The organism is Fibrobacter sp. UWB11 (assembly GCF_900143015.1).
Classification (GTDB): domain Bacteria; phylum Fibrobacterota; class Fibrobacteria; order Fibrobacterales; family Fibrobacteraceae; genus Fibrobacter.
On the sequence record NZ_FSRT01000003.1, the window covers coordinates 115,344 to 173,014 of the forward strand.

Annotated in this window: 46 protein-coding genes (2 of these 46 cut by a window edge); 4 read left to right on the forward strand and 42 right to left on the reverse strand. The window is 46.2% G+C overall.

Features of this window, described 5'->3' with window-relative positions; genetic code table 11:
• The 10 genes from BUQ91_RS12680 to BUQ91_RS12725 all read right to left on the reverse strand — a co-directional run.
• Positions 1-656 carry the 5' portion of a nucleotide sugar dehydrogenase gene (locus BUQ91_RS12680; protein WP_074209536.1) on the reverse strand. Its footprint begins 715 nt before the window's first position, so only the first 656 of its 1,371 coding nucleotides appear in the window; it begins with the start codon at positions 654-656; the stop codon falls past the left edge of the window.
• A gap of 103 nt (positions 657-759) precedes the next feature.
• The gene (locus BUQ91_RS12685) at positions 760-1,599 is read right to left on the reverse strand and encodes an EamA family transporter (RefSeq protein WP_072829311.1); all 840 of its coding nucleotides are present in this window, start codon (positions 1,597-1,599) and stop codon (positions 760-762) included.
• 33 nt (positions 1,600-1,632) lie between these two features.
• Positions 1,633-3,912, reverse strand: a complete 2,280-nt coding sequence (locus BUQ91_RS12690) for a lytic transglycosylase domain-containing protein (RefSeq protein WP_074209537.1) — start codon at positions 3,910-3,912, stop codon at positions 1,633-1,635.
• Between the two features lie 17 nt (positions 3,913-3,929).
• Positions 3,930-5,768, reverse strand: coding sequence for a phosphoenolpyruvate--protein phosphotransferase (ptsP, locus tag BUQ91_RS12695; protein ID WP_072829315.1), 1,839 nt, complete (start codon positions 5,766-5,768; stop codon positions 3,930-3,932).
• Positions 5,740-6,012, reverse strand: coding sequence for an HPr family phosphocarrier protein (locus tag BUQ91_RS12700; RefSeq protein WP_072829670.1), 273 nt, complete (start codon positions 6,010-6,012; stop codon positions 5,740-5,742). The genes ptsP and BUQ91_RS12700 overlap by 29 nt, the downstream gene beginning before the upstream one ends.
• 7 nt (positions 6,013-6,019) lie before the next feature.
• Positions 6,020-6,940 (reverse strand): MlaD family protein, encoded by a 921-nt coding sequence (locus tag BUQ91_RS12705; protein WP_074209538.1) that lies wholly within the window; start codon positions 6,938-6,940, stop codon positions 6,020-6,022.
• A 61-nt stretch (positions 6,941-7,001) separates the two neighbouring features.
• Complete coding sequence (locus BUQ91_RS12710; protein WP_072829319.1) at positions 7,002-7,658, reverse strand: TrmH family RNA methyltransferase; 657 nt, start codon at positions 7,656-7,658, stop codon at positions 7,002-7,004.
• 2 nt (positions 7,659-7,660) lie between these two features.
• Positions 7,661-8,722: a hypothetical protein gene (locus BUQ91_RS12715; RefSeq protein WP_072829320.1), complete on the reverse strand. Its 1,062-nt coding sequence runs from the start codon at positions 8,720-8,722 to the stop codon at positions 7,661-7,663.
• Between the two features lie 20 nt (positions 8,723-8,742).
• Positions 8,743-10,263 carry a M16 family metallopeptidase gene (locus BUQ91_RS12720; RefSeq protein ID WP_072829323.1) on the reverse strand — a complete coding sequence of 507 codons (1,521 nt, stop codon included), beginning with the start codon at positions 10,261-10,263 and terminating at the stop codon, positions 8,743-8,745.
• 256 nt (positions 10,264-10,519) lie between these two features.
• The gene (locus BUQ91_RS12725; RefSeq protein WP_074209539.1) at positions 10,520-11,548 is read right to left on the reverse strand and encodes a vWA domain-containing protein; all 1,029 of its coding nucleotides are present in this window, start codon (positions 11,546-11,548) and stop codon (positions 10,520-10,522) included.
• Positions 11,549-11,837: 289 nt separating this feature from the next.
• Here BUQ91_RS12725 and BUQ91_RS12730 point away from each other — a divergent pair, with 289 nt between their 5' ends.
• Positions 11,838-13,007: a GGDEF domain-containing protein gene (locus tag BUQ91_RS12730; RefSeq protein WP_074209540.1), complete on the forward strand. Its 1,170-nt coding sequence runs from the start codon at positions 11,838-11,840 to the stop codon at positions 13,005-13,007.
• Between the two features lie 55 nt (positions 13,008-13,062).
• Here the strand turns inward: BUQ91_RS12730 and BUQ91_RS12735 are convergent, their stop codons facing one another.
• The 4 genes from BUQ91_RS12735 to BUQ91_RS12750 form a co-directional block, all read right to left on the reverse strand.
• Positions 13,063-14,166: a vWA domain-containing protein gene (locus tag BUQ91_RS12735; protein ID WP_074209541.1), complete on the reverse strand. Its 1,104-nt coding sequence runs from the start codon at positions 14,164-14,166 to the stop codon at positions 13,063-13,065.
• A 188-nt stretch (positions 14,167-14,354) separates the two neighbouring features.
• The gene (locus tag BUQ91_RS12740; RefSeq protein WP_083601277.1) at positions 14,355-14,675 is read right to left on the reverse strand and encodes an AzlD domain-containing protein; all 321 of its coding nucleotides are present in this window, start codon (positions 14,673-14,675) and stop codon (positions 14,355-14,357) included.
• Entirely contained in the window at positions 14,672-15,385 is a 714-nt protein-coding gene (locus BUQ91_RS12745) for an AzlC family ABC transporter permease (RefSeq protein WP_074209542.1), read from the reverse strand. The genes BUQ91_RS12740 and BUQ91_RS12745 overlap by 4 nt, the downstream gene beginning before the upstream one ends.
• 140 nt (positions 15,386-15,525) lie before the next feature.
• Complete coding sequence (locus tag BUQ91_RS12750; protein WP_074209543.1) at positions 15,526-15,969, reverse strand: hypothetical protein; 444 nt, start codon at positions 15,967-15,969, stop codon at positions 15,526-15,528.
• Positions 15,970-16,065: 96 nt separating this feature from the next.
• Here BUQ91_RS12750 and mltG point away from each other — a divergent pair, with 96 nt between their 5' ends.
• Positions 16,066-17,079 carry an endolytic transglycosylase MltG gene (gene mltG, locus BUQ91_RS12755; protein WP_254842357.1) on the forward strand — a complete coding sequence of 338 codons (1,014 nt, stop codon included), beginning with the start codon at positions 16,066-16,068 and terminating at the stop codon, positions 17,077-17,079.
• Positions 17,080-17,205: 126 nt separating this feature from the next.
• Here mltG and BUQ91_RS12760 read toward each other — a convergent pair whose 3' ends face one another.
• The 18 genes from BUQ91_RS12760 to BUQ91_RS12845 form a co-directional block, all read right to left on the reverse strand.
• Positions 17,206-19,470, reverse strand: coding sequence for a patatin-like phospholipase family protein (locus tag BUQ91_RS12760; RefSeq protein ID WP_074209545.1), 2,265 nt, complete (start codon positions 19,468-19,470; stop codon positions 17,206-17,208).
• Complete coding sequence (locus BUQ91_RS12765; RefSeq protein ID WP_072829341.1) at positions 19,442-20,449, reverse strand: ATPase, T2SS/T4P/T4SS family; 1,008 nt, start codon at positions 20,447-20,449, stop codon at positions 19,442-19,444. Before BUQ91_RS12765 ends, BUQ91_RS12760 begins: the two co-directional genes overlap by 29 nt.
• A gap of 14 nt (positions 20,450-20,463) precedes the next feature.
• A complete protein-coding gene (locus BUQ91_RS12770) occupies positions 20,464-22,086 on the reverse strand; it encodes a type IV pilus twitching motility protein PilT (RefSeq protein WP_139299748.1) in 1,623 nt (540 codons plus the stop codon).
• Positions 22,083-22,886 carry an ABC transporter permease gene (locus tag BUQ91_RS12775; protein ID WP_072829345.1) on the reverse strand — a complete coding sequence of 268 codons (804 nt, stop codon included), beginning with the start codon at positions 22,884-22,886 and terminating at the stop codon, positions 22,083-22,085. The genes BUQ91_RS12770 and BUQ91_RS12775 overlap by 4 nt, the downstream gene beginning before the upstream one ends.
• Positions 22,873-23,796, reverse strand: coding sequence for an ABC transporter ATP-binding protein (locus tag BUQ91_RS12780; RefSeq protein ID WP_254842358.1), 924 nt, complete (start codon positions 23,794-23,796; stop codon positions 22,873-22,875). Before BUQ91_RS12780 ends, BUQ91_RS12775 begins: the two co-directional genes overlap by 14 nt.
• A gap of 8 nt (positions 23,797-23,804) precedes the next feature.
• On the reverse strand, positions 23,805-24,128 hold the full coding sequence (locus BUQ91_RS12785; RefSeq protein ID WP_072829350.1) for a hypothetical protein: 324 nt from the start codon (positions 24,126-24,128) through the stop codon (positions 23,805-23,807).
• Between the two features lie 216 nt (positions 24,129-24,344).
• Positions 24,345-24,872, reverse strand: coding sequence for an FISUMP domain-containing protein (locus BUQ91_RS12790; protein ID WP_074209548.1), 528 nt, complete (start codon positions 24,870-24,872; stop codon positions 24,345-24,347).
• 201 nt (positions 24,873-25,073) lie between these two features.
• Complete coding sequence (locus tag BUQ91_RS12795) at positions 25,074-25,829, reverse strand: phosphoglycerol geranylgeranyltransferase (RefSeq protein ID WP_074209549.1); 756 nt, start codon at positions 25,827-25,829, stop codon at positions 25,074-25,076.
• Positions 25,830-25,946: 117 nt separating this feature from the next.
• Positions 25,947-27,719, reverse strand: coding sequence for an FISUMP domain-containing protein (locus BUQ91_RS12800; RefSeq protein ID WP_074209550.1), 1,773 nt, complete (start codon positions 27,717-27,719; stop codon positions 25,947-25,949).
• Positions 27,720-27,727: 8 nt separating this feature from the next.
• Positions 27,728-29,719, reverse strand: coding sequence for an FISUMP domain-containing protein (locus tag BUQ91_RS12805; RefSeq protein WP_074209551.1), 1,992 nt, complete (start codon positions 29,717-29,719; stop codon positions 27,728-27,730).
• 9 nt (positions 29,720-29,728) lie between these two features.
• Entirely contained in the window at positions 29,729-30,559 is an 831-nt protein-coding gene (locus BUQ91_RS12810; RefSeq protein ID WP_074209552.1) for a TIGR02147 family protein, read from the reverse strand.
• Positions 30,560-30,981: 422 nt separating this feature from the next.
• Positions 30,982-32,649 carry an FISUMP domain-containing protein gene (locus BUQ91_RS12815; protein ID WP_074209553.1) on the reverse strand — a complete coding sequence of 556 codons (1,668 nt, stop codon included), beginning with the start codon at positions 32,647-32,649 and terminating at the stop codon, positions 30,982-30,984.
• An 18-nt stretch (positions 32,650-32,667) separates the two neighbouring features.
• The gene (locus tag BUQ91_RS12820) at positions 32,668-34,347 is read right to left on the reverse strand and encodes an FISUMP domain-containing protein (RefSeq protein WP_074209554.1); all 1,680 of its coding nucleotides are present in this window, start codon (positions 34,345-34,347) and stop codon (positions 32,668-32,670) included.
• A gap of 8 nt (positions 34,348-34,355) precedes the next feature.
• Complete coding sequence (locus tag BUQ91_RS12825; RefSeq protein WP_074209555.1) at positions 34,356-35,189, reverse strand: TIGR02147 family protein; 834 nt, start codon at positions 35,187-35,189, stop codon at positions 34,356-34,358.
• 338 nt (positions 35,190-35,527) lie between these two features.
• A complete protein-coding gene (locus BUQ91_RS12830) occupies positions 35,528-37,516 on the reverse strand; it encodes an FISUMP domain-containing protein (RefSeq protein ID WP_074209556.1) in 1,989 nt (662 codons plus the stop codon).
• A gap of 9 nt (positions 37,517-37,525) precedes the next feature.
• Entirely contained in the window at positions 37,526-38,359 is an 834-nt protein-coding gene (locus tag BUQ91_RS12835; RefSeq protein WP_072829368.1) for a TIGR02147 family protein, read from the reverse strand.
• 329 nt (positions 38,360-38,688) lie between these two features.
• Complete coding sequence (locus BUQ91_RS12840; RefSeq protein WP_074209557.1) at positions 38,689-40,488, reverse strand: FISUMP domain-containing protein; 1,800 nt, start codon at positions 40,486-40,488, stop codon at positions 38,689-38,691.
• Between the two features lie 9 nt (positions 40,489-40,497).
• Positions 40,498-41,331: a TIGR02147 family protein gene (locus BUQ91_RS12845; protein WP_074209558.1), complete on the reverse strand. Its 834-nt coding sequence runs from the start codon at positions 41,329-41,331 to the stop codon at positions 40,498-40,500.
• Between the two features lie 300 nt (positions 41,332-41,631).
• Here BUQ91_RS12845 and BUQ91_RS12850 point away from each other — a divergent pair, with 300 nt between their 5' ends.
• Complete coding sequence (locus BUQ91_RS12850; protein WP_074209559.1) at positions 41,632-42,726, forward strand: GSCFA domain-containing protein; 1,095 nt, start codon at positions 41,632-41,634, stop codon at positions 42,724-42,726.
• Between the two features lie 160 nt (positions 42,727-42,886).
• Here BUQ91_RS12850 and BUQ91_RS12855 read toward each other — a convergent pair whose 3' ends face one another.
• The 9 genes from BUQ91_RS12855 to BUQ91_RS12895 form a co-directional block, all read right to left on the reverse strand.
• A complete protein-coding gene (locus tag BUQ91_RS12855) occupies positions 42,887-44,749 on the reverse strand; it encodes an FISUMP domain-containing protein (protein WP_074209560.1) in 1,863 nt (620 codons plus the stop codon).
• 14 nt (positions 44,750-44,763) lie between these two features.
• Positions 44,764-45,594, reverse strand: coding sequence for a TIGR02147 family protein (locus BUQ91_RS12860; RefSeq protein ID WP_074209561.1), 831 nt, complete (start codon positions 45,592-45,594; stop codon positions 44,764-44,766).
• Positions 45,595-45,921: 327 nt separating this feature from the next.
• On the reverse strand, positions 45,922-47,442 hold the full coding sequence (locus BUQ91_RS12865; RefSeq protein WP_074209733.1) for a DEAD/DEAH box helicase: 1,521 nt from the start codon (positions 47,440-47,442) through the stop codon (positions 45,922-45,924).
• Between the two features lie 44 nt (positions 47,443-47,486).
• Positions 47,487-48,497, reverse strand: a complete 1,011-nt coding sequence (locus BUQ91_RS12870) for a GGDEF domain-containing protein (protein WP_254842359.1) — start codon at positions 48,495-48,497, stop codon at positions 47,487-47,489.
• Positions 48,498-48,789: 292 nt separating this feature from the next.
• Positions 48,790-51,438 carry an alanine--tRNA ligase gene (alaS, locus tag BUQ91_RS12875; RefSeq protein WP_074209562.1) on the reverse strand — a complete coding sequence of 883 codons (2,649 nt, stop codon included), beginning with the start codon at positions 51,436-51,438 and terminating at the stop codon, positions 48,790-48,792.
• 114 nt (positions 51,439-51,552) lie between these two features.
• Positions 51,553-52,038, reverse strand: a complete 486-nt coding sequence (locus BUQ91_RS12880) for a hypothetical protein (protein WP_074209563.1) — start codon at positions 52,036-52,038, stop codon at positions 51,553-51,555.
• 101 nt (positions 52,039-52,139) lie between these two features.
• Positions 52,140-52,658: a hypothetical protein gene (locus tag BUQ91_RS12885; protein ID WP_074209564.1), complete on the reverse strand. Its 519-nt coding sequence runs from the start codon at positions 52,656-52,658 to the stop codon at positions 52,140-52,142.
• Entirely contained in the window at positions 52,658-53,146 is a 489-nt protein-coding gene (locus BUQ91_RS12890; protein WP_072829676.1) for a hypothetical protein, read from the reverse strand. Before BUQ91_RS12890 ends, BUQ91_RS12885 begins: the two co-directional genes overlap by 1 nt.
• A gap of 153 nt (positions 53,147-53,299) precedes the next feature.
• On the reverse strand, positions 53,300-54,364 hold the full coding sequence (locus BUQ91_RS12895) for a glycoside hydrolase family 16 protein (RefSeq protein ID WP_074209565.1): 1,065 nt from the start codon (positions 54,362-54,364) through the stop codon (positions 53,300-53,302).
• 368 nt (positions 54,365-54,732) lie between these two features.
• On the opposite strand from BUQ91_RS12895, the gene pflB reads away from it, so the two are divergent.
• Complete coding sequence (gene pflB / locus BUQ91_RS12900) at positions 54,733-56,988, forward strand: formate C-acetyltransferase (RefSeq protein WP_074209566.1); 2,256 nt, start codon at positions 54,733-54,735, stop codon at positions 56,986-56,988.
• Positions 56,989-57,115: 127 nt separating this feature from the next.
• Here pflB and BUQ91_RS12905 read toward each other — a convergent pair whose 3' ends face one another.
• Positions 57,116-57,671: the 3' portion of an MBL fold metallo-hydrolase gene (locus BUQ91_RS12905; RefSeq protein ID WP_074209567.1), read on the reverse strand. The gene runs 134 nt beyond the window's last position; the window shows 556 of its 690 coding nt (coding positions 135-690); its start codon lies off the right edge, out of view; its stop codon occupies positions 57,116-57,118.

Consider the following 57,671-nt stretch of genomic DNA (forward strand, 5'->3'; position numbering starts at 1 on the left):
TTCGTCAGTTCGGAGCTCCAGAGGTTCGTCGTAAGTATGCGATCGCGCGGCACCCAGTGAGCATAAACATCAACGAGCTTCTGGCAGGCAGCAAGGCCCGATTCCGTCTGATGAGAGCCAATGAGCACTCGATCGGGCTCAAACAAGTCATTAATGGCGGTACCTTCTGCAAGGAATTCCGGATTCGAGAGCACTTCAAAGTGAAGGCCCTTATCGTTTGAATTCAAGATGCGTTCCATGGCCGCAGCGGTGCGGACCGGGAGCGTCGACTTTTCGACGATGATCTTTCCTTCGTCAGCAATTTCCAAAATGTTTCGGGCAGTCTTTTCCCAATACTGGAGGTCAGAAGCCTTACCAGCGCCATGTCCAAACGTTTTCGTCGGGGTATTCACCGACACAAAGATAATGTCCGCTTCCTTGATGGCTGCAGGAATATCCGTGCTGAAGAACAGATTACGGCCACGAGCGCGCTTTACAACATCATCCAAGCCGGGTTCAAAAATCGGGAGATTTTCGCTATTCCAAGCGTCAATGCGAGATTGGTTGATATCAACTACGGTAACCTTAACATCGGGGCACTTGTCAGCGATAACAGTCATGGTAGGCCCACCGACGTAGCCTGCACCAATGCAAACAATTTTAGTTTCGAAACTCATGATGTTATAAAATAGCAATTACACCACGAATCATTATCACCCATAGGCAAAATAAAGGCTTTTTATAAGCCATTATTAAGGGTCCAACGGTAATACAGATAAACTAAGCAATCTTTTTTTTTCTCGGCCTGCGAACAATAAAAAGACAGGCACCGATGAGCACTAAGCCGACCGAAATAACCTTCCCTATCGGGAACGCTTCATAAAAAACAAGAGCCCCCGCTAATGTCGGAACCGCAGCACCGACTGCCGCACTGAACGGGATAATAAATAGGGCTCGTCCACGCGAAAAAGACACTTGCGAGTACAAAAAAGCAATGCCATAAGTAGCGACATAGCCAAGCGTCCTAAAATCCATAAGCAAGTTCGCCACCGAAGAAAACTCGATGTGGTCGAGGTCAAAATCCATGGCAAGGCTTTTGTAAAACGCAGCCGAAAGTCCAAAACCAACGCCCATAATGAGCGAGTCCACCACTTCGCGATCTTTTACCCAAAGGTGCGCAATTAACGTTGCAAAACAAAGCCCACCTGCATACGCCCAAAGGCTCCCGATATTCTGCACAGCAGTCGATTCGCCAAGATTTTCGACAGAATAAAGAAGGCCAGCCACAACAAAGCAAATCGCCACGACAATACGCTTGGTCAAGACTTCTTTCAAAATGCAGAAACCCATGAGTGCCGTCAGCACCGGATTCAAGACCATCATCGGTTGCACCTGGCTCAAATCATATTGGGCCATGGCAATGTAATAACCTAGCGTTGCAAGCCCAGAGCATGCAATGCCAAGCCACCAAAATTTATTCGTGATAACGCCCTTGAAAAATTCCCAGGGTCTAGAAGTACCGCCCGTGCGTTTGCCTACAGTAGATACTCCCGATTTTTCAAGAATGTTTCCACAGGCAAAAAGGAACGCCGGACCGATGGTTAAAAGAAGAAAAAGCATAACAATTGGCAGAACTTATCGAGTTACTAGATACTACTTATCTCGATATATTTCCTGATAAATCCAGTAATTTCCCATGACGCGTTTGACATAGTCGCGGGTTTCCCAGTAGCTGATTTCTTCGACGCGCAAATCCCACGGAAGACCTTCGCTTTCGGACTGCCAACGCTTCGTCGGTTTCGGGCCTGCATTATAGTTGCAGAGCACGTACATGTAGTCGTTCTTGTATTCATCCTTGAGATCCACCAAGTAACGGATTCCCAAGCGAATATTCATATAGGCATTGTAAAGGCGCTTCGGATTGAAGTTCGAAATTTCTTCCTTGTCCGCAAGCATTTTTCCCGTCGCAGGCATAATCTGCAAAAGGCCGCAAGCGCCCGCTGGCGATGTAATCTGGAAATCGAAAATGGATTCCTGACGCATCACGCTATACACAAAGAACGGATCAATATTGCTCCCCGAATGGTAAACGACCGGATCGGCGTACGGCACCGGGAAGAGATAATGCAACACGTCAATCGGCGGAGCCATCAACAAACGTCTATCAATTTTCGCCTGGAACTGACGTGCAAGCCTGTACCCGGCAGCAGTTTCGCCCATTTCATAGAACAGCTTACCGTATTCGTAAAGGAAATCAAGACGCTTAAAGTTTTTCTTCTTGACTTCTTCATACAGCCTGAAAGCTTCTTCTTCAAAACCATAGAGGAACAATTTCTTGATTTTTTCAAAGCGTTCCTTGCTATACGAGGCATCGGGCTTTCCGAGTTTATTCACCGAACGAATCCAATCAATCGTAGCCGCATGGGACATCGGCACGCCATGAGCATAAGGAATCTGGTCTGCCGGCATCAAGCGATTTTCCAAAAGCTTGGTGCGGCTGCGATGTGCGTAGTACGAAAGTGGGAAGTCCTTGATACAATCAAGATAGGCTGCACGGGCAAGCGAATCCTCGCCCATTTTCATGTACGAATCGCCAAGGAACATTCTCGAAGCGCTACCACTCCACAAGAACGGATCTTTCGTTGCATCACGGAAATATGCAACAGCTTCAACCCACATGCCACGCTTAAAGTAGCAATAGCCTATGCGGAATCTCGCCCATTGGCGTTTTAAGTTGCTTTTAAAACGTTTGTGAATGAGTTTCTTGTAGCACTCAATCGCCTTGTCGTACATCAGCTTCTGTTCAAATTCAAAGCCGCGCAACCAAAGATTATTGGCATTTTCGTTGCTATACTGACTCACGTCCTGCAAAAGCGAATCGTACGTGTGGATTTCTTCGTCAAAGAGACCTGCAGCTTCCTTGCGGTAAAGCTTGAGAATCGCCTGGATCCAGGACGGACGGGCTTCTACATTTTCAATCAAGTTGCGATACTGTTCAATGGCATCTTCACTGCGGTTCAACGCGCGCAATGCCCCAGCGCGTTTTTCCCACAGCATAATACGCGTGTTCAAATCTAGCGTGCTCTTCTTCAAGCGCGCATAGGCCGGGTCATCAAGCACCACCACCGAAGCCGGATTTTTCTGAGCCTGCTGAGCATCCAGAATCTGGATAGAATCTAGCAACTCCAGGCAATTTTTCATTTCGTCCTTGTTGCATGCCATCTTTGCATAAGCGACTTTTTCAGCAAGCGTTTCGGGCGTGCCAAGCACTTCTCTCAAGCGACGGATTGAAGCGTACGCAGAATCCTTGTACGATGTACGGCTCGTCAACAGCTTCATGTAAAGGCGCTTTGCCTGCTTCAACTGGTAAGAATCTTCTAAATAGCGTGCGTAACGATACTTTAAGGGATCGACATCATCGCCATCCGGATTTCCATTAAGGAATGCCATCAGCGAATCTGCACGGGCTACATCATTCAGCGAAAAATCAGCCATCGAGGCTTCGATTCTCAAGCGGTCCGCCGATTCGCGCCAAGCCCTGTCATTTTCCAGGCTCTTTTCGAGGCGCAGCGTTTCGCGCATCTTGGCGTACTGTTCCTGTTTAAAGTTCGCCTTAGCCATACGGAGCACAACACTACCAAGCAATTCCGGTTCGCGTTTGCGCAAAGAATTGTAGGCAGCATAAGCGCTATCCCACTGGCCACTGTAATAGTAGTAGGCTGCACGGGCAAAATCACGATGGTTCTGCGAAACAGAAATATCATTCATTGTTTTCTTTGCCCGAGCCGCACGGATAACAGCATCTTGGAACTGATCCGGAGCCACCATTTCCTGATCCGAAAACGGAGACTTATACAAAGAATATGCCGATCCATCCACCTGAGCATACAAGGCGGCTGTACATGCAAACAACAACGAATAAAATAATTTCATTTACAAACCAACTGTTTTTATTTTTCTACCTGTCCCACAAATCCTGATATACCTAGTTCCATAATGGTCTGTGCATACTTTTTATGCAAAAACTCATTTACACTCTCGGCATCGTCCATTTGCAAAACAGTTAACGCAGCTTCACGAACATCTTCAAAGTTGATAGAACGGATAATTTTCTTCGTGGTCATCACGCTCCACGGAGTCATCGAAAGTTCATCAACACCAAGGCCAACCAGCAACAAAACGCTCATCGGATCCGTACACATTTCACCGCAAACAGCCACCGGGATTCCTTCACGGTGTGCAGCCACCACAGTCTGATAAATCATGCTGAGCACAGAGGGGTGGTGCGGCTGGAACATATCTGTAATAAGTTCGTTCGTACGGTCTACGGCAAGCGTAAATTGGATCAAGTCATTTGTACCCAAGCTAAAGAAATCGACTTCCTTAGCAAGTTTATCCACAATCATTACGGCAGCGGGAACTTCGATCATTGAGCCGATTTTCACAACGGGCAACTTATGACCTTCGTCTTCCAGCTGTTTGCGGGCTTTCGCAATGCAAGCCTTTGCACGGCGCAATTCCGTCATGCTCGATATCATCGGAAGCAAGATGCGCAAATTGCCTTTTGTATTTGCAAGCAGCAGAGCACGCAACTGCGTAATGAAAATATCTTCGCGATCAAGGCATACGCGGATGGAACGCCAACCCATAAACGGGTTAGATTCATTTACTGCCGAAACACCCGACACCAGTTTATCGCCACCCGCATCAAGCGTACGGATGACAACCGGGAACGGAGCCATCTTCTCGAGAATATGTCTATATGCGCTTTCCTGTTCTGCTTCAGTCGGAGTATCTTTCCTGAAGAACAAGAATTCCGAACGGTAAAGACCAATACCCGTTGCGCCAAAGTCCGTTACTTTGTCCGCTTCTGTAGGAATTTCGATATTTGCATGAAGCACAATGTACTTGCCATCGCGAGTCATCGGCTCCAACTGACGCATCGTGAAAAGTTCACGGCGCTGGCGTTCGAACATTTCCTGGCGTTCATGGAATTTGCGGATATCGTCTTCGTTCGGATTAATGATAACCTTACCATCAGCACCATCGACGATAATTGTATCGCCGCTTTTAACGAGGGCCGCAACATTTCTAAGACCGGACACAGCAGGAATCTGCAACGCTCTCGACAAAATGGCGACATGGCTTGTACGGCCACCAGTATCCATCACGATTGCGTTCACCTGGCCCGGTTTGAGCGTCATCAAGAAACTTGGAACAAACTCATGAGCAACAAGGACAATGCCTTCTTCGTCAGACACGTCCTCCAATACCGGTCCGGAGTCATCCATTGCCGACATCAAGCGGTTGTACAGGTCCCTAAGGTCCGCCGCCTTGTCGCGCATGGCCGGAGAATCTATTTTCTCGAACTTTTCGATGTATGCGTTAAATACGACATGCACCGCCCACTTTGCATTTTTGTGTTTCTTCTTGATCTTGTCGAGAACTCCATTCACGAGTCCCGGATCTTGCAAGATCATCAAGTGGGTAGCAAAAATCAGGCTGTCCTTGACACCAGCTCTGGTTTCTGAAATTTCTTTAATCTGAGCAATTTCCTTGGAGGTCTTGCTAATGGCCTTCAAGAACATCTGTTCTTCTGCAGCAAGGCGGCTCTCGGGGAGCGTCTCATCGACCACAGAAAATTCGCGATTTGCAACAGGGAACACCGTCCCCATGGCAAAGCCCGGAGACGACGGCACGCCGACAAGTTCAGTTCTCGGAGACTTCCGGGAAGAACCTTCAGCGGGCTTCGCCACAAAATCAGCAGGGTTCTTCGTTGAAGTGGTCATCAAAAAGCTTTTCCAACTGCTGAACGACTAGCTCTTCGTCCTCGCCATCGATTTCGAACTTGACTTCGGAACCGGCAGGGATAGCAAGCATCATCACGTTAAGGATGCTCTTCGCGTTGGCCTTCGATCCATCAAATACAATGGACACATCGCTTTTGGCCTGGCCCGTGATATCAACTATCATACCGGCCGGTCGAGCGTGAATACCCAATTTGTTGGAAACAGTAAATAACTTTGTAATCATCAATTCCTCAGAAGAAATCCACATTAATATCAAGGCCATCCTGCAGGATGATCTTGAACAGGCTGTCAGCGGAGTGTACCGTTTTGACAAGATCGTCATGAAGCTGTCTATCGTTCAGCAATATACCGACGGTATTGTCTTTTGAATCCATCTTGGCTTGCACCTTGGCAATCAGCCCATCCAAATGCTTTGTCACGCCTTCCAGTTCCGAAATCAACTGGTTCGCGTTACCCATAACCTTATCCGTTCCAGCAAAGAGACCGTTAATCGGTTCCTTCACGCCATCCACCAATTCATTCACCTTGACCGTCACCTTGTTGAGGTTTGCAAGGCTCTTCTTGAGCTGCGGATCGGTCGTCACGACAAGCGACATCAGGCGATCTTCAAGATTTTCTGCTTTCACAAGGAGTGTCTTGAAACGGTCCTGAAAATCCGGATTTGCAATTGTTCCATTCAAAGCAGTCTTCACCGCTTCCAGGAGCACCTTTGTAGAATCGCAAACTTCACCAGCAAGGCCAAGTGCTTCGGCAATACCCGCATCAAACTGTCCCGTAATCGTATCGCCCGGCACAAAATATTCTTCGGAATCCCCGAGAATCATGCCAATCTGGCGTTCGCCCATGATTCCGATATTCTGCACTCGGATTTCGGAATCCTTCGGAATCTTCACATTAGACTTAAGCCTGACCGTCACAACAACGCGATGGCCAGAAAGTTCAATCGATTCCACTCGGCCAAGCTTTACACCGTTAATCTTAACCGGGTCATCCAAAACTAGCGTACTCACCTGCGTAAAGCGCAAATGGTACACATCAAAAGTCTCACGCAGATCCTTCTCGTTCAAGAAAATCATGCCAAATATCAAAATGAAAATGGCTAAAAGAACGACAAGGCCAACAGAAAAATATAAAGCAGTATTCTTTTTCATTCTAAAAACAATCTAGCATATTTTACGATTGGCATTGGAGGCGTAATAAAAAATATGGGGATTATCCCTCCACCCTCACGATGGGGCTATTTGTTTCAATTCCGTTTACATGACGGTCAAGCCAATCAAGCAAAAGAGCATCTCTTTCGGCCTGAGGGAGCGCAAATTTTTCGCGGCCTTCTTTCTGCATGAACACATCAAGATACGTCATCAAGACACCACCGGCAACAGACACGTTCATGGATTCTGTAATGCCATACTGCGGGAGCTTAAATTCGTAATCGGCATGGGCAAGTGTATCCGGGTGGTTTCCGTGAAATTCACTACCCAAGTAGAATGCCATCGGCTGGCTCAAATCGAGGTCGAGCACAGAGTTCGTCGTGTTCGTGCTGGCGACCGCAATCTTGTAACCTTTTGCACGAAGCTTTTCCATGCAAAGCATACGCTTCTTGTACAGATAAAGGCTCATCCACTTATAAGAACCCTTGAGGATAGACTTGTTCACACTGTAGGCATTGTCTTCTTCGATGATGTGCACATCCTGAAGTCCAAAAACTTCTGCCGTACGGATAACAGCCGATATGTTGTGCGGATCGAACAGGTCTTCGAGCACCATGCAAAAATGACGAGTGCGACGATTAACAACGGATGTCAAGAGTTCACGGCGACGTTCCGTAACACGTGCAAGCAAAGTTTCCAAGTCCTTAGGTTCACTCATTTTTAATCCTTTTTTATAGAAATTTTTTCTGTGGGTTCCGTTGGTTCTGCAGGCTTAGCAGGCGTTGCCTTCGGCTTGCTAAGTTCCATCATAGAACGTTCAAGACGGAGAGCATCCCCGAGTTTCCAGGAGCCGCCAGAGACCACTTTATCAAATTCTGTTATATGGCGCTGATTTTCGGGCGTCCGCATTTTAGCATTTGTCGTAAGCGGGCGACGATTTCCGCCGTAATACATTGACGATGCTTTTTTGATATCGTTCACGACATCGTCAATCTTCGAATTCACGACACTTTTGAAAACGCGCAATTGCATAATCGAATTCAAGACGGAATTTGCAGGGAATACAAAAGCGGTAAGCTTGTACTTGAGTTTCCGAGGAGCGACCAAGTCCATATCCAAGAACGCCACTGCGGTTCCCTTGAGAGACCACTTTAGAATTTGTGCGTAACCATAGCCAAAGAACATGTTACGCAACATGGGTTTTGTACCTGCACTATCTTGCAAGGCCCAATAAAAATCACCCGAAAGTCCATGGCCATTACCGCCCGAGAAATAGCGACGGTCATGGCTATTGTATTCAAGAGTGTATTCCGATTCTAGATAAGCGTTAATCAAGTCCGCTGTAAACGGCATATTATCGAACAAGAACGTGATTTCGTTGACTTCGAGCGGGAGAGTTCCTTCGCTAGAATAAATAGCCCTGTACTGGCGGCCTAGACGTAAAAAAACATCAGCCACCATAGGCTTATAAATATCCACCGAGAAACCACGTTTTACAATTTCCTTATAGGGGCCGCAGAATTCCTCGTCATAATTAAGTTTAGGCCACGGCTTCATATCGTTCTCGGTACAAGCCTCGTACCTAATATCAAGGCACTTGAACATGCCCGCACAAAAAGAACGTACATCTTCGTCCTTGTTGTGCACTTTCTTCAAAATTGTTTTGCGTGAGACTTCCGATGCCGGGATAATCTTGGCGGCATAAGACAGAGAAGAGCCCAGCGCCAGTACAACACCAATGCATACGCTCAAAAACGAAAAATGCAAACTCTTACCCTGCATAGACACCTCGCTTTTAAAGATTAACGGAACTCAAGACTATCCAAAGGAATCACCGTAAATGGCTTCAGCGATTCGAACATGGAGACAGGACCGACAATCGAAATCGTCATCTTGTCCTTACCAAAATACTTAGCTATCATCGCCTTGACCTGTTCCGCAGTCACAGCCGTGATTTCCTTCACATAATCTAAATAATGATCATCCGATTTGCCAAGAAGTTCACCCTTTGCAAAAATGGATGCTGTCGAAGACGGTGTGTCAAAAAGGCTCGGCAAACTTTCGACCAAAGACTTCTTGGCCTGTTCCAGTTCTTCTGCCGTGGGGCCATCTTTCGCAAGCTTTTCAACCTCTTCGAAAATGAGCTTCAGCGCAAAATCAATCGTTTCCACTTTCGTCTGAAGAGCAATAGTTGTCATCGCCGTGTCGCGGTAATCGTTACCGACCGTACTGTAGACGCTGTAAGCAAGTCCTTCATCGCTACGGACTCGATTCATGAGTCTAGAACTAAAGCTGCCACCGCCCAAAATAAAGCTAGCCACGGCAGTCGGATAGTAATCCGGATGCGGGCGCTGAACGAACGGCTGGTTCATGGTGATGTTAGCCTGCGTAATATCCTTGTCGACCACATACACACCGGGCTTGCGTGCAAAGGTAAGCGGTGTCGGCTTTGGCTTTTCGGTCTTCGCAGGTTCTACTTTCCAGTCCGCAAAGAACTTCTTGAGAGCCACAACAGCAGAATCCTTGTCCACGTCGCCAGCAAGAGCAAAGACGATGCGTTTAGAGGAGAACACTCCCTTAGCAAGGCGCTTTACATCGGCTGCAGTCACAGCCTTGTATTCGTTGGCGTTTGCATCCCAAAGGCGCGGATTCGGGGCGTAATTGACCTTGGACTTGAGTGCAGCAAGCACCTTCGCCGGAGTTTCGTAACGGCGTTCGTAAGACGTGACAAAGTTTGCCTTTACAATTTCTAGCTGAGTCTTGTCGAACGCAGGCGCCGTAAGCACTTTCTTCGAAAGTTCGAGCATCGACGGGAAATCTTTAGAAAGGCAGTTAATGTCAAAAGCGGAAAGGTAAGTTCCGACGCTTGTAGAAATCGAGGCACTCACAAATTCAAGAGAGTCTTCAAGGGCATGTGGAGTAATTCCACCACCCGAACCACGACGGATCATGGAACCGACCATTTCAAAGGCGGCCTTGTCTTTGAGGACCTGCGGCAAATTATTTTCTTCAAAATAAACCGTAAAGTCTACGAGCGGAAGCGTCTTGTCGCTTACAATATAGCCCGTGATACCATCAGCAATTTCCACACGGAAATCCTTCGGATACGGAGCTACATATTTGTATTCAGGAAATTCAATCTTGCTATAATGTTCGGGCAAGCCTGCCCAAGAACTCGACACATTCGCAGAATCCTGAGCAGCCGCGGCATACACATCCACCGTATTACGGGAATTCGAGCCATTTTTCGGCATCAGGGAACATGCGGTCAAAACAGCCAAAGAGGCCAAAAACGCAGTAGAAACTAAATATTTCGTATTCATCAACTAGAAAATAGCAAACTAAAGCGGAACATTCCAAAATAGACCAATCATTTTGAGGATTATTGCTCCCCATTCCGCAAATAGACATATATTAATACTTGAGCCTTCCTAGTGGCCACAACACGCGTAGTAAGCCAACCTCCGGCTTCCGCACAGTTCTCCAGTCGAGACACAAGCCCCACCAGGAAGGCTTCTTCAATCCCTCCTATGAAAAAGACCCGACGCATGCGCGCCGGGCCTTTTTTCAAACCAACAACTAACTGAACCTTCCGTTCAGCTGCTTGCGGCGACGGCCACGTTCCGAAACAATAGCTTCAATCAAGAACAGCAAAGCGGCAAGTCCGAGGAATATCTGGTAGCGGTCCTGGTAATTTTCCATGCGGTCGCTGCTCTGATCCTTCTTTTCGAGCGTCGAGATTTCAGTCAAGACCTTTTGCAACTGGAACTCGCCCGGACTAGCATAGAAGTAAAGCGCTCCGGTCACATTTGCAATTTCTTGGAGAGTTCCTTCTTCAAGGCGGGTCGTCACGATATTACCCTGCATGTCCTTCTTGTAAACGCTTCCGCCGTTTTTGTCCTTGAGCGGTATAGGAACACCTTCGCGGGAACCGATACCAATCGTATAAATCTTGATGCCCATTTCGGCAGCTTCCTTCGCGGCATTGACTGCGGCAGCCTCAAGTTCTTCGCCATCGCTCATGAGAATCATGATCGAATGTTGGCTTGCCCCACCGGAGTTTTTGAACAAAGTCATACCCTTACGAATAGCCTTTTCCAAGTTCGTACCCGGCATGAGCCAGCCCGGATTGAGTTCACGGAGCACCATCTGCACCGTACCGTAATCCAGTGTCAAAGGAACCATGACCTGAGCTTCACCACTGAATGCCACCAAGCCCACACGGTCACCCGAGAGCGATTCGAGGAAGGACGAAATTTCGTGACGGCTACGAACCAAGCGGTTCGGCTTTACGTCTTCGGCAAGCATCGAAAGCGAAACGTCCTGCACGAGCACAAGATCTTGCCCACGGCGTTCCACATGTTCCATCTTGCGCCCCCACTGCGGACGGGCAAGCGCCACAAACAAAAATGCAATAGCCAGGAGCAAAAGCAGCATTTTGGTCAGGCGGCGCCACGGAGAAACGCTCGTAGAAAGTTTCGAAAGCATCGAAAGCGATACAAAACGTGCTGCAAGTTTTTTACGACGATGATATGCATACACAAAGAGAAGCGCAAAGAGAGGCAGAGTAAAAAGGCCCCACAAAAAATTCGGTTCTGCAAATCTCATTATCTACTCCGATAAAATTGCATCATTTCAAATAGGCAAGAAGAATATACAAAATTCGAAGTTACTAGACACTAGTCAACAGTTACTAGTTCGTGTTTTAGAAAGTGGTTAGGAATGAAAAATTAAAAGTTAAAAACGAATAATGGGAAATTAATCTTTCGTTCTTCATTTTTCATTCTTCATTTTATTATCCTGTTTACAAACCACTGCCTACTTCCTACTGTATGCATTTCTTTTCATACAAAAACCTTTCAATTATTTATATTTCCTCTAAGGTTAAGGTTGCGAGATGTCATACGTAGGACTGATAGAAATAAATATCATCTGTATAGCAGTGCTAATTATTACGCTGCTACAGTTTAAAGACAGTATCCTTAGGCATCTAGAAGAGCGTATTCTCGGCTTTACCATCATCGATACTATCATCTACATCGTCTTGAGCACGGTGACCAAGATGCTTTATTCGGTCCATGCACAAAGCGACCTTTACTTGAGCAACCAAAAGATTTGCGTCATTTATGCAATCATGTACGCTTTGAGCCTGAGTTCCTCGTTACTCCTCGCCCAGCTATGGTTCTCGTTCATCTTCCTCCGAATCCGCAAAAGCGTCTATTCTTACAAGCACCTGTTCCCACTATTTTCGACCCCAAGCATCATCGGCATATTCATTTGCATCGGCATAAGCATTTATGGATTCACAAACGATTGCCACACGACATCACTCCAGTTCAGAAGGCTTTTGCCATTCCTTATCGGGCTGAATTTCCTCTACATTCTCGCGACCATGATTTTGGGCATCCAGCATGCCTTTTCGCAAAAGAATTCCACGAATAGAAAAGAAGCGTTCTATCTCTCGTTCATAGCCCTTGTCCCAAGTTGCTCCTGCATTATTCAATATTTCGTTCCAGACATTCCGCTCACCGACCCTATTTTTGCTTTAACCCTTTTGCATGTTTACGTCACGCTCCTCAAGTACAGAATTACTTCGGACCCGCTTACCAACGTAAACAACAAAATACGCTTGACCGAATACCTCCAGTTCATCACACAGCACCAGGATCCTAGCAAGCGACTGTTCTTGCTCGTCATGGAAGTGGACTACTTCAAGGATATCGTCCGCAATTTTGGTTATGAAATGTCCGACCGTGTGCTTGTAGATATTTCGTCATTCTTTAAACGCCAATGTAGAGGGCAAAACGCATTCCTGGCAAGAACTGGCGAAAGCCAATTTGCAATTGTGATGGAACGCGACGAAGTCTCTGAAATCGAAGCGTTCTGTCAAAAGCTTATCCGCGAATGTGACCGCGACAGCATGCAAGCAGACATGACAACGTGGAAGATTTCATTCAGCCTGCATTTTGCCGAAATTTCGAACATTTCGACAAGCAATATTTCCAAGATTTTCGCCGAAGCAAAGAAGAACTGCTACAAGCCCGAAACTCCAGCACCGAAGGAATAGTAAAACTTAACTGGATGGGGCAAGCCCCATGACGAGTGAAGCGTCAGATGCCGAATCACGGGATTCTCACGAATCTTGTATTTGCGAGGATGAGTTCGAGCAAAATGAGGAGAGCGCCAACCAACAGCCACGGGTAGAATTTTTCGGCATAGCGGGCATAGGCGATTGTCTCGATTTCAGTCTTTTCAAGTTCATCGATTTCAGAATAAATCTTTTCAAGTTCGGCCTTGTTTTCGGCACGGTAGAATCGTCCACCAGTCTTTGAAGCAATCGACTTGAGCACGTCTTCGTCAATGCCTTCTTCGGGCGTGATATCGCGTTCACCCCAAGAAATATCGCCAGTCCACGGGTTCTGCTGGAACGCAAGAATCTTGCCATTCTTTTTGCCGACGCCAACAGTGTAAACCTTCACGCCCAGGGACTTCGCCACTTCAGCAGCACGCACCGGCGGGACAACACTCGCATTGTCACGACCATCAGTCAAGAGAATCACAACGCGGGACTTGGCATCGGACATCTTGAGTCGAGCAAGAGCGTTCATCAAGCCATCGCCAATGGCGGTCCTGTTATTCACAAGCGTATCGCGGGCAAGATCATCGCTAGCCTTCAAGATTTCAAGCAGGGAACCGTAATCCATCGTAAGCGGGCACTGCGTAAACGAACGAGCACCAAATGCCGAAAGACCAATGCGATCGCTATGGCGTTTGCCAATGAATTCAGCAATCACATCCTGAGCATAGCCCAAACGACTGTACTTCCAAAAATCGCCGTTTTTCCAAAAACGTTCGGCATTCATCGTACCAAGTTTTGACTGTTCCGCATTCGTAAGCATGTCAAGCGTACTCATGGAACCGGAAACGTCAAGCGCAAGCATAATATCCACACCATCGGTCGAAGTGTATTCGACTTCCATCGCGTTCTGCGGACGCGCAAGAGCCACCACAAAGCAAACAAGGGCCGCCAATCGGAGCGCCGGTACAATATGCCTAAACTTCACGCGACGGCTCGGCACCGCCTTCTTTGCAAGCGCAAGCGCCGGGAACTTGATTGTACTCTTGCGGCGCTGCTGGCGATAAACATAAAGCGCAATCAACAGCGGTACGAACAACAACAGCCAAAAGGCCTCGGGATTTTGAAAATGAAGGGCTCCAATATCCATTTCAGCTCCAAAATAACGAAAAACGATAAATTACACGCAAGAATATACAATTTAGCGAATGCAGAAAACCGCATTTCAATAAAAAATAAATGTTAAAAGGCTTGAACTTAGTTACTAGTTAATAGTTAGTAGTTACTAGAGATTGCGATATAAACATTTCTAGTAACTAGTAACTCTTAACTTCAAACTCACAGAAGCATGAGTCCGTCAACGCCGAGCACGGTAAGGCACGAGACCACAGCAACGGTCACAAGGCCACCGCCAAGGAGCGAAGCAACCACCGCAGCAAGGAGAGCGCAGGCGCCCGTCAAACGGCTATCTGTCGCAAAGAAAATTGCAGGCATAGTCATTGCACTAAGCACCGTATAGGGCACATAAGCGAGGAACGAGCTCCAGAACACGCTTTTGAGTTTCTTGCGGAGCAAAATGAACGGCACGGCACGCAAGAACAGCGTCACGCCAGCCATGACCAGCAAATAAATCACGTAAGTCTGCATGTCGATATTCATTTGCCGGCTCCTTCATCTTCGTTATTGAGGTTTTTCATGGGGAACAATGCGGCCGCCACAAGGGAAGCCACCAAGGCGCAAATGATAATCGCAAAACCCACAGAAACGCAGCTGAGCGCAGGGACAAACTTGAAGGCACAGCTCAATGCCACAGCAATAGCCACGGCAAAGATTGTCGGCTTATGCACCTTCATCTGCGGAACGACAATAGCCACAAACATTCCATAAAGCGCAACGCCAAGAGCATTCGTCACAATTGCCGGGAGAATCTCGCCGCAAATAGCACCGACCGCCGTTCCCGAAGACCAGCCAATGTAAGGGAGCGTCATGAGTCCAAAGAAATAAATCGGAGTCACGCGTTGTTTTGACATAGCCACGGCAAAAATTTCATCGGTAATGCCCGTAGCCAAAAGCAAACGCTTTCCCGTTCCGAAATCAGAAGAAACTTTCTGCGACAAAGAAATAGCCATCAGCGAATAGCGGAGGTTGATGAAGAACGTCGCAAGAGCCATTTCGATAAACGTACCGGCGGCATCCGTCATGATCTGGAGCCCCGCAAATTGCCCTGCCGATGTCAAATTCGTCATGGAAATAAGCGTTACGAGCGGCCACGACAAGAAATTCGAGCCTGCAATACCGAACGAGAACGAAACTGCAAAATAGCCAAGCCCTATCGGAAGCCCGTCTTTTACACCATCTGAAAATTTCATGGACGCAAAGATAGTATTTTTAGGCGATTTGCGGCAATGATTTATGCAGATATTTAAATATATGCAATTTTAGTAGGTTGAAGGATAAAAAAAGCCCGCAGCGCTTAGCCGCGGGTCAAACATTCGCGAATGAAGAGCAATTAGTTTTCGCCGTTGCTCATTTCAATCGTTTCACGGTCCATCGTGTGCTGCAAGTATTCCTTGAAGTCACGGTCGATGTTCACACCGTCGAAGTCGATATCGTCGTTTTCCAACACGAACACGGCGCTCGGGTTATCGAGCCAGCCCACAATGTCCACGTCTTCCAACTTCATGGACTTGTCGCCAGCCTTCTGGGCAACGTATTCAATCTTGGACTTCGGAACCCAGCCCTGACCGCAGGCGCCCTTCACGAGGACTTCGGTATCGCCTTCTTTCAAGACGGTCATTTCGTCGTTAAAGCTAGCCGTGCAGACTACGGAGCCACCATCTTTTTCTTTGGTGAGTTCCACGTCGCCAATCTTAGACTTGACCTTCTTGGCTGCAAAGGAAGAGGCAACCAACAAAGCGAAGGCGACAAACATAATTTTTTTCATCATTTTCATAGCGAATCCTCAAAACAAGGGAAATATTCAACAATGCTATACGAATATACTTTTTATTTTGCCAATCCGTTGCATTTTCTTTTAAATTTTTACGCAATGAAGAAGATTTTTTCAATTACCGCCATTATCCTCGTTCTAATCGCTGTTTTTGCGTATTTCCACGTAAATCAACGGTTGAGCGCCGTTTCACTCAACGAAAATACCGTCATTTTGGAGATTCCAAAGGGCAGTTCCCCCACAAAAGTTTTACAAATTTTACAAGAAAAGAACGTCTGGGACGACGAACTTGCCTTCACTTTGTGGTGCAAAATGAACAAACCGTCCCTCAAAGCCGGCTGGTACGAAGTTCCCGCCCAACAGACGCTCGATGAACTCGGAGCCCTGTTCCAAAGTGGCAAAAGTGCTGTCCGCAAGGTGACCATCCCCGAAGGTCGAGCCTCCTGGGAAATCCCTGCCTACCTGCAAAAAAGTTTCCCGAACCTCGACACGGCTCGGTGGAACAAGCTCGTCCAAGACCCGAAGTTTGCCCAATCTCTTGGCATCGAAGGAAAATCGCTCGAAGGCTACCTCTTGCCGGACACCTACCCCTTCGCCATCGACTCCGACGAAGAGTCCATACTCAAGCAGATGGTCGCAGCAAACCTCAAGGTCCGCGACGAGATGAAGCAACGTAAAGGTTCCATGTGGGAAACGCTTGGCAACTGGCACCGCGTGTTGACACTCGCAAGCGTGGTCGAAGAAGAAACGGGCATCCCGGAAGAACGCCCGCTCATTGCCGGAGTATTCCACAACCGTCTCCGCATCGGTATGCCGCTTGGGGCAGACCCGACAGTGAGGTTCATTTTCAAGAACTTGACAGGCCCGATCTACAAGAGTCAGCTGAATAGCGATAACCCGTACAACACCCGCAAGTTCCCGGGGCTCATGCCCGGCCCGATTTCAAATCCGGGTCGCAAGGCCATCGAAGCAACGCTGTTCCCCGCCAAGACCGAAGCACTTTACTTTGTCGCAAAGGATGACGGTTCGCACACGCATTTCTTTAGCACGAACCTCGCCGACCACAACAAGTATAAAGATGTCGCCGCAAAGAATCGCGGCGAAAAGAAGTAAGCTTAGCCTCAAGAATTGACTGGATGGGGCAAGCCCCAACTCCTTGGCTCGGTCATGCCCATGCAAGCATGGTCGCGACACTAGCCTTTTGAGTTGTCTTCGCTGCGCTCAGGATGACGCAGTACATTAAAACAGATTGTAATCGCCGATACGGATAAAGTATCGGTAATTTTTTATACGCTTGATATCGGCAAAAGTCTCTGTATCCACAACGCGATTGAGCCCGGCATAAACCGTAAACGAACGGTATGCATAGCGAAGAGCGGGCTCTATTACAAATTTATTTGAATTGAGCATTGCCGTTGCCTTATCCTCAAAATCGTGGATATACGCAAACGAGAGCCAGGCGCCAAATCCTTGGCGGTGAACGCCTCCGTTCACGCGAAGCATCGCATACCCATGCGATGAGAGCTCTGGGTCGAGCCAGTCTCCTGACCATGGCGTTGCAGCAACATGCAGGCGATACCTATCTTCCATAGCAGTATTGTCAAAGTTCTTGGGGAACTTGAAATGTCCATCACGATAAGCATCAAAGCCCATCGCGGCACCAACCGTCACTGACGTGTATTTCGTCGGCGCATAAGAGAACCTTCCGTCAAAAGAATAAATCCCGTAAATCGGACTTCTCTGGTGGAATCCGTACCCAATTAAATTCAAGCCAATAGACGCATTTGCAGCATATCCCTTAGATGCAAACCATGGGTCATCCTCACCGTTCAACAAGGAATAATGGACACTTTGTGTCACCGGACTTGTCTCGTAATTACTGCTTGTATTTACAATTTCATCATCAAAAAAGTCAATTTCTGGCACAGCCTTGGGAGACAATTCAAATTCACGGCTACCAAACAAGAACTTGACCTCGACAGATTGCATTTTGTCGATTGCATACTTTGCCGACAAATAAAGGTCATTCCTCGTTTCGTATTTAAAGCGGTTTACACTGGGGACATTATCGTTTTCGAACGCTTTTAAAAAGCGAAGCTTCATCAAGTCGTAGCTAAAAGTAAACTTCCAATGACGATTTATCAGATTGGAAATATCAAGATGCGGACGGAATCCATAGGAAGACGTTCCGTAAAAACCGGCCAATGTCAAGGAAATTTCCATTTGGTTCACATAATTAAGCGTCAATTCGCCGTATGCATTTGCGCCAATCACATTCGAGCCAAAACCGCCTACAGCAACGTCTACCGTCGGATGCACGCCTACATCAATCAACAAACTGCCATCGGATTGCATATTGAACGAAATCGTATCGTACGGAGCCTTAGATGCAATCGAATAAGCAAAATTTGCAGGAGCTACAAACCCAGTATCTTTGGGATTCCAGTACGAAAGCACAGCCGAATGGTGTTCCGAAGAAAGACTGTCAAACACTGGATTGAATTCAAACCAAGCTTCGGATTTTTGCTTGTCGGAATATTCCCTACGGCCATCAACAATCGGAATAATTTCGCGCAAGGCATGTTCCACTGCCGAAAAACCCGCTTGAATCATGGATTTGCGGGATGTATCGCGAATAGAATGAGCCCTTATAAAAACACCTTGCACATCGCCCAATTTCGTCAAAACATCTTTTTTGAGCGTACGCAATTCAGCATTTCCCTCGAGTTCGTAACGTATGGGGTCCGAGATAACGATTAACGAAGCCTCTTGGGGATTTTTTGCCAAAGGTACAGTCTGGTACGGACAAAGTTCTCCCGACTTTTCATTACCCGCTAGCGGAAGCGAATTCACGATATCTGCATATAAAGGATTTTCAATAATGCTATCGCAAGTCAAGAGCGTAAAGGGGATACGATAAGTTCCACGCTGGCGGAAAAGAATTTCTTCAAACCGGAGGCGCGAAAGAGAGCGTTCAATAGACGCCGTATCTGGAACAAGCGCATGCATGCTGCGGTAAACATTCCCCGCCGTATCTGCATAAAACGAAAAACGTTCACGAAGCGACGGAAGCCCATCCACAGAAATCGGGAGTTTAAAGGCATCGTGTTCCGTCTTTGCATGTATCGAATTCACGCCCAATTGTTCGATGACATACGGATCCATCATCAAACGCTGGATATCATCAATCGACACGCCAAGCGACCACAAAGCACCCATCCAGGCGCCCCACGAAGTTGCCACAATAGAATCTACAGGAATCTTGTATTCTTCCAATGCGTACAAAGCGCCCAAATGGAACCAAGGAGAGCGTTCTCCACCACCAAGGTAAAGCACAGACTTTGTCTTCTTTGCCTGCAGCGAATCGGGTACTAATTGCATAGCGCTCAAGAGCGTTTCATCAGCGGAATGTGCCGCCTGTACCGGCGTCACATAAACGGAGGCTACAGTAGCCACCGACAAAAGAAGCGCTTTCTTAAGCCAACCTAGCGGGATTGGAAACATACCTACCTGCCTCTTCGGGAGTCACTAAGCCAGAGCGGACATATTCAGCAAGGCAATCATCCATCAACAGCATGCCTTCCGAAGCGGAAGCCTCCATGATGGAAGGCAACTTGAAATGGTCTCCACTGCGTATGAGGGATGATACATTTTGCGTATTAAAAAGAATTTCCCAAGCTGGCGGAACCACGGCACCTTCTTGTGCGGGAGGCAACAATCTCTGGACAACAACAGCCTTGAGTGCAGCGGCAAGCATCGTGCGGACCAGATCACGATTTTCCGAAGGAACTGCCGAGAGCAACGTATCGACAACACCGACCGCATTACCTGCAGTTACATTCATAACAACCAAGGCTCCCGCCTCAGCAGCACGCAAAATGGAGATTAACGCAGAACTGTCGAAATCGCCAAGCCAGAAAAGGTCCGTTCCGCTACGAAGTCCCTGCTCCAACTTTTCAGAAGTAGAGCCTACCGTATTTACAAGTTTCAGGCTCTCGCCAATCTTCACCGAAAGTTCATGGCCTTCGTCCAAATCGCAAAAACGCAAAATACCGGACTCGCACATGGCAGAAACGTACGATGTCGCCGTAACCGTTTTTCCAGAGCAAGCAGGGCCTGCAAAAACAACCAAGCCGGAACTGAGTCCAAGCAAGCTATCGAGAGCAGCGGGCGCACCGAGGCTTGTAAATTCCGGACATTCCGCCATCAACGGGCGGAAAATCGCAGCGTTACCTAAAGCTTCGCGAAAATACTTTACACGCCATTTAGTATTCTGCCACGGACCGCCAACAAACGTACCCGATTCACCATCAAGCGCTCCTAAAAATTCAAGCAAAGAGCCAAACGGAAGCGCAGTAGATTCGGGAATAGCGCATACACGCCCCGCAAAGCGGATAGCCGAAGGAGCCCCTTCAGTTACAATCAAGTCACTCGCCCCGACATTCAGGGCATATTCCAAAAGAGATTCAATTTCTGACGCCATGACGAACCCCGCTATTAAACCTTACGATAAGACGCAAAACGACGGCTATCGTTTGCACGTTTCCACGCTTCAACGCCATCGATATAACCAGAATCCACGCACATCTGCAAGGATTCGTCCAACGTAATGCCCTGATCCTTTCGACCGCTAATTGCAGAAACAATTTGCGACACATCACCCTTGCGGATCATTCCCGCAATTGTCGATGTTACCTTCATTGCTTCGGATGCAAGTACAAGCCCCTGGTTATTCACCACAGGAATCAAATGCTGAACGACAACGCCCTTGAGCTGGTCGGCAAGCGTACATGCAAACGCATTGCGGTTTTCACTCGGCACGGACATGAGAAGTCTAGAAAGCAGCGCATGAATATTGTTACCGCTTGTCACAGCAAAGACAAGTGCGCCCGCGTTCGAAGCCTGCATGAGCAGAGAAAGTTCTTCCATCGTTTCGAGATGGTCAAAGAGAATCACGTCGGCACCGGTGCGGATGGCGAGTTCGATGCCAGCGGCACCGGAGCGCACATGCAAGCCCACCTCACGTTGAGCAATGGAACCATTCGGATTCAAAAGCAAACGCTCTACCGGTTTTTCGACCGTTTGTATAAACACTTGCCTGTTTGCGGCAATGCATTCGGCAAACGCAGTCATCGTTGTAGAGCGGCCACTTGCAGACGGGCCCGCAATCAGCACAAGGCCGCTATTAAGCGTTGCAAACTGCATGCAGAATTCGGGCAGGTAAAGATTTTCGAGAGCAATCGATTCCATCGGAATTATGCGAATCGAAATACTCGGAGTCACGTCGTTCCATGTGACAGAAATGCGAGCACGGCCAACACCCGGGAGTGCAAAAGTCTTGCTGACATTGCGACCGACTACAATTTTATAGCCGTCCGAAAAACCTTCCGCAGCTTCGGAAAGGCGGTCCATCAAATGCGATTTTTCAAGCACTTTTTCAGAGGCGATAAAAAGCAACCCTGATTGACGCATCGTGATTTGGCGGCCTGCGTACAAATAAACATCAGTCACATTGTACTTGCGGGCATAAGCAATCACTTTTGCAAGCGGTGTAATCGGATGCAAGACATCTGGAGCCTCGACTGCATTACCTTCGCCAGTTGCAACGGCGAACTGTGACGGGAGTTCCTCAGATGCGCTTTCCTCGGCCGGAGCTTCGCTTTCCACCGGGACTTGCACATTCGCCATGCTCGTCGATTCAAGCCCTTCGACTTTTTCAATGACAACAGTCGAAGAAGACGCTTCACCATAAAGGCTACTGTTGCCTTCAATTTTGATAGCGGGCTCTTCTGCTGGTTGAGGCGCAGGGGCTGCAGATTTTACCGCCGGAGCAGGTGCTGCTTGCGGCGCGGGAGTTGCCGGAGCGCTAGCCGGTTTTGCAGCAGGAGCACTAGCCGGAGCCGAAGCATGCGCCGGAGTTGCAGGCTTTGCATTTTTTGCCTCGAGGTTTTGCACAAAAGCAAGAACCTTCTCGTACATAGACTGTTTCAAGATTCCTGCACGAACAAGAACCTGACCAATATCCATCGAGTCGGTTATTTCACCCCAGTGGGCCTTGACTTGATCCTCGGACACAACCTTGTTGTGAACGAGAACTTTTGCCATATATTGATTTCTCATAAGAAATCCCTCCGGCTGAACCACCAGCTCGCAATCGAGAGGAACACGCCAATATAACCAAGTGCATAAACGGAATTCCAGAACAAATACATGTCCGGAAGCGCTACGCCATGTACAACATAGTTGGTTACGTTAAATCGATAAAGTCCAGGGAATACGGCATGGATTACAACCGCAGCCTTTTCAAGAATTGCCGAGGAGGTGCTTTGAAGTTCACCCATGCGGCTTGCAAAACGGACTTGTTCCAAAAGCTGATCGCTCAAGTGCCCTGCAAAGTAAACGCCCAACGTAAAGAGCGCCGAAAGCACCGTGCTGCTAAAGCTGCTGAACAAAAGCGCCACCGCAATCACAACCGCCATTTCGCAGAAAATCAAGTAAATAGCAGTCAAGAGGCTAATCGTCGGACTAGAACTCGTTACCCACAAGATGCAATAGTAAATACCTGTCAGCAAAAGCAGGTGGACGGCAACGACAGCCAAAAGCCCAAAATACTTGCCCACAATAAATGCGGCACGGCTGATAGGCTTTGAGAGGAGCGTAAGTACGGTCCGGCGCTGGATTTCCTTTTGCACAAGGCTTATGCCTACAAAGATGGAAATCAAAAGTCCCGAAAGGCTCATCACCGAAAGCGTCGTGGACTTAATGACATAAGCACGATCAAACACCGACCATTCACCAAGCACAATGCTAAAAAGCGTAAGCGCAATCGCCAAAAAGCCGATATTATAAAGAATCTTGTCGCGAATAGATTCGCGGAACGTATTGAGGGCAATAATGCCAATATGCTTAAGCGTCTGCACGGGCAATTTCCTCCGTCAAAATATCTTCAAGACTCGGACGCTTATGGTCCATTTTTTCTACGGCAATACCGTTCGAGAGGCAGAAGCCGAGCAAACGGTCACGCGCCACATCATCAGCGCAAATGTATTCCTGCGGATGGCCCGTTGCAGAGACTCCTCGTGGCAAATCAGCAGCAAGGATAGCCTCACGAACACGAACATGATATTCAACTCCGCAAGATTCCGTAATTTCGTCAACAGTACCTTCGCGGACAATGTGCCCATCTACAATCATCGCCACACGGTGGCTAATGGATTCCACATCCGAAAGCAAATGGCTCGAATAGAAAATCGTAACACCATCACGATTGAGTTGCTGGATAGCCTCGCGCACGTCACGACGACCCATCGGGTCTAGGCCGCTCATCGGTTCGTCGAGAATCAAAAGCTTCGGCTTTCCGAGAATTGCCTGCGCAATGCCCACACGCTGCATCATGCCCTTGGAATACGAACGCAATCTGCGATCGATCCAATCCTTGTTCGCATGCAAAAGTTCAAGAGCCCAGCCAATGCGGGATTCGAGTTCCGCCCCCTTAAGCCCCACAAGTTTGCCGTAAAAGCGCAAAAGTTCGCGACCTGTAAGGTAATCGTAAAAGTAAGGTTGCTCCGGAGAATAACCGATATACTGACGGCTCTTGGTGTCACGCGGAGAGATACCGTTTACAAGCACCTTGCCCGAATCAAAATTCAAAAGTCCCGTCAAAACCTTAATCGTCGTGGACTTGCCAGCACCGTTAGGCCCAATAAATCCATACACCTTGCCTGTTTCAACATTGAAGCTCACATCCTTAAGCGCAAGCTTCGGCTTCATAGTAAAGCCACTGCGATACGTCTTGTGCAGGTGCTCAATTTCAATCATTAAATCACTCATACACGCAATCACTTTTCGTTAGAATTATCGTCGCTATCATTATCGCGAGTTTCATCGTCGGATTCATCGTCAGAACCGCTGAGGCCTGCAGCCTTGTAGGATTCCTCGATTTCACGACGACGGCGATCGGCCTTTTCTTTTTTATTGATGAAGAAGTATATGACAGCTCCAATCAAGTACACTACGATGCCCGAATAGAAAATCGGATTAATGGACATACCCTCGAGACCGGGGAATAGATTCAAAATGATTTCATGGCCAAAAAGCGAAAGCAGGACCAAAATAAAGCCAAGTCCCCTGAGTACATAAGTAACAATCACAAGTTTTTGCATCGTAAACCTCGAAACGATGCCGCGCAACACGCACGGCACTCACATTTTGAATATATCTATTTATAAATAAAAAAGACGAGCCCAAGCTCGAATATCACGCGATTTTCGCGAAAAAAGGGAAATTTTGGCAGTTTTCCGCCATTCCTTCAAAAAAAGAAGTCACCCTGAACGACGTGATAGGGGCAATGCCGTTCAGGGTGACAGGTTTGTGTGGTTTTATTTAATCTTGACGCAGCGGACAGAGGCGGCAATACTCTTGTTGTAATGTTCGTACGTTACTTTATCCTGTACACGCACCATCACAGCGCGGGAATCGTCGAATGCATCGGCAGTCCAGAAACTGGCGCTCACATTTTCGTCAGCAAATTTTCCGTCGTAATAGCGGAAGCCATCCTTGCCGATGTTGAGCACCTTTAGGTCAGCGCTTTCAAAGTCAGCCTGTTTCGGAAGTTCCCAACCTGTGGGGCATGCATCGTTTGCAGATTTCCAATCGTAAAGGCGTCCATACTTTTTGCAATTGTCGAGGTTATTGCCATAGCAATAGCTAGAATCGAAATTCACGAGGTTGGCGTTTTCGGCCATCCAGATACGGCCACCCGTTTCAACGGTAGCGTACGTTTGACCTTGGCACTTGAGCGTCTTGGCAGCTTCATCATAGTGGCAGTTTTCCACTTTTTCGCAAGCGGCAAACAGAACTGCCGTAGCGATAATAAGGGCCGCCATTTCAATGAACTTGAACTTCATATATTCAATCTCCTTAAGATTGTTTTTAAGATGAATTTTTCAAGAGCTCTTTTTTTCGGGCACAAATGTAGATGGAATTAGCCGTTTTGACTAATACTTTCTTTCAATTGGATTCATAACTTTTTTTGATGAATTGGTGCTTTTCTATAAAAAGCAACGCACTTGCGGACCATTCGGCACTACGCACTAATGCGACGCTTTTTAGCCTTTCACGTGGATTGCGGCAGCGAATTCCTTAAGCAAGGCAGGATCATTGACCTTTTCCCAGAGGGTTCCGGTCACGATAATCTGCGCACCTGCAGCAACGCGAACGGCAGCAGTCTGCGGGTCCTTGATGCCACCACCGGTGATGATGGTCATTTCGGTTGCCTTGCGAGTGTAGGCAATGTGTTCGACCGGCACGGGTTCCTCGGCGCCGCTACCAGCTTCGAGATAAACGTAACGCATGCCCATCAATTCTGCAGCAATGGAGTTCACCATGCTGAGCTTGGGCTTGTTTGCAGGCACGGGCATCGTACCGCTGATGTATTCGACTGTCGTGCGTTTGCCGCTGTTGATGAGCTGGTACGCCGTCGGAATAGCTTCCATGTTGAGTGCACGCACAAGCGCACCACCACGAACCTGTTCGTCGATAAGATAGTTCGGATTACGACCGCTCACAAGAGTCATGAAAAGCATGGCATCAAAGCCAGGAACAACCTGCGATGCTCCACCCGGGAAAAGAATAACCGGCAAATCAACGGCAGCCTTGAGCGCCGCTACCTGCTTGGGGAGTGTAAAATTACCCAAATAGGAACCGCCCACCAAAAGGAGGTCTGCTCCATTTTCCGCAGCCAATGAACCGGCCTTTACAAACGCCGCCTCGTCCGAAGTATCCGGATCCAACAGCACAGCAAACAAGGCACCACGCTTTTCAATTTCTGCATTCAAACGGAGTTCAGTTTTCCCAGGTTTCATAATAAGTCCTTTTTGCACATGACGCGCAAGATAGGTTAAAGATACAATATTTAAAAAAGAAGGCGGGGCGTACCCCGTCTTCTGTCCCTCATTTCCTCCTAACACTCACACGAGGGATCAATCTTTCATGCAACGGACGAACGAGGTCACAATGCCCACACCATAACCAACCTCAGGGTTACGCGGTTTATAGCTCCAGGCCCACAGCTGATATTGATAATCAGCCAAAAATTCTGGTTTCATAGCGAAATAAACATCGCCCTTCGTATCAACAAATCCGCTTTCTTCGTCTACCCGAGCAATAGTTTTCAATCCAAAGCCCGAGGGATCGCCCAACAAGGTGTCACCCATGCTTATACCGTCTAAAAACTTCCACAAAGTTCTCCATTCTTTACCGGTCGGAATATGCCACCCATCAGGGCAAATTCCCTGAACATGACCGTCAGCTTTTTCAACAGAATCTGCCCATGCCGTAATTTTTTGTTCATTCAAATGCGTGTAATAACAAGATTCTCGAATTTGATTAGAATCAATAACAGCAGCCCCTTCGTCCCGCCAATATTTGACATAATTCGCCACACACGTATCAAATACGTTTTCCCTTAAAAATGTCGTATCCAACATAAACGCATCATAAGCCCTATACACGCCACCATAAACACCACAGCCCGACGATTCAGCAAGTTTAAGATCATCAAAGGCAAGATAATTCAGAGCATGATTTTTCGGTTTGAGATCAAGGCACCATTCCTTATGTTCACCATTTCCAAAATCCAAATTTTCCGCCATCACCGTCAGCGGCGAACCATCAATGTTATATGTAACAGTCTTGTACATTTTTCCATTACGGTTATCAGTCATCGTCCCAGTAGAATATCCTACCTGTTTGAATCCATTTTTTGTCATTTTCCATTGGGATTCATGGCATTGAATACTGTAGTAACCTTCTTGAATTTCATAATTGGTACCTTCTTTTTCAGCAGTGCATTTGCCAAAGTCGTTCAAGGCAGACAAGAAATTTACCGCAAAGCGAATACGATTGTATGAATATTGGTAATAGTCTGTTTTGTCAATGGTTTCGTAGTATTCATAAGGAAGCTCTAGACCGAAATCGCCAACATCAATCTCGGATTCAGCCCAATTAATAAGCGCATCCTTAAGCCAGCTATCTAGATTTCTAAACATTCCGTTTTGGCCAAAAGACTCCGTCACCGGATCCACCACAACATATATAAAATACGTCCCTACAAAATTCAAATAATCTTTAACATGTTCATCATCATTCTTGTCGTAATCAGGGGATTTGTCGTACATGCCAAAAGCATCCAAGACCTCGCGCTGAGCCATCGCCTTCGCGGAATCAAAAGGCACGCCAGACTGTACCAAGTAACGCAATCGGAAACTTTCGAAATGCGTGAGCAAGTTGACACTCACATTACTCGCCTTTCGCACATCAATAATCAATCTAGGACTAATTTGCATACGCGAACTTTTTGCGGGCTGAGTTTCAATCATCACATAGGGGCTTTTTAGCGATACACTGTCAAAGCTAAAGTTTCCATTCGTATCGAGAATATAACTCCTCCAAACTTTTCCCGTAGTATCAAGCGTCACCGAATCTAGCTCATACATTCTCACTTTGGACGCCAACTCGAAATTAAGAAACTCATTTTTTACGCCATTGTCCATATTCGACAAATTAACGGCACGTCCATCCACGTGAACGCAGTTCAAATCTACAACCAAAGACGTTTGAGCTGAACCTCCTTCAGTCCCCATCTGCGAAGACACAATCGGCGCTAAAGCATTAGCATCTTCATTAGAGCAAGCCAAAAGCATAAGCGGTAACGCGACGCAACCATAAACTATTTTCTTTTTCCAGTCAAACATACTTCCTCCTAATCCTTAATGCAGCGGACAAACAAATTTTTATAATAAGGGTTAATCGAAACCACATCGTAACCAAATGAATACGCCGTATTCATCAGCGGTATTGATTTGATGTAACCGGTATAAGAGTTACTCATATAACGATCATTCCAAATCACAATATACTCCGCCCGCTTTTTTTCAATTTTCAAAGAATGGTTACCAGCCCATTCCATCACAACAGTATTGTATAAATTAAATCCAAACGGATCTCCTATAGAAGGCGCAGTAAGCAAGAAAGAAGCCTCAGTATTAGAATGCCATCTTTGATCAATGTATGTATAGACAGTTTCCCAATCATCAACTGTGGGGATTCTCCAACCATCCGGGCATACGCCTTGAGTCCCAGCGAGACTATCCAAGTTCACCTTATTAACATCAATAAACTTCGACGTTTCACTCATAATCTGTTCGCAGCGTTCCTGAATTTCCGCATCATATATAACTCGTAAAGAGTCTATATTAACGTGGATGGCGCCGCCATAATATTCACATTTTTCAATATCATATTCATCAGGTTCTTCCAATTCAGCAATACATTTTGCGATATACGCAGAATCGTACGGTATCGTATCTGTTGAATAGCGCTTAGATATGGAATCCTTGCATTCTTGCATAGATTCATATTCACTAGTTAGAACAGATTCATCTAGCCCCACGACATCCAGCCAATTGTATCGACGGCCATAGATAGCGCAATTTTGTTCATTATCATCGAGGCAACTTGTATTTACACCGCTATAATTCAGGTTCTCGGCCATCCATGTTTGCGTTTTATTGCCAAAGTCTATAGTTACAGTTTTGTAGACCTTACCATCGCGAGCATCCGTCATGGTTCCAAACGTATGGGGGACCTGTCCATAAGTCAAGTGCCAATTTCCTGAACGGCAAACGATTTTGAATTTCACATCATCCGAGCTATAAATTCCTCCAGTAACATCTACGGTTGTTTCTTCCAATTCGGAAGTGCATCGTCCAGATTCAAGCACAACAGACATCATCCCTGCAAGGTATTTTTCATAAAGTAACATCGCTTGATATTCTTTCGCCACCTGCGGCCCCATGTTATCATAGACACCTTGCGGAATACTCAGCTTGAACTTCAAATCTTTAACAACACTCATCACGCCGTTTTTCACAGTCTCTTTTCCTCTCATGAAAGTTCCCGTCTGTTCAAACGCTTTTGCAACAGAGGAAACCTCCTTAGAATTTTCATAACCATACGAATTAAGCATGACTCTAACAAATACCGACTGCATCGCATAGTAATCAAGCCCCGAAACATCCAAACTGTCAAATACAATTCCATAAAGTCCAAAAGCTTCAAGAATTTCTCGTTTCGCTTGAGCCATCGCATCGGCAAAATCATTTCCAATCAACGTCAAAACACGCACACGATACGCTATCAAATCAGAGAAAATATCAACAGTAACAGGCGTTGTATCACGGACATCCACAAAGGCATTCAAGCTAAGCGTACTACCTTGTCCATCTTCACCACATCCATAATATTCACAACTAACACTCATAGTTAAAGGTTTCCGTTCAACAGCCGTAATCCAGACATACGGAGACCTTAGCGTCACGCCCTGAATGTTGAACAAGCCGCCATCGTTATCAATCGTATCGGCATAAGACACGCCCGTTTTTTCGAGCGAATCGGCATCAAGTTCATAAAGAGTTACGATGGAACCCTTCGGCATTCCGCTTATAGACAGATCTACTTCTTGTTTAGAAGAATCCAACGGTTCGCGCCGCATACTTGCCATAGCAAGCCCCTTCACAGTAATATTTTCGAGCGAAGCTGTTTCTTCCGTAGAACCGCCCTCATGCGCTAACGGAGAATGATTAATTTCTTCGGAACAACCGACATACATCATAACAAGAGCAAACGCCATAATCAAACAGAACGCAGCTCCAATAAAATCTCGCAACAGCGAGTTTTGTTTTGAATGCTTCATGATATCCTCCTAATCCTTATCAACACTCTTTTTTGTCATCGGGAAAAACTGCACGTTCAAGCGATAAACTTCGTCGGCAGCATCATTTTTCGTTGCAATCGCAATAATTCTTTTACGGAATTCCGCAATTTCCTGAACGATTTCATCGTATGCACTTTGAGTAATGCCAAGCGTAAGGCCCGAGAAATGGCGTTCTTTTTGCGGTACACCTTCGATTGCGTCAAGCGCAAATTCTCCCATTTGGCGGTGCATTCCACGAACGGCCACAGGAGTCACATCCATGGGGCCGGTCGTCACAGATTTTTCAGTCTGTACGTAATTTCCGTCTTCGTCCTTTTGGAGCAAATTTGCCTTGATTAAAAAACTAAGCGATTCACTGACTTCGGCAGCGGTGATTTTAGGACGACAAGCACGAGCAAGAGCAAGCGGCTTTGCACCGGGCATCGCAGGAGCGAGTTCACGGAGCACCGGATTTTTCCAGCTGTCGAAATAACGGAACGAATCGCCTTCAATGATTCTGACTTTATGCACATCGGCAATGGCAAGCATTCTATTGAAGGCAAACTTTTTTTCTTCGTCCGTTTTGGCGTGGTCGAACTTGACCATTTCGGCAAAATATTCTTGTTCGTAACCCGAAAGGCCCATCGCAAACGCGACTTGACCTGCGGTTTCTTCGCTCAAATTCGAGCGGCCTTCGCTCACGTATTTAAGGAACACAGGCGATGAAAATCCTGCCGCCTGCGTAAAAGTTTGCCAAGTAAACGCAGATTTCGCCTTTTTCTCGGCGTAGTAATCCGCGATGTACTGGTGGTAATTGGTGTACTCTAGTACATCCTTCATCGTATCCCCCCTACAGAACAACCTCTTGATCCGAAGACCCGTGTCGTTTCCAAATTGAAATATAATCTCTAAAATTTAAAAAGTCAATAGTTATTATGATAAATAATTAGCGTTTTTAGAGAAATTCAAGCATTTTTACAAAAATCAATAAAAAATTAAAGAATTTAAGGATATAAATAAAATAATTTATAAATTCAAGAAATAATGGATTCTTCCGCCTTTGGCGTCAGAATGACGTATGTTTGAAATAATGGACTGGGGCAAGCCCCAACCTCTCCGGCTCGGTCATATCCATGCATAAGTATGGATGCGACTCTCACCTTTCGAGGTTGCTCTTCCGCCTTTGGCGTCAAAAAAAAGAAGGCGGGGCGAACCCCGTCTTCCCTTTCCTCCTAACAAATAATTGTATTACGTTTTAAGATTTAGTCCTTGATGCAGCGAACATACGATTCAGCCATACTCGGAAATTCATCTCCATAGCAACTGTATCTATCTACCGCAGAGCATGCCCTATTGTATTCATCAACCACGTAAAAATCATACTCGTCCAAAGTCAGCCCAAATCCAGTCGGATTACCCAAGAAAGTACGATGCAAATAATCCCCGACCAACCCTTTTCTGTCAATATTTTCGTGCTTCTTCGGAACAGTCGGATTATACCATTCCACCATATAATCCAGCAAAGAATCCATTTCCCCACGCGTGGGAATATGCCAGCCATTGGGGCAAACGCCTTGATACACGCCCTTTTCAACCATAACAGAATCCATATGTTGACGATACTTCAATGTATCAAGACTCCGTTCAAGGCCTTCTTCACACTCATTCCAGAAATCAGACTCTTCACACTCCGGGCAATCTTTCAAATGGCGCTGAAAGCACATTTCTCTTGTTTCAATTATCGAAGTGTCCAAGCTAAAAGCGCCACCGACATCGTACATGCCACAACAGCTCGCTCGATGTTCGCAAGGCACCTGCAATTCAGAAGCGTTATAGTCCAAGCGTTCTGCGAGCCAAGTCTGCGTTTTTCCATTTATATCATAGGTCACGGTCTTATACGTTTTTCCATCACGTTCATCCGTCATCGTTCCCATGGAATGTTTCATTTCTTTATACGAAAATTCCCATCCCTCTGAACGACATGTCAACATAATGTTTTTGTCGAGAATTTCAAAAGCTTTTCCCTCATTTTCCGCAGTGCACAAGCCCGCATCAAGCAAATGAGCTACGAAGGATTTCAAGAAGAGAAGATTCCGACGAGCTTTCTCAACAGACAGCACGGCATATTGATCCTGTTCTTCAACACTCTCCGCATAAGTCAAGATTTCGCTAAGCTCTTTTAGCATATTCAATGATTCTGTCAAAAAGCGTTTCTTCAAAAACTCCGTACCGCAAGTGAGATTGCCACACTTTTCAAGTTTCGCAACAACAGTATCTTCGGTCGTGTATTTCATAAAATCTTCGATAAACGCCATATAGATTCTATAGCTAGGATCCTGTACATTTTCAACTTCGGGTTTATCAAATAAATCAACATAAAAGCCAAACGACTCAAGAACTTCCTTGCTTGCCTGTTTTTTGGCTTCAGCAAAACTCATTCCAGATTTCATCAGATAACGAGCTCGAATACTTTCAAAGTACGTCTTCTTGTCAACGGCAAAGGCATTCGCATCCCGAACATCAACAATATTATAGCGTCGATTGGAATAATCCGTCGAAAGCATAACATAAGGACTTTTCAAAGATAAACTATCAATAACAATGCTATCGATATCAGGAGTTACCAAATACAAAGGTTTACTACTAAAATTCCAACTATAAGGAACTCTTCTCGTGGTATCAAAAGTTACAGAATCAAGTTCATATATCTGAACAGACCCATATGGAGCAGTATAAACGTTCATTCCCCTATAAACTACATCCGAGCCGTCAAACACAACACTCGAACTTGAAGCAGGAGCTTCATCGCTACTCGATGACAAACCATACGGCTCGCCCGAAGGAGCATTCGGCACCAAGCTATCGACTTCAGAACAAGCGATTAACGCAAGCGGCGTCAAAAACGCCATGAGCCACTTTTTAATATTCATAAAACATTCCTCCTTTATTTAATCCTTAACACAACGAACAGAAACTTCATTTTCACCTAGATATTCTGATTGCGTAGCTTTAAATTTCGCTTTTCGACTTATATAAGTCCATTTAGTTCCATTGCTATAAATCGAGATTACCGTAGAATTCACAAGATCAGTATTATTTAAAACTTTAAACGTGCTATCAATTTTTACAGCATACTTAGCTCCAATTTTTTTATCAGATTCTCCAAATCCGGCAATCGCCATCATATCCATTCTATAATCCAACATGCGAACATTTACTTTTCCTTCCACATAAGCACGCAACTTTTTCCATTCATTTGCATCTGGAAGATGCCATCCATCAGGACATATACCTTGATAGTTTTTCCCAGTCGCCTTGACAGAATCCGTTATAGCCCAAAGTCTCTCGTAATCAAGATTGCTTTTTTCCGCCTGCAGGCGATCGCAATTCGTATAAGAATCTTCTTCAATACAATCCTCATAAGGAATCAACGCAACAGAATCAGGCAAAGCCATTGCATCATTCCAGAAATAAATACCATCTGCAGATTTATACTTCAAATTTTCTGCAAGCCATGTTTGCGCACCGCCGTCAACATTATATGTAACAGTCTTATATTTCGATCCATCACGGGAATCCGTCATTTCGCCCAAAATAGCACCGACACTATCAGGAACCACATAATGGACTAAATAGGACCAAGCTCCATTTTTACAAACAAAATCAATATCTCTGTGTACATCATAGGTGAACGCAGTGCTATAGCCCTCATTTCCAGCAGAACACGGATCCAATTCCCACAAGCTCGCCATGAAGTTATGCATAAGGTCATGCAGACGAACCTTCACATCGTCGCCAATCCATTCGGCATCAAACCAGCTAACAATTCCTTCGACAAAGTCGTTCTTCACATTAGGTATTGCTTTAAAAGAGCCAGCTTTAGCAAACGCATTTGCCAAACCAGCCTCAGTTTTAGGTGTAAAGCCGACCACGTAACTCGCGAATAAGATTTCATCTTGATTTTCTTGAGACTCAGCCTTATCAAAACGATAAGGAACACCATAGATTCCCAAAGCACTGAGTATTTCACTTTCGGATTGTCGTTTAGCATCCTCAAAACTCATTCCTTGGCCAATCAAGCCCAGCAGTCGTTTAGTCTCTATAGTCGTCGCCACATTGATACTGACATTCTTAACCTTTCGCAAATCAACTATCAAACTATACACCATATAATGAGTAGTTCCATTAACGACACAGCCGTCTATCCATCTACGTTCCTCATCCCCTATTCCGCATTCGTAAGGAGACAATTCGAGCATAACATAAGGGCTCTTTAGTGAAACGCTATCAAAGCTGAACTCGCCCGAAGTATCTTTAGATTGACTATAGTAAACCAAACCCGTTGTGCTAAAATTGACAGAATCCAGTTCTGACATTCTTACAACAGAACCCACAGGAACTGAACTAACAAAATTGACCTTAGTAGTGTCATTTTCATCAATTTTTGTTTCAAACAACCTTGCATACGCCACCACATTAATATTCTCAAGAGAAGCCTGTTCTTCTGTGTAACCGCCATCATGCGCAAGCGGAGAATTACCAGGTTCTTCAGAACACGCTGCAAATATAAAGGCAAGCAGCATCGCCATTTTGCAGGCAATCTGCCCGCCAAATTTAGAGTAATTCATGATTCCTCCTAACCTTTTTTATTAATACTTTTATTTGTCATTGGGAAAAACTGCACATTCAAACGGTAGACTTCATCCATACCGTCATCTTGCGTCGCAATCGTAATAATCCTCTTGCGAAATTCAGCGATTTCCTGAACAATTTTTTCGTAAGCATTGTGCGTGATACCAAGTGTAAGCCCCGAGAAATGGCGTTCATCTTGAGCAACGCCTTCAATGGCATCCAAAGCAAACTCACCCATCTGTCGATGCATTTCACGAACAGCAATAGGAGTCACCTCCATAGGGCCCGTCGTCACGCCTCTTTCGGTCTGCTTATAATTACCGTCTTTATCCTTTTTGAGCAAATCCGCCTTGACAAGGAAATTCAGCGCTTCGGTCACTTCGGCAGCCGTAACTTCTGGGCGGCAGGCACGGGCAAGCGCAAGCGGCTTTGCACCGGGCATCGCTGGGGCAAGTTCACGGAGCACCGGATTTTTCCAGCTTTCGAAATAGCGGAATGAATCACCTCCGATGATTTTCGCCTTGACAGTATCTGCAATCGAAAGCATTTTGCTAAAAGCGGCTTTTTTCTCGGCATCCGTTTTTGCGTTGTCAAACTTGACCATTTCGCAAAAGTAATCTTGTTCGTAGCCGGCAAGATGCATGGCCTGTGCCACGCGCAGTGCGGCAGCATCACTCAGGTTGAGCTTGCCTTCGCTCGCATACTTCAAATGAACCGGCGAAGAGAATCCCGCAGCCCGCGTGAACTCCTGCCAAGTGAACGCGGATTTGGCCTTTTTGTCGGCGTAGTAATCCGCAATATACTGACGATAACTAGTGTATTCTAGTATATCTTTCATGGTTTCCTCCTAACACAAACAGCATCTCGACTTGTAAGTCCGTGCCGTTTACAAAACCAAATATAAATCATAAATTTCAAAAAGTCAATAGTTTTATCATAAATTTTTAGCGTTTTTAGTAAAATTTAAGCAATTTTTAATAGACATCAAAATTTTAGCATATTTAGATAATACAAATAAAGTATCAATTCAGAATATAAAAAGAAGGCGGGCCGAAGCCCGTCTTCCCTTTTCCTCCTAACCCTCACACGAGGGATTTATGACATTTTCGTCTGACGTACTCCCCATCATTTCCATATTATCCTCCTAATAAACAATGGTTTTTCGTTCTAAGAATTTTATTTCTTTATACAGCGCACAAAAGCCGAATAATAGTTATCTCCAGGCGTAAAGAACGTCGGTTCGTGGCCATCAGAATACCCCAGCTTGTTTAATGGCAAGCCCTCATTTTCCCTAAAGAACCCGATACTATATACCGCAGCATCAGCGACAAGGAATCGAACCCACCAGGAATTGTCTATAGAAATCCAACCGAGCTCTTCATTTATATACATATCGGTGACAACTTTTTCCATTCCAAAACCAGTTGCATAATCATCATAAAGGACTACCCCCGATTCAAGAGGTTCAACACCATACGCATCACCCATAATATGCAACAATTTTCTCCAATCATCCGCCGTGGGGATCCGCCATCCATCAGGGCATACACCTTGATAGTCATCCTTGTTTTTATCCGACATATATTCAACATAACCATACGACCAATCAAGCGACGGTAGCATTTTATCGCCATACAAAGAATCACAAGTCGTTTTCACTTTTGCTAGGCATTCATAATCATTCTTGTCGCACTCTAGATATTTTTCATCTACGCATTTTTTCTCTGCTTCATAATCGCCAGGAATCTCGCGAGACCAAGTATACAAGGTATCACAATGATCTTTAATTTGGTTCTGCAAATTCATGCAATCATAATCTTCATCCGGGCACTCTTTCACTTTGGCATCATAACATTGCTGTTCCAAGAACAACGTATCGCCATTTGCTTCAACAGAATATATCCTAAAATCATTTTCACCGATATTCATCGCGCCAATCCACGAATAATAACGGCCATACAATTTACACTCTGGATCATAAGCCTTGCATAGCGAATGTCCCGGCAAATTAACTTTCAACGCACTATCCGCAGTCAATGATGTATCCGAAAAATTCAAATTCTCGGCCATCCACGTTTGCGAAACACCTCCAACATCATACGTAACCGTATTATAAATTTTGCCATCGCGCGGGTCTGTCATCGTTCCTTTCGTATAATCCATCTTTTTAAAACCTATAGTCCATTTTCCAGAACGGCATACAATCGAAACAGGAGTGCCATCATAATCATCTAAATACTGAACTTCATTTTCGCGCGATTCCGTACAACGTCCATAGCCCTTTTCTTTTGCAAAGTAGCCCACTCGATAATAGCCCATCTTTATGGTATTCATATAAAGTCGTTCAACCGTGCTTCCTCTCCCAGAGATTAATTCGGGTGAATTAAACAACAGCTTATCATAAAATTTATTAAGATCCAAGAAAATCTTAAATGCAGAATAAGGCCTCGAATCACCAGCTATTTCTTCCAAAAAGGGCAAATCCGAATTTTCATCGGCAGCTTCTTCAAAAGCGCCCAAGTTCTCGTAAACACCAAAGTTTTCAAGAACTTCGCTTTCAGCCTTATCACTTGCGGCCGCGACATTCATCCCTTCGGCAACATATTTTTGCCACAACGGAACTTTCATACTTGTCAATGTATTCACACTAATTTTTTTGATTTTCCGCAAATCCACAATAGCTCTGACCACTTCCATGTATACAACATTACTTCCATCCGTAAATACGGAATCCCAATCCACTCGATTTTTACACATAAGGCAAGTCGAAGAATTAAATGATCTTTGGTTTTCAATTAGCACATAAGGACTTTGCAAAGCAATCTCTTCGAACGCAAAAAGACCTTCTTCGCTTTTTATTGGACTAGTAAAACTACGACCCGTCTTAGCAAGCGTTACAGAATCCAATTCGAAAACGACAACAATCGCGCCCGGCTGAGCAATCAAAGCCTCACCCGAAATCGAATCAGCCTTCTTCTCTCGCAACATTTTCGGGACATCATCGCCAATTCGCCCAGACAAGACATAGGCAGTTTCTTCTTCGGTGCCGCCCTGAGATGCAAGCGGACGTACAGTTCCGTCATCCGACGAGCAAGCTGCAAGCATTAAAGCAAACAGCATAATCCATTTGCAAATAAATGGCGTATAAACTTTTGAATTAAACATGTTGTCCTCCTAATCCTTTTTTCCAACACTCTTTTTTGTTAACGGGAAAAATTGCATATTCAAGCGGTACACTTCTTCGGTAACATCGCTCCGTCGTGCAATAGCAATAATGCGTTTGCGGCACTCAGCAATTTCCTGAACAATTTCATCATAAGCATCACGCGTGATGCCAAGCGTAAGGCCCGAAAAATGACGTTCCGACTGCGCAACGCCTTCAATTGCCTCTAGCGCAAGCTCGCCCATTTGATGATGCAATGTTCGAACCGCCACCGGGGTCGCCGTCAACGGGCCTGTTGTCACAGATTTTTCAGTCTGTACGTAATTTCCGTCTTCGTTCTTTTGTAACAAATTAGCCTTGAGCAAAAAATTCAATGAATCGCTGACTTCGGCGGCGGTAATCTTTGGGCGGCACGCATGAGCGAGCGCCAACGGCTTTGCACCGGGCATAGAGGGAGCAAGTTCACGGAGCACCGGATTTTTCCAGTCTTCGAAAAAGCGATACGAATCGGCCTCTATGATTTTCACTTTATGCGAATCTGCAATCGCAAGCATCTTGTTGAAGAAAATCTTTTTTTCTTCGTCTGTCTTGGCGTGATCAAAATTGACCAATTCTCGGAAATATTCCTGTTCGTAATCAGCGAGAGACATTGCAGAAGCAACACGAGCAACTGCATTTTCACTCAGATTAAAGCGCCCGTCACTTACATACTTCAAGTAAACGGGCGAAGAGAAGCCCGCACTTTTGGCAAATTCCTGCCAGGTAAACGCAGATTTTGCCTTCTTTTCGGCATAGTAATCCGCGATATATTGGCGGTAGCTAGTATACTCTAGCACGTCTTTCATTCTGTTCCTCCTAACACAATGACCCCATAAATTCGCCTAAAGCAAAAAGCGGAATCATTTTCAAAAACAAATATACGATTAAAATTTCAAAAATGCAATAGTTTTCACAATAAGAAAATGCAATTTTTATTAAAATTTCACAATTTATGTCAAAAATTCAAAAATTTTAATCAATTTTCACAATATACAGAAACAATAAAAAGACAACAGAAATCAATAAGCAATTGTAAAGATGACGAAAAAGAAGGCGGGGCGAACCCCGTCTTCCCTTTCCTCCTTACACAAAAACTGACTCTTCCTATAAAATCACCCTTAAAAAAACGGGAGAATCAATTTTTGATGCAACGGACATTCAGTTTATCTAAAGGAGGTATATTAAAATAGCTTTCTTCATATTCGCGATCCCCGGGAGTTCTAAATCCAAAGCCGTATCCGGTTGAATACCCTCCAAAGAATTGAACTCTAGACAAATGCTCATCCGTCACTACAAACATATCATTAAAAACACCATTTTGACTCACAACAACACGGCCTTCATTATCCACAACAAGCCCTTCATGTGTACTATACAAACCAAACCCTGTCGCAGTCTCATCATAAAGGACAGGCACGGCTTTAGCATAATCAACTCCATACTGTTCTCCCAAATTCTGCAACAAAGTTCTCCAGTCACTCGTAGTCGGAATACGCCAACCATCTGGACAAATTCCTTGATGAGCATTCAAATTCGACCGCAGCAAAGGATTGGTATAGACATAATCCCAATGCCCGCCAAGACTTCCTTGCATACAGGTTCCCGGGACAACTGAATCCAAGTCACCAGAAAATACTTTTAGACAATCCTGGTAAGAGACCGTATCCCCTCCTTGCCAACGGATCCAAAACATATTCACATCATCCAACCCAATATCCATCGCGTGCAACCATACATATCGACCGTTCTCTCTGCAAGCGGCATAAGATTTATCAATATAATCTTGACATGCTGGGTGCGTAGAATCCGCATAAACAAGGTCCTCCGCCATCCAAGTCTGCGATGTTCCGCCCAAATTATACGTCACCGTCTCATAAGATCTACCATCTCGATTATCGACCAACAAACCCTTCGTATGTTCCACCGATTTAAAACCCATCGTCCACTTTTTAGAGCGGCACACCACATTAACATAATTTGGGGTATAAAAAAGTTTAATTTCGCCTACATCATTTTCACGCGCTTCAGTGCACTGACCCAATCCATCAACTTTAGCCAAGAAGCCTATTCTATAATCTATCATTTTCTTCATATTCTGATAATATTTTTTCATTTGCGCATTCCCCATAAAATCTTTGGGAGAAACATAATTGCCCATCACATCCTTCCAAACAAGCATCTCGCGTGCACTTGAATCAGTATATCGAATCAACTCATTCACATAAGACAATTCAGAATCATCATCAAACATTTTTTCAAACGAGCCCAAGTCTTCGTATATTCCATAATCTTCAAGAATTTTGCGTTCAGCCATTTGGCTCGCTTCAGCAAAGGTCTTTCCTTCGGCTATATATTTTTGCAAAAGCGGAACCTTAGCCGTCGTCAACGAATTAACACTTATTTTTTCTTTTTTTCGCAAATCCACAACAGCGCGAAATTCTTTCGCCTTTAACGTCCGTTCAAAGCACTGAGTTTCCGAAGAAGGATTTTCTAGCTTTTCGTACCGTAGCTGATTTTCTACTAGTGGTAGCAGCCAATCGCTTACATACAGGCACGTATCACGGGCAGGCACAATTTCTTCAATCAATACATACGGGCTATCAAAATCAAGGCTATCAATCACAAAACGCCCTTCATCGTCATTAATCGAGCTAACAAAAGAACGTCCCGTCGTATCGAGCGTCAAGGAATCTAATTCATAAACAGTGATAGAGCTGCCCTTAGGCGCCTGCATCGAATTTTCATCCACCGCCAATAACAATTTGGGATACACATCACCCACGCGACCAGCTAAAGCGTAAACGCCCTGTTCTTCGGCGGCACCGCCATGAGCACCATTTATCGGTGAATTGTCTTCGGAGCAAGCTGCGAACACAAAGGCGAGCAGCATCGCCATTTTGCAGACAAATTGTCCGCTTATTTTTGAATAATTCATGGTTTCCTCCTAGTCCTTTTTATTTAAACTTTTTTTCGTCATCGGGAAGAACTGCACGTTCAAACGATAGACTTCGTCTGTTGCAGGTTCACGAGTCGCAATCGCGATAATTTCTTTGCGGAATTCGGCAATTTTCTGCACGATTTCATCGTAAGCTTCGCGCGTGATACCAAGCGTAAGACCTGAAAAATGTCGTTCGTCCTGTGGAACATTTTCAATGGCATCGAGAGCAAATTCGCCCATCTGGTGATGCAATCCACGAACCGCGAGCGGAGTGATATTCATAGGACCGGTCGTCACAACTTTTTCAGTTTGTGCGTAATTGCCATCTTTATCTCTTTTGAGAAGGTCCGCCTTGACCAAGAAATTAAGCGATTCAGAAACTTCTGCGGCTGTAACTTCGGGGCGGCAAGCATGAGCGAGCGCAAGCGGTTTTGCGCCAGGCATGGCGGGGGCAAGTTCACGGAGCACCGGATTTTTCCAGTCTTCGAAAAAGCGGAACGATTCGCCTTCTAGGATTTTCGATTTGTGAGCATCGGCAATCGAGACCATCTTGCTGAACGCAGCACGCTTTTCGGCATCGTTCTTTGCGTGGTCAAACTTGACCATTTCAACAAAGAAGTCGCATTCGAAATCTGCGAGACGCATGGAACGCGCCGTGCGAACCGCAGCTTCTTCGCTCAAGTTGAAGCGACCTTCACTAACATATTTAAGGTAAACCGGCGACGAGAACCCCGCCGCAGCGGCAAACTCCTGCCAGCTGAACGCAGACTTGGCCTTTCGATCGGCATAGTAATCTGCGATATACTGGCGGTAGTCCGTATATTCAAGTATATCTTTCATTTTTCCTCCTTACAAAACGGCCTCTTATTTGGCGTACCGTTTGCAGATGTTACAAATATAGCCTCGTTTTCTACAAAAATCAATAGTTTTACAATATAAAAGTTTATTTTTACGTAAAATTTTACAGAATTTCATAGAATATTAAAATTTTAGTAATTTTCACAATATGGATTAAAATGTTTAAAACGCGATTGAAATGTCGCGAGAACGCGGCGAGATTGTGCGCAAAAGACATGGGGAATATGCAGGGAATGCGCGAAACGGCATGGGAAACGCGCGGGGATTTACTAGCTTTTCAACATGAATTTCTTCACAAAAATTGATATTCCCGCATCAGATTTGCTCATTAACTACAAATCGCAAATTGCATTTTTCGGATCGTGTTTTGCGGATAATATTTCTGCGCAATTTGCATCGCGAAAATTCAATGTTTTGGCAAATCCATTCGGGACCGTGTACAATCCACTTTCAATCGCAAAACAGATTAAGGCCATTGCAGACGGAAAAGTTTTTGGAGAAGAGGATGTTTTTCAGGATATGCGCTTTGGCAACAGCGTTTGTTTAGGCAACCGCAGCAGCGAGGAATACGGCGCAGCCCCATGGCATTGCTGGGATGCGCACAGTTCGCTTTCCGGGAAAAGCCGCGAAGAATGTATCGCAAAACTGAACAACGCAGCTACACAAACACGAGATTTTTTGCGCAACGCAGACGTCGTATTTATTACTCTCGGGACTTCGTTCGTTTATTTTTTAAAGTCGCAGGTTGTTGCAAATTGTCACCGGCAAGATCCGAGACTTTTTGAACGCCGGATGATTTCTATCGAAGAAGCTGCAGACGCGCTCAAAGAAATTGTTGAAAGTCTACGTAAAATAAAAAGCGACTGGATTGCTTCGCCAGACGTAAGTGCAGTTTGCAATGACGAGCGTGGCGAGAATCGTAAACTTCACATCGTGTTTACAATTTCGCCGTTACGCCACATGAGCGATGGAGCCCACAACAACACGCTTTCGAAAGCAACATTGCAGTTAGCGATCAATAAAGTAATTCAAGAGATTGCTTCGCCTTCGGCTCGCAATGACGTGGGAGCCGAGACCATCAGTTATTTTCCGAGTTACGAAATCGTGATGGATGAATTGCGCGACTACCGATTTTACGACGATGACATGATTCATTTGTCAAAAACGGCAGAAGGCTACATCTTTGAGCGCATGGCAGAAACTTATTGCAGTGAAAAAACGCGCGAAGATATCCGCAAGGTGGAAAAGTTCATGAAAATGGCAAACCACAGAATTCAAGACGAGAGTTCGACAGCCACCGCGACTTTTCTTCAAAAGCTACACGCAGAAGCGGAAAAGCTCGAAAGTCAAATTGCGGGACTTGAGTTAAACGTGTAGAAGGAGATTCCCCGTCGGAGCGGGGAATGACATGCAAGATTTTACCAAACCCTTCGGCGTTTCACGCCTCAGGATGACGCATGACAATGCAAAAAGAAGGCGGGCCGAAGCCCGTCTTCCCTTTTCCTCCTAACAGTATTTCCGTTAAGTTTTCATTGGTTTAGTTTTTGATGCAGCGGACAGCGGCAGAAGTATACGGATCGGCCAAAGAACTCTGACGCATTTCTGGATTATTGTATTTGTAAAGAAGGACGTGCCACCTATCCGGATAAGACAGATTGAACCCACTGAATTTTTTCCACATGTTGAAAAATTCAGCCGTATAATAGGAAGCATCTGCCATGACAAAATAATTGTAAAAACTAAAACCTTGCACTACCACATGATCAAATTCTACGCCCAAAATCTTTGCAATATTATTCAATCCAAAACCAGTTGCGGCCTCATCATACAGCACCATCACAACGTTTCCATAATCAACGCCATATTGTTCGCCCAAATTTTGCAACAAAGTCAACCAATCTTCAAGCGTTGGAATTCTCCATCCATCCGGACAAATTCCTTGATAAGAATTTTGATTCGAAGGCGTAATAAAGTCTGAATAATTCCAAGTCCACGTCCTCGAAGAATTTTCTTCCGAATCATTTTCACCATACAATATAGTACCACAAGAATCTTCAACAGCCTCTGCAGAATCCCCAGGAAGAAGACTACGATTACGAATTGCATCCATGCATTTTTCACTTACTAGCAACGAATCGCCCTGAGCACCAACTGAATACGATTTTATATCATCGTCTCCGATATTCATTGCAGCCCTCCACAGATATTCATGTCCATAAGCACCACACCCTTCTTCATCATTATCCAAATAAGGTTCATGGTAGCAATATATACTTCCAGACAAATTCGCCCTTAACGAACTGTCAACACTCAAAGATGCCGTATCCGTAAAATCAAGATTTTCAGTCATCCATGTCTGCGAAGTTCCGCCAAAATTATACGTTACGGTCTTATACGTTTTTCCATCGCGGTTATCCGTCATAGTGCCCTTGGTATGTTCAACCGCTTTAAAGCCCATGGCCCATTTTCCAGAACGGCACACAACAGCAATATCACCGATGCGCCCCTTTACCATACTAGCCTCATTTTCGCGAGATTCAGTACAACGTCCTAAACTATCGATATGTGCCAAATAACCAATATCATAATCAATCATTTTCATAGAATTCAAATAGTACCGCTCCATTATCTCGCTTTTAGAGAACTCCTTGGGCGACATAAAAGAAAGAACAACACCCATAGTTTCCACATAATGACGCACATTGAGTTCATCTAACTGAGAGAGTTCATTTACAAAATCTAATTCGGAACCGTTTTCAGGCATTTCTTCAAAAGTTCCTAAATCCTCATATATTCCGAAACCTTCAAGGATTTCATGCTCAGCCATCTTTCCCGCTTCGGCAAAAGACTTGCCTTCTGCAAAATATTTCTGCAAAAGTGGGACTTTCATCGTTGTCAAGGTACTGACATTTACATTTTTCACGTTTCGCAAATCTACTATCGCGCTGTAGTTATAATACGTATAAACTATAGTACCCCGTTTATTGCGAGCGTCAGAAGGATACGCATGCTCTCCAATTAACACATACGGGCTTCTTAGATTCATTTCTTTAAATTCAAAGCGGCCACTATCGTTATCTACGGTATCCTTAAAAAAGCGACCTGTCGTATCGAGAGTCAATGAATCGAGTTCATAAACAATTATAATCGATCCTTTTTCCGCAAACACCGAGCCTTCATATTTTGCAGTATCAGTGGGTTCTCCCGATGGATCCGCCACTTTCAGCAACTTCGGATATACATCACCCACGCGACCCGCCAAAGCATAGACTCCCGTTTCTTCGACGGTACCGCCGGCAACGTTGTTTCCTGAATTTGTTTCCGAGCACGCTGCGAACATAAAGGCGAGCAGCATCGCCATTTTGCAGACAAGTTGTCCGCTAATTTTTAAGTAATTCATTGTTTCCTCCAGCTCTATTTTTTTAATTCTTGTTTCTGTGTCAGCGGGAAAAGCTGCATGTTCAGGCGATAGACTTCGTCTGTGGCCGCATTTTTCCGAGCAATGGCAACAACCCTTTTACGGCAATCAGCAATTTCTTGCACGATTTCATCGTAGCCGTCTTTCGTGATACCGAACGTGACACCGGAAAAATTTCGTTTATCCGGAGAAACACCTTCAATCGCCTCAAGCGCGAGTTCACCCATTTGGCGGTGCATCGTGCGAACAGCCACAGGCGTTACCGCCATGGGGCCCGTTGTCAAGGATTTTTCCGTTTGTACGTAATTACCTTCGGCATTTTTAACCAAGAAGCCACCTTTGACAAGGAAATTAAGCACTTCGCTGACTTCAGCAGCGGTGATTTCAGGGCGGCATGCATGAGCAAGCGCAAGCGGCTTTGCACCTGGCATTGATGGAGCAAGTTCACGGATGACTGGATTTTTCCAACTTTCAAAAAAGCGAAATGCATCGCCTTCCAATATTTTTGCTTTGTGAGCGTCTGCAATCGCAAGCATCTTGCTGAACGCAGCCTTCTTTTCATCATCCGTTTTTGCATGGTCAAAATGGACCATTTCGGTGAAATATTCGCGTTCATAATCGACCAAGCGCATGGCATCTGCCACGCGAGCTGTCGCCGAATCGCTCAAGTTAAAGCGGCCTTCGCTCACGTATTTCAGATAAACACGCGAAGAAAAACCAGCTTCGGTCGCGAACGTCTGCCACGTAAATGCAGAACTCGCCTTTTTATCAGCGTAGTAGTCCGCAATATACTGGCGATAGCTCGTATATTCTAGTATTTCTTTCATTTTTCCTCCTTACGACAATCCCCAAATTTTTTCAGGGTCCGTAAAAAAACGAATTGCGGCTCTTTTTCGTCCGTTTCGTTCCTGAAATCAAATATACAACATATTTTTCAAAAACACAATAGTTTTACAACACAAAATATTGATTTTTACAAAATTTTTAAAGTTTTTGTAAAGTACTATCAAAATTTAAGCATTTTTCACAACACAAATGTATTGTAGGAATAAACCACTGGATCGCCTCTGCCCTTATAGAGTCTGGATGAAGTTATAGGAGATTCCCGCCTTCGCGGGAATGACAAGATGGCGGCTCTGAGGCCGCCATGACGCTTATCCTTGGCCTTGCGATTCGCGCATGCGGCGGCGAGCGCGGGAACCGGGGCGGTTACGGCGATGACGGCGACCACCGTTTTGCGGATTCGGGGTATTGTCGGCCGGAACGTTTTGTGAGTTCACGTTCTGGGCAGGATTGCGAGAGATCTGCTCGGAATTGCGCGGCGCATTGTTACGCTGCTGATTTTCAGCATTTGCATTACGGGCGTTCTCGCGATTTTCATTGCGGTTGTCCTTGCGACCGCGCGGTCCGCGATTAGCCTTCTGAGAACCGTTATTATTGCGAGTTTCTGCAGCACGAGCCTGAGCTTCTTCGCGAGACATGCGCCCGCGAGAATTGCGCATCAAACTTTCGGCTGTCTCTTTTTGCGGAGGCGGGAGTTTCTCGTAAATGCTCTGATCGCCTTCCGGGATTTTCACGCGGGTAAGTTTTTCAATCCCACGCAAATCGGATTCTTCGTCCGGAGAGCAGAACGAAATGGCGACACCTTCTTTGCCCGCACGCGCCGTACGACCAATGCGATGCACGAACGTTTCATGTTCATTGGGCAAGTCGTAATTGAACACATGGCTCACATCGTCCACGTCAATGCCGCGTGCCGCAATGTCTGTCGCCACAAGAACTCGAATTTGTTCGCACTTGAAATTTCCAAGAGCTTCTTGACGGCGGTTCTGGCTTTTGTTACCGTGAATCGCAGCACACTTGACACCAGCCTTTTCAAGCACGCGCACAATTTTATCCGCACCATGCTTTGTACGACAGAAGACAAGCACCTTTTTCATTTCAGGGTGTTCCGCCAAGAGTTCCTTGAGGAGCGCACCCTTGCGGCGCTTGTCAATACGGTACAGTTCCTGTCGGATGCGTTCAATCGGAGTGCTCTGCGGAGCAACTTCTACCTGCACCGGGTTCGGGCGCAAAATCGTCGAAGCAAGTTTCAGAATTTCATCCGGCATCGTTGCGCTAAAGAACAAATTCTGTCTATCCGGCGGGAGCATCGCGACCACTTTGCGGATATCATGGATAAAGCCCATATCCAACATGCGGTCTGCTTCGTCCAAAACAAAAAATTCCAATTTCTTTAGCGATACAGCCTTTTGCCCAATCAAATCAAGCAGGCGCCCCGGAGTAGCAACAAGCACATCGACACCGCGAACAAGTTTTTGCTTTTGCGGATTGTCATTCACGCCACCAAAAATACACGTCGTCGAAATTGCCGTGAACTGCGCATATTCCTTGAAGCAGTCTTCCACTTGGATGGCTAGTTCTCGCGTCGGCAAAAGAATTAACGCACGGCAAGTTTTGGGAGAACGGAACTTCCCAGAATCAAGCAAGCGTTGCAAAATCGGGAGAGCAAATGCAGCCGTCTTACCGGTCCCCGTCTGTGCAATTCCCAAAAGGTCCTTGCCTTCGAGAAGGCTCGGAATAGAGCGTTCTTGAATCGGAGTCGGAGTTTCATAACCAACAGCGCGGATTGCCCGCTGCAACGGATTTGCCAAAGGAAGTTCTTCAAATTTCATACGGGGCAAAGATAGAAAAAGAGAAAGCGCACCCAAAGATTCGCCTAGTGTTTGCGGCGATCCATTCCTGCATGAGACGCGTAAAACGCCTTTTTGTCTTCGTACATGCGGGCATCGATTACGTTAATAAACGTATCGACACTTTCCGTTTTCGCATGGAGTTTATGGGACCCGACCGAGACGGACAACACATAAGGTTTAGATCCACCCTTGTTAAATCCATCAAAACAAGTACGAATCTTGGCGATACACTTTTCTACATCGCCATCATTTTGCGTATTAAGTAATACAATAAATTCGTCACCGGCATAACGAATAACACTTCCACCGTTGTTCACAGCAGACTTAAGGATTCGCGCCGATATCACCAACGCATCGTCACCCACAGCGTGCCCAAATTCATCGTTGATATGCTTGAAGCCGTTCAAATCTATCATAATCCCCGTAACTTCCATCTTGGGGTTTTGGACATACTTTTTCAGCAAATAAAGCAAGTAAGAGCGATTGAACAAACCCGTAAGTTGATCATAGTAAATCATCTCGTTTTGCAAACTTGCCAAGACACCTGCAATCGAAACAGCAATACTTGTGGGGATAACAGAAATTCCGTAGAAAAGCGACTGGATTATACCACCGACGAGAATTGGCACAATATAAACCCATATCGGGAAAAATTTGAGAGCTCCACCTTTCGCCTTGCTTTTAAAATAAATAACCAAGCTATAGACTACTAGCGAGTAATCTATCAGCATATACAAAAAATACAAATAAGTTCTAGAATATAGGTTGTTATCGTCAATAGAGAATACGATTGGGACAAAGAAATTTATTACAAGTAAAATAAGACCCGTTCCGACAACTGAATTCACCACTATTCGCGAGCGGTTCGGCATTCCCCCGTTCAAATGGAACGACAAGAATCGCACCCAAAAAAAGACAGCCAGCATGTTCGCAGCAAAAAGCCATGTACTCGTAAAATAGACCGCAATCTTAGGAAGCAGGCCAGTCACACCTTTCATGGTATAAGAAATGGGATCGGCAATACAACTAGTCATGGCCAGGAACATCATCATTAACAAGTTCCTGTTCGCCCGACTCCTCGTTTGAAAACGCCACAAGTTACACACTATCATGACGGCAATCAAAACTATTCCGATTGCGTTTGTAACATATATGCTTTCTAGATTAAAAAGCGGCTCCATATATCCAACCTTATCTATAAGTATACATTTTATTTAAGGAATCGAAAGCAAAGATATCTTCACAAACGAAGATTTTCATGTTATATGGATTTGCAAAAAAGGCGACCCTAAGGCCGCCTTGAAATTTTTGAGATGGTGATTCTAATTATGCACCCAACTTGGCTCTAATCCAGTTGTTCGCGTTGGCGATAGCACCGGCAATCTTTTCGACTTCCTTGGTACCAGCCTGAGCGCGGTCCGGACGTCCACCGCCGCGGCCACCACAAGCAGCGGCGAGATCCTTGACGAGGTCGCCAGCCTTGATGCCCTTGGCCTGAACATTCTTGCCGACCATCACAGCGATGCTACCGGCACCGTTATCCTTGTTTGCAATCACGGCTACGCTATCCAAGTCAAGCTTGTTCTGAACGCCGTCGAGCAAGTTCTTGTACTTTTCGTCCGGCAAGGAGAGTTCGCGCACGTAGAGGTTCACGCCCATCACGTTGATGCCACCGTTCAAGAGTTCGGCAGCAGCAAGCGTTGCAAGTTCGAGCTTCACAGATTGCAGACTCTTTTCCAAGTTCTGAGTCTTGGCAAACGTCTGCTGAATGCGGTCGAGAACTTCGGCGTCCTTGCAGCGGAGCTGTTCACGGAGAGCAGTGAGAATCTGCGTACCGGCGCGGAGGAGGCTCAAGGCGCCACGGCCAGAAACAGCTTCGATACGGCGCACACCAGCGGACACGCTTGATTCGCTCACGATCTTCACGAGACCGATGTTACCGGTATTCTGCACGTGCAAGCCACCGCAGAGTTCCTTGGAGAATTCTTCGTTGCAAGCGCCCATCTTCACAACGCGGACTTCATCGCCATACTTTTCACCGAACAGAGCCATAGCACCGCTTGCCTTAGCTTCGTCAACACCCATCACCTGAGTATTGACCGGCAAACATTCCATGACCTTTGCGTTCACGATGTCTTCGACCTTCTGGATTTCTTCGGCGGTCATTGCGCTGAAGTGGCTGAAGTCAAAGCGGAGAAGTTCGTTCGAAACGAAGCTACCCTGCTGCTGCACGTGAGTGCCAAGCACCTGACGGAGAGCGGCCTGGAGCAAGTGAGTTGCAGAGTGGTTCTTGCGGATGTCGTTACGGCGGTCGTTATCGACAGTCGCCATGAACACGGCGCCCATCGTTTCTTCGTTAGCCGAACCCTTCTTCACCTTACCGCGGCAGAGGGCGGTATCATTCACCTTCACGGTGTCGAACACGTCAATTTCGAGGTCAGCAGAAACGAGCGTTCCCTTGTCGCCAACCTGACCACCCATTTCGGCATAGAACGGAGAGGTTTCAAGCACGATGCTCAAAACGCCCTTGTCTTCACGCCAACGAACAACCTTCGTTTCGCAAGCGGAGAGTTCATAACCGACAAACTTTGTGCTAGCTTCGCTGTACTGCGTCCAGCCTTCGGTACCCATCGTGTTGATGCCCTGCTTCATGTTAGCGCGGGCGCGGGCCTTCTGTTCTTCCATGCACTTGTTATAGCCTTCTTCGTCAATCGTAAGGCCTTTTTCTTCGGCGAGGATACCAGTGAGGTCCGGCGGGAATCCATAAGTATCATAGAGCAAGAACACCTTGTCGCCCGGAATCTTGTCGCCCTTCTTGAGTTCGGCAGAGATAGCAGCAAAGCGTTCGAGACCAGCGTCGAGCGTGCGGATAAAGCTTTCTTCTTCGCTCTTGATCACGGAAGCGACGAATTCCTTGCGTTCGCGAATTTCCGGGAAGGCGTCACCCATCGTGTCGGCAAGCACCTGAACGAGCTGGCAGATGAACGGCTTCTTCTGACCGAGGAGGCGAGCAAAGCGGCTTGCGCGGCGGAGAATGCGGCGAAGCACGTAGCCACGGCCTTCGTTGCTCGGGAGAGCGCCATCGGCAATTGCAAACGAAATAGCACGGATGTGGTCGGCAATCACGCGGTGCGGAGTGCCGGCTTCGCCATCGTTGTACGGAACGCCAGAGAGTTCAGCAATCTTTGCAATGATCGGGGTGAACACGTCGGTGTCGTAGTTGCTGGTCTTGCCCTGAAGAATAGCGCAGATTCGTTCGAAACCCATACCGGTATCGACGTTCTTAGCCTTCAGCGGAATCAGGGAGCCGTCGCTCACGCGTTCGTACTGCATGAACACGTTATTCCAAATTTCAATGTAGCGGTCGTTTTCGCCGTTCACGCCCTTGATCGGGTCCTTGAACGTTTCGGCCTGCGTAGCGAGGTCGCCGCGGTCATAGTGGATTTCGGAGCAGGGGCCGCACGGACCGGTGTCGCCCATTTCCCAGAAGTTGGAGTGAGCGTCAAAACGCATGATGCGGTCATCCGGAAGACCGGACACGTCCTTCCAAATCTGCCAGGCTTCGTCGTCATCCTGGTACACTGTTGCGAACAGACGTTCCTTCGGGAGCTTCCAAACTTCGGTCAGGAGTTCCCAAGCCCAAGAAATCGCTTCTTTCTTGTAGTAGTCGCCGAAGCTCCAGTTACCGAGCATTTCGAAGAAGGTGTGGTGGTAGTTGTCGCGACCCACCACGTCGAGGTCGTTGTGCTTACCGGACACGCGAAGGCACTTCTGGCTGTTGCATGCGCGCTTCCAACCCTTCGGATTGTCACCCAGGAAGATAGCCTTGAACTGGTTCATGCCCGCGTTCGTGAACATGAGCGTCGGGTCGTCATGCGGAACCACCGGCGAAGAACGCACAAAGAGGTGGCCCTTGGATTCAAAGAACTTGATGAAAGATTCGCGCACCTGCGCAGAAGTCATTTTTTCGGACATAGCTATTCCTTTGATTTTTTACGAGCCCAAAGATAGAAAAAAAAGGAGATGCCCGCACGGAGGCGGGCATGACAAAGCACCAATAACTATTGACTAATGACTACTGACCAACAACTAATAAATCTTTTTCATGTCGGTGAGGTGGCCTTCTTTTTCATGGAAAAGCTTGAGCGAGCCACCCTGAATCTTTTGGAAAATCGAGGTCAACTTCGTCACAACAGCAGCTTCTTCAAAGCCAACTTCGTTATAGGCAGTTTCGCCAATTACAATCCCGACATTCATCATATCCGGAGCTTTGCGGCGCAAATAGTCCAAGAATTCTTCGTCGCTGTTAATCACATCTGTAGGCGTCAGCTTTTCAAATTCAGACGGGTCGCGCGTACTCACATGCAACGGATATATATCGTCAGCTACGACCTGTTTTGAATTCAAGTAAAGAACATTACCAACATACAAACTGATAGAATCATTCAGCACCTGACGCACTTCGACCAACACATCGCTCGTCACAGCCGCTTCTTGAATATCCAGTTTAGAGGGGGCGCAAGCCATAAAAGCAAGCGAAATTGCAGTAAGAGCCAATAAGGCAAGTTTTTTCATGATAATCCTCTTTTGTAGTTGGTCTATATTTACAATCCAATATATAAAAAAGGGCTAGCGCGCAGCCAGCCCAACTTTAACTTTTTCGATAAAAACAGAATTTACATTCCGCCCGCGATAAAGCCATCTTTCTGGAGCAATTCGGCGGTCTTGTTTATCGAACCATTGGCTGCATGGGTCTTACCAATACGGTTATAGGCTTCGTACTTAATTGTCGCTTTCCAGACAATCTTACGTTCAGCAATGGAGAGCAAAGCAAGTTCTTCATTAAACGTATCGATGGCGTTACCATAAAGGCCGATTTTCGTGAACGTCTTTATCAAAACGTACTTTGCGTTATTCTGCTTGGCAAATTCCGCCAACGGGGATTCCGAAAGCGTCACTTCGTCGGTTTCGTGGAACGCAATGGCATTTACGCCATATGTCCCACCAAGTGAACTCGCCATCATATCCGCAACTTTATTTGCAAAGTCCCTAAGTGTACTGTTAGCGGTAGCCATAACAACAACCGTTTCACCCTTAAGCGCATAGACCTTTTCGAAATTGGACTGTCCGATATTCGTGATGGAACAGCCAGCCAAAAGAAAGGAGACTAAGAGAACAGACAAAAGCTTTTTCATTATTTGCTCCTTACAATCTTATTGGTTTTAAAGTCATTGACGATTTCCTTAACCAAGTAATGTCTAGCAAAGCTACCACCCGTCCTGATGGACATTTTCCACACAACCTTACGGGTGTCGCAGTTGAACATCGTTGGCAAATATTCAACCGTAACAGCCGAATTCATGGATTCAAGACCCATGCCAAGCACCATAGCATAATTGCCGCCACAATTGTCGAGCACCTGAGAGATGGGCACTGGATTAATAGATAGTTTTTCGTTGTAAATAAATTCCGTTTCCAAATCCAAATCGGAAGCATTCGCATTCCACACGGAATCTATCTTTTGCGTCAAATTTTCGTGCATGGCTCGTTCGTTCACAAGCACGTACAACTTTTTCCCAGAAATTTCAAGCCCCGGTTCCGAGACACGGTGAACTTCGTTTGCGGCGCAGCCAAATAAAGCAACGGCAAGCAAGGCAATAACGGCACAATATTTTATTTTCATGCGTTTATCCAACAAGTAAAATGATTTATTACAAATTTTCCATTCAAAATAGAAAAAAAATTGTACTTGTCCATAAAACTTTATAAAAACGTCCAAGAATAAGAAAAGCCTCCTGGATTGCTCCAGGAGGCGAACCATCACACCAATACTTTTTTAGTTAACTTCGTAGTCCAAGATGAGACGGCAAACACCTTTTTCGACGATGACGTTATCCGGGCGGAGGTTGACACGTTCCATTTCCCAGTCGCCTCTTCCCCAGCGTTCGTAGTCAATATCTTCGCCATTGAAATCGTCCTGCCAGAGCATCGTGAAGCCCTTGGTTGCGGCATCATAAGAATAGACGCGGACGTAGTCAATTTGCTGTTCAACCGGAAGGCCAATTCCCTTGTTCCATGCACCGGTCCAAGCCGTGCTCTTGGATGCCCAGAGGTTAAAGCGGAGAGTCTGATCTTCGGTCAAGAAAGCAACCTGGTCAGCATCGGCGTGAGAACCACGGCTGAGTCCAATAGGATCGCGGCGGATTTCGACACTGTCGATTTCCCAAGCAACGTATTCCGGAGTCCAGACGATTGCATAAAGGTGGAAATCCTGCGTAGCGTCAAAGCCATATTCGTGAAGCGGCTTGCTTTCAGAAGAAGTATTTGCCTTGATAGACGGGTCACCTTCACGGGTGATAATGTTGGACTGCCACTTGTCCGGGGCCTTGCCAAGCACTTCGATATCAATTTCGTTCCACGGCTTTTCACCCTTTTCCCAAGAATCATCGTAGTAAAGGAACATGGAGCTCACAGAACCAGAAATTGCAGCCATCTTCATGCGGGCTTCAAAACGGCCATACTTGAACTGGACCTTACCGGAAAGTTCTGCACCATAGAAGGAGTAAGTCTTCGTAGGATCAAGTTCCGTAAGTGTCGGCACAGCATAAGTAAACTGGGATGCTGCAGAAGAAGCAACCGAGCTAGAAGACAAATCCACCGGAAGAGCACCATTGGAGCTAGAAGATACGCCCGGAAGGACTGCGTCAGAGCTGGAGGAAAGGCCAGTCGGCGGAACTACAGCGTCAGAACTGGAGGATTCACCAGCCGGAACCGTTGCATTAGAGCTAGAAGATATAGCACCAGGCTGATTCTGAGCATTAGCAAAATTTGCAGTATCATTCGAATCGGAGCATGCAGTCATGAGCGCCACAGCTACCATCGGAAGAATAATCTTTTTCATAATTGACCTCTTAATTTCTTAATCATAAGATACCTTTTGTTCTGATTCTGCGTATACACAGCAAGAGGAATTTCAGAACTAACCGTATCAACCGTATTTTACACATTTTGGTCGTAATTTTACATAAAAAATCATCTTTTTCAATTTTTGGTCAACCTTTGGCCATGTAAGCATTTCGTAAGCGAACTTTTGGGCGAAATTGGTGCATTTCATACCTTGCCCACCCCTTTTTAAATATGTATATTGCGTTTTACATTGAAAAAATGAAGAAAAAAAAGGAAAAGTCGTTGCAAAACCTTTTCCCCAACCAGAAAAGTTAGGTGATTTTTCAGTTGCATTAATGGTTTTGCACGAGCAAAAGAGGCTATATGCAGGAAGCATGGACAGGCTTTAAAGGCGGTCGCTGGCAAGAAGAAATTAACGTCCGCGACTTTATCCAGAAAAACTATACTCCCTACGACGGTGACAAGTCGTTCTTGCAGGGACCGACTGAAGCTACGAACAAGCTCTGGGCAGAACTCCAGGAACTACAGAAGAGAGAAATTGCAAAGGGTGGCGTCCTCGACATGGACACAGACGTTGTCTCCACTCTTACAAGCCACAACGCTGGCTACATTTCCGAAGAAACTAAGGATCTTGAAAAGATCGTAGGTCTCCAGACCGACAAACCGCTCAAGCGCGCATTCATGCCGTTCGGCGGCATCAAGATGGCTGAAGAATCTTGCAAGAACTACGGTTACACACCGAGCGAAGAACTTCACCGCATCTTTACTGAATTCCACAAGACTCACAACCAGGGCGTTTTCGACGCCTACACGCCGGCAATGCGTATGGCCCGCAAGGCCCACATCATTACGGGTCTTCCGGATACTTACGGCCGTGGCCGTATCGTCGGCGACTACCGCCGCGTTGCTCTTTACGGTATCGATTACCTCATCGCCCAGAAGAAGGCTGACAAGGCTCTGACCGATGAAACGGATATGCGCGAACACGTGATCCGCGAACGCGAAGAACTTGCCGAACAGATCAAGGCCCTCGAAGGCATGAAGGTCATGGCAAAGATTTACGGCTATGACATTTCCAAGCCGGCAACGAACGCACGCGAAGCTGTGCAGTGGCTCTACTTCGGTTACCTCGCTGCCATCAAGACGCAGAACGGTGCCGCCATGAGCGTTGGCCGCGTTTCTACCTTCCTCGACATTTACATGACCCGTGACTTGCAGAACGGCGTCATCAACGAAAGCGAAGCTCAGGAAATCATCGACCATTTCGTGATGAAGCTTCGCATGGTCAAGTTCGCCCGTATCACTAGCTACAACGAACTCTTCAGCGGTGACCCGGTGTGGGCTACGCTCGAAGTCGCTGGTCTCGGCCAGGATGGTCGCCATCAGGTGACCAAGAACGACTACCGCTTCTTGCACACGCTCGTGAACATGGGTCCGTCTCCGGAACCGAACCTCACGATTCTCTATAGCCCGCGCCTCCCGGCAAGCTTCAAGAAGTTCGCTGCAGAGATCTCCGTGAAGACCAGCGCCATCCAGTACGAAAACGATGACACGATGCGTCCGATCTGGGGCGATGACTACAGCATCTGCTGCTGCGTTTCTGCAACTCAGACTGGTAAGGAAATGCAGTTCTTCGGCGCTCGCGCAAACCTCGCCAAGACGCTCCTTTACGCCATCAACGGCGGTAAGGATGAATGCCTCGTGAAGGGTACGCAGGTTGGCCCGGAATATCCGCCTATCTCTAGCGAATACCTCAACTACGACGAAGTTGTCCACAAGTTTAGTCTCTACATGGATTGGCTTGCCCACTTGTACGTGAATACATTGAACTTGATTCACTATATGCACGACAAGTACTACTACGAAGCTGCCGAAATGGCTCTCATCGATACCAACGTTCGCCGTACGTTTGCAACGGGTATCGCAGGCTTCAGCCACGTTGTCGATAGCCTTTCTGCAATCAAGTACGCCAAGGTCAAGGTCATCCGTGACCCGGCTACCGGCCTCGCTCAGGACTTCCAGATCGAAGGCGACTTCCCGCGTTATGGAAACGACGACGACCGCGCAGACGATATCGCCGTTTGGCTCCTCAAGACGTTCATGGCCAAGATTAAGCAGACGCCGACCTACCGCGACTCTGAACCGACCACATCTATCCTTACCATTACAAGTAACGTTGTTTACGGTAAGGCAACGGGATCTCTCCCGGATGGTCGTAAGCAGGGTGAACCGTTCTCTCCGGGTGCAAGCCCGAGCTACGGTGCCGAAAAGAACGGCCTCTTGGCATCTCTCAACTCTGTTGCCAAGATTCCGTACGAATACGCTCTCGACGGTATCAGCAATACGCAGACCATCAACCCGGATGCACTCGGTCATGATGACGAAGAACGCACCAACAAGCTCGTGCAGGTTCTCGACGGTTACTTCGGCCAGAGCAGCCACCACTTGAACGTGAACGTGTTCGGTGTCGAAAAGCTCAAGGATGCCATGGAACATCCGGAGAAGGAAGAATACCAGAACTTCACGATCCGCGTTTCTGGCTACGCAGTGCGCTTCATCAAGCTCACTCGCGAACAGCAGCTCGACGTGATTGCCCGCCAGGCACACGGCGTGCTCTAATCGCTTGGAAAAGCTTAAAAAGGTTCCCGAAAGGGGACCTTTTTTTGTTATTGGGGGAATGCCGATTTATGAGGAAATGCGCGCGTTGAGATGCGGCGAAAAGACGCGGAAATGGGAAGGCGACGGTCTATGCCTCGATGTAATTTTCGTTCTTTTGGCGGCGGGCATAAACAGATTCCAGGAACTGGATAACAGAATCCTTGTCGCGTACAAGGCCACGCTTATGGCTCAAGCAAAAGCGCGATGCATTAAGCGACTTGAGCATTTTAATTTGCTGTTCGAGAATCTGCACGTTATAAACATCCGGTTCCCCATGCCCTACCATCGGATAAGTCGCATCACCCAAAAACACGAAATCGTCGACAACAAGAATCAACGAACCTTTCGCATGGCTATTCGGAATCGGTAAAATCTCGATATGCACGCCATCGTCAAACGAAAGCGGTGATGTCACAGAAACCTTTTCGCGGTCGTTCATCTCGCCAACAACTTTCGATGCATGCGAGCCGACATAAAGCGTATCGAAATCTAGCGAGACCTCTCCATTGCAATGACGCACAACGTTCAACAAGTGATCCCGATGGAAATGCGAAATGACGATATTCTTTTTCAGTGGAGCCGCGACATTACCATCACCTTTACAGGCCGCAAAAACGCGCGGCAAGGCATTGATAAAATCGACC

What these genes read in the sequence shown, in the direction of transcription:
- BUQ91_RS12880 (WP_074209563.1), bottom strand. Translation starts at nt 52,038, where the DNA reads ATGAAAAAACTTGCCTTATTGGCTCTTACTGCAATTTCGCTTGCTTTT.
- BUQ91_RS12725 (WP_074209539.1), bottom strand. Translation starts at nt 11,548, where the DNA reads ATGAGATTTGCAGAACCGAATTTTTTGTGGGGCCTTTTTACTCTGCCT.
- BUQ91_RS12895 (WP_074209565.1), bottom strand. Translation starts at nt 54,364, where the DNA reads ATGAAAAAGATTATTCTTCCGATGGTAGCTGTGGCGCTCATGACTGCA.
- BUQ91_RS12825 (WP_074209555.1), bottom strand. Translation starts at nt 35,189, where the DNA reads ATGAAAGATATACTAGAATACACTAGTTATCGTCAGTATATTGCGGAT.
- BUQ91_RS12865 (WP_074209733.1), bottom strand. Translation starts at nt 47,442, where the DNA reads ATGAAATTTGAAGAACTTCCTTTGGCAAATCCGTTGCAGCGGGCAATC.
- BUQ91_RS12835 (WP_072829368.1), bottom strand. Translation starts at nt 38,359, where the DNA reads ATGAAAGACGTGCTAGAGTATACTAGCTACCGCCAATATATCGCGGAT.
- BUQ91_RS12700 (WP_072829670.1), bottom strand. Translation starts at nt 6,012, where the DNA reads ATGATTACAAAGTTATTTACTGTTTCCAACAAATTGGGTATTCACGCT.
- BUQ91_RS12870 (WP_254842359.1), bottom strand. Translation starts at nt 48,497, where the DNA reads ATGACTAGTTGTATTGCCGATCCCATTTCTTATACCATGAAAGGTGTG.
- BUQ91_RS12685 (WP_072829311.1), bottom strand. Translation starts at nt 1,599, where the DNA reads ATGCTTTTTCTTCTTTTAACCATCGGTCCGGCGTTCCTTTTTGCCTGT.
- BUQ91_RS12770 (WP_139299748.1), bottom strand. Translation starts at nt 22,086, where the DNA reads ATGAGAAATCAATATATGGCAAAAGTTCTCGTTCACAACAAGGTTGTG.
- BUQ91_RS12735 (WP_074209541.1), bottom strand. Translation starts at nt 14,166, where the DNA reads ATGGATATTGGAGCCCTTCATTTTCAAAATCCCGAGGCCTTTTGGCTG.
- BUQ91_RS12760 (WP_074209545.1), bottom strand. Translation starts at nt 19,470, where the DNA reads ATGTTTCCAATCCCGCTAGGTTGGCTTAAGAAAGCGCTTCTTTTGTCG.
- BUQ91_RS12885 (WP_074209564.1), bottom strand. Translation starts at nt 52,658, where the DNA reads ATGAAAAAGCTTTTGTCTGTTCTCTTAGTCTCCTTTCTTTTGGCTGGC.
- BUQ91_RS12830 (WP_074209556.1), bottom strand. Translation starts at nt 37,516, where the DNA reads ATGTTTAATTCAAAAGTTTATACGCCATTTATTTGCAAATGGATTATG.
- alaS (WP_074209562.1), bottom strand. Translation starts at nt 51,438, where the DNA reads ATGTCCGAAAAAATGACTTCTGCGCAGGTGCGCGAATCTTTCATCAAG.
- BUQ91_RS12715 (WP_072829320.1), bottom strand. Translation starts at nt 8,722, where the DNA reads ATGCAGGGTAAGAGTTTGCATTTTTCGTTTTTGAGCGTATGCATTGGT.
- BUQ91_RS12750 (WP_074209543.1), bottom strand. Translation starts at nt 15,969, where the DNA reads ATGAAAATGATGAAAAAAATTATGTTTGTCGCCTTCGCTTTGTTGGTT.
- BUQ91_RS12890 (WP_072829676.1), bottom strand. Translation starts at nt 53,146, where the DNA reads ATGAAAATAAAATATTGTGCCGTTATTGCCTTGCTTGCCGTTGCTTTA.
- BUQ91_RS12850 (WP_074209559.1), top strand. Translation starts at nt 41,632, where the DNA reads ATGAATTTCTTCACAAAAATTGATATTCCCGCATCAGATTTGCTCATT.
- BUQ91_RS12745 (WP_074209542.1), bottom strand. Translation starts at nt 15,385, where the DNA reads ATGAAATTTTCAGATGGTGTAAAAGACGGGCTTCCGATAGGGCTTGGC.
- BUQ91_RS12785 (WP_072829350.1), bottom strand. Translation starts at nt 24,128, where the DNA reads ATGCAAAAACTTGTGATTGTTACTTATGTACTCAGGGGACTTGGCTTT.
- BUQ91_RS12790 (WP_074209548.1), bottom strand. Translation starts at nt 24,872, where the DNA reads ATGAAGTTCAAGTTCATTGAAATGGCGGCCCTTATTATCGCTACGGCA.
- BUQ91_RS12800 (WP_074209550.1), bottom strand. Translation starts at nt 27,719, where the DNA reads ATGTTTGACTGGAAAAAGAAAATAGTTTATGGTTGCGTCGCGTTACCG.
- BUQ91_RS12815 (WP_074209553.1), bottom strand. Translation starts at nt 32,649, where the DNA reads ATGAATATTAAAAAGTGGCTCATGGCGTTTTTGACGCCGCTTGCGTTA.
- BUQ91_RS12705 (WP_074209538.1), bottom strand. Translation starts at nt 6,940, where the DNA reads ATGAAAAAGAATACTGCTTTATATTTTTCTGTTGGCCTTGTCGTTCTT.
- BUQ91_RS12780 (WP_254842358.1), bottom strand. Translation starts at nt 23,796, where the DNA reads ATGAGTGATTTAATGATTGAAATTGAGCACCTGCACAAGACGTATCGC.
- mltG (WP_254842357.1), top strand. Translation starts at nt 16,066, where the DNA reads ATGAAGAAGATTTTTTCAATTACCGCCATTATCCTCGTTCTAATCGCT.
- BUQ91_RS12795 (WP_074209549.1), bottom strand. Translation starts at nt 25,829, where the DNA reads ATGAAACCTGGGAAAACTGAACTCCGTTTGAATGCAGAAATTGAAAAG.
- BUQ91_RS12720 (WP_072829323.1), bottom strand. Translation starts at nt 10,263, where the DNA reads ATGAATACGAAATATTTAGTTTCTACTGCGTTTTTGGCCTCTTTGGCT.
- BUQ91_RS12740 (WP_083601277.1), bottom strand. Translation starts at nt 14,675, where the DNA reads ATGAATATCGACATGCAGACTTACGTGATTTATTTGCTGGTCATGGCT.
- BUQ91_RS12855 (WP_074209560.1), bottom strand. Translation starts at nt 44,749, where the DNA reads ATGAATTACTTAAAAATTAGCGGACAACTTGTCTGCAAAATGGCGATG.
- BUQ91_RS12845 (WP_074209558.1), bottom strand. Translation starts at nt 41,331, where the DNA reads ATGAAAGATATACTTGAATATACGGACTACCGCCAGTATATCGCAGAT.
- BUQ91_RS12690 (WP_074209537.1), bottom strand. Translation starts at nt 3,912, where the DNA reads ATGAAATTATTTTATTCGTTGTTGTTTGCATGTACAGCCGCCTTGTAT.
- BUQ91_RS12765 (WP_072829341.1), bottom strand. Translation starts at nt 20,449, where the DNA reads ATGGCGTCAGAAATTGAATCTCTTTTGGAATATGCCCTGAATGTCGGG.
- BUQ91_RS12810 (WP_074209552.1), bottom strand. Translation starts at nt 30,559, where the DNA reads ATGAAGGATGTACTAGAGTACACCAATTACCACCAGTACATCGCGGAT.
- pflB (WP_074209566.1), top strand. Translation starts at nt 54,733, where the DNA reads ATGCAGGAAGCATGGACAGGCTTTAAAGGCGGTCGCTGGCAAGAAGAA.
- BUQ91_RS12820 (WP_074209554.1), bottom strand. Translation starts at nt 34,347, where the DNA reads ATGAATTACTCTAAATTTGGCGGGCAGATTGCCTGCAAAATGGCGATG.
- ptsP (WP_072829315.1), bottom strand. Translation starts at nt 5,768, where the DNA reads ATGACCACTTCAACGAAGAACCCTGCTGATTTTGTGGCGAAGCCCGCT.
- BUQ91_RS12730 (WP_074209540.1), top strand. Translation starts at nt 11,838, where the DNA reads ATGTCATACGTAGGACTGATAGAAATAAATATCATCTGTATAGCAGTG.
- BUQ91_RS12710 (WP_072829319.1), bottom strand. Translation starts at nt 7,658, where the DNA reads ATGAGTGAACCTAAGGACTTGGAAACTTTGCTTGCACGTGTTACGGAA.
- BUQ91_RS12840 (WP_074209557.1), bottom strand. Translation starts at nt 40,488, where the DNA reads ATGAATTATTCAAAAATAAGCGGACAATTTGTCTGCAAAATGGCGATG.
- BUQ91_RS12860 (WP_074209561.1), bottom strand. Translation starts at nt 45,594, where the DNA reads ATGAAAGAAATACTAGAATATACGAGCTATCGCCAGTATATTGCGGAC.
- BUQ91_RS12805 (WP_074209551.1), bottom strand. Translation starts at nt 29,719, where the DNA reads ATGAAGCATTCAAAACAAAACTCGCTGTTGCGAGATTTTATTGGAGCT.